The sequence below is a fragment of the Sphaerisporangium sp. TRM90804 genome (assembly GCF_029846175.1).
In the GTDB taxonomy this organism is placed as follows: Bacteria; Actinomycetota; Actinomycetes; order Streptosporangiales; family Streptosporangiaceae; genus Sphaerisporangium.
The window spans coordinates 114877-168362 of the sequence record NZ_JARWAC010000018.1 but is presented as its reverse complement, the minus strand read 5'-3'; the positions used below and the strand labels follow the sequence as shown (position 1 = coordinate 168362).

General features: G+C 71.7%; 47 protein-coding genes, 1 tRNA gene and 1 pseudogene (1 of these 49 running past the window's edge). 38 read left to right on the top strand and 11 right to left on the bottom strand.

Annotation, left to right across the window (positions count from 1 at the left end):
• The 8 genes and pseudogenes from PYR91_RS24285 to pyk all read left to right on the top strand — a co-directional run.
• Nucleotides 1-358: pseudogene (locus tag PYR91_RS24285) on the top strand (hypothetical protein); the annotation flags it as partial.
• Nucleotides 355-564, top strand: coding sequence for a hypothetical protein (locus tag PYR91_RS24280; RefSeq protein WP_279783124.1), 210 nt, complete (start codon nucleotides 355-357; stop codon nucleotides 562-564). The pseudogene PYR91_RS24285 and the gene PYR91_RS24280, both read left to right, overlap by 4 nt.
• Nucleotides 561-1403 (top strand): hypothetical protein, encoded by an 843-nt coding sequence (locus PYR91_RS24275; protein WP_279783122.1) that lies wholly within the window; start codon nucleotides 561-563, stop codon nucleotides 1401-1403. The genes PYR91_RS24280 and PYR91_RS24275 overlap by 4 nt, the downstream gene beginning before the upstream one ends.
• 11 nt (nucleotides 1404-1414) lie before the next feature.
• Nucleotides 1415-2074: a hypothetical protein gene (locus PYR91_RS24270; protein WP_279783120.1), complete on the top strand. Its 660-nt coding sequence runs from the start codon at nucleotides 1415-1417 to the stop codon at nucleotides 2072-2074.
• Nucleotides 2075-2348: 274 nt separating this feature from the next.
• Complete coding sequence (gene gltB / locus PYR91_RS24265; RefSeq protein WP_279783118.1) at nucleotides 2349-6863, top strand: glutamate synthase large subunit; 4515 nt, start codon at nucleotides 2349-2351, stop codon at nucleotides 6861-6863.
• A 14-nt stretch (nucleotides 6864-6877) separates the two neighbouring features.
• Nucleotides 6878-8362 (top strand): glutamate synthase subunit beta, encoded by a 1485-nt coding sequence (locus PYR91_RS24260; RefSeq protein ID WP_279783116.1) that lies wholly within the window; start codon nucleotides 6878-6880, stop codon nucleotides 8360-8362.
• 193 nt (nucleotides 8363-8555) lie between these two features.
• Nucleotides 8556-10289 carry a S8 family serine peptidase gene (locus PYR91_RS24255; protein WP_279783115.1) on the top strand — a complete coding sequence of 578 codons (1734 nt, stop codon included), beginning with the start codon at nucleotides 8556-8558 and terminating at the stop codon, nucleotides 10287-10289.
• 289 nt (nucleotides 10290-10578) lie between these two features.
• Nucleotides 10579-12012: a pyruvate kinase gene (gene pyk / locus PYR91_RS24250; RefSeq protein WP_279783113.1), complete on the top strand. Its 1434-nt coding sequence runs from the start codon at nucleotides 10579-10581 to the stop codon at nucleotides 12010-12012.
• A 114-nt stretch (nucleotides 12013-12126) separates the two neighbouring features.
• Here the strand turns inward: pyk and PYR91_RS24245 are convergent.
• Nucleotides 12127-12199: transfer RNA gene (locus PYR91_RS24245), tRNA-Leu, on the bottom strand.
• Nucleotides 12200-12249: 50 nt separating this feature from the next.
• On the opposite strand from PYR91_RS24245, the gene PYR91_RS24240 reads away from it, so the two are divergent.
• The 6 genes from PYR91_RS24240 to PYR91_RS24215 all read left to right on the top strand — a co-directional run bounded on the left by PYR91_RS24240 (nucleotide 12250) and on the right by PYR91_RS24215 (nucleotide 18096).
• Entirely contained in the window at nucleotides 12250-12849 is a 600-nt protein-coding gene (locus tag PYR91_RS24240; protein WP_279783111.1) for a response regulator, read from the top strand.
• A gap of 306 nt (nucleotides 12850-13155) precedes the next feature.
• The gene (locus PYR91_RS24235) at nucleotides 13156-14394 is read left to right on the top strand and encodes a branched-chain amino acid ABC transporter substrate-binding protein (protein WP_279783109.1); all 1239 of its coding nucleotides are present in this window, start codon (nucleotides 13156-13158) and stop codon (nucleotides 14392-14394) included.
• A 103-nt stretch (nucleotides 14395-14497) separates the two neighbouring features.
• Nucleotides 14498-15466 (top strand): branched-chain amino acid ABC transporter permease, encoded by a 969-nt coding sequence (locus PYR91_RS24230; RefSeq protein WP_279783107.1) that lies wholly within the window; start codon nucleotides 14498-14500, stop codon nucleotides 15464-15466.
• Entirely contained in the window at nucleotides 15463-16611 is a 1149-nt protein-coding gene (locus tag PYR91_RS24225; RefSeq protein ID WP_279783105.1) for a branched-chain amino acid ABC transporter permease, read from the top strand. The genes PYR91_RS24230 and PYR91_RS24225 overlap by 4 nt, the downstream gene beginning before the upstream one ends.
• A complete protein-coding gene (locus PYR91_RS24220) occupies nucleotides 16608-17390 on the top strand; it encodes an ABC transporter ATP-binding protein (RefSeq protein WP_279783104.1) in 783 nt (260 codons plus the stop codon). The genes PYR91_RS24225 and PYR91_RS24220 overlap by 4 nt, the downstream gene beginning before the upstream one ends.
• Nucleotides 17380-18096, top strand: a complete 717-nt coding sequence (locus PYR91_RS24215; RefSeq protein ID WP_279783102.1) for an ABC transporter ATP-binding protein — start codon at nucleotides 17380-17382, stop codon at nucleotides 18094-18096. Before PYR91_RS24220 ends, PYR91_RS24215 begins: the two co-directional genes overlap by 11 nt.
• 77 nt (nucleotides 18097-18173) lie before the next feature.
• Here PYR91_RS24215 and PYR91_RS24210 read toward each other — a convergent pair whose 3' ends face one another.
• Nucleotides 18174-18731, bottom strand: a complete 558-nt coding sequence (locus tag PYR91_RS24210; RefSeq protein ID WP_279783100.1) for a DUF4352 domain-containing protein — start codon at nucleotides 18729-18731, stop codon at nucleotides 18174-18176.
• Nucleotides 18732-18920: 189 nt separating this feature from the next.
• Here PYR91_RS24210 and PYR91_RS24205 point away from each other — a divergent pair, with 189 nt between their 5' ends.
• From PYR91_RS24205 to PYR91_RS24195, 3 genes are read left to right on the top strand one after another with little or no spacing between them, the layout of a single operon-like run.
• Nucleotides 18921-19757 carry an ABC transporter substrate-binding protein gene (locus PYR91_RS24205; protein ID WP_279783077.1) on the top strand — a complete coding sequence of 279 codons (837 nt, stop codon included), beginning with the start codon at nucleotides 18921-18923 and terminating at the stop codon, nucleotides 19755-19757.
• A 4-nt stretch (nucleotides 19758-19761) separates the two neighbouring features.
• Entirely contained in the window at nucleotides 19762-20610 is an 849-nt protein-coding gene (locus tag PYR91_RS24200; protein ID WP_279783076.1) for an amino acid ABC transporter permease, read from the top strand.
• A 5-nt stretch (nucleotides 20611-20615) separates the two neighbouring features.
• The gene (locus PYR91_RS24195; RefSeq protein WP_279783075.1) at nucleotides 20616-21395 is read left to right on the top strand and encodes an amino acid ABC transporter ATP-binding protein; all 780 of its coding nucleotides are present in this window, start codon (nucleotides 20616-20618) and stop codon (nucleotides 21393-21395) included.
• Between the two features lie 263 nt (nucleotides 21396-21658).
• Here the strand turns inward: PYR91_RS24195 and PYR91_RS24190 are convergent, their stop codons facing one another.
• Nucleotides 21659-22006, bottom strand: a complete 348-nt coding sequence (locus tag PYR91_RS24190) for a hotdog fold thioesterase (protein WP_279783134.1) — start codon at nucleotides 22004-22006, stop codon at nucleotides 21659-21661.
• A gap of 140 nt (nucleotides 22007-22146) precedes the next feature.
• On the opposite strand from PYR91_RS24190, the gene polA reads away from it, so the two are divergent.
• The 7 genes from polA to PYR91_RS24155 all read left to right on the top strand — a co-directional run bounded on the left by polA (nucleotide 22147) and on the right by PYR91_RS24155 (nucleotide 32386).
• Entirely contained in the window at nucleotides 22147-24852 is a 2706-nt protein-coding gene (gene polA, locus PYR91_RS24185; RefSeq protein WP_279783073.1) for a DNA polymerase I, read from the top strand.
• A gap of 388 nt (nucleotides 24853-25240) precedes the next feature.
• Entirely contained in the window at nucleotides 25241-26347 is a 1107-nt protein-coding gene (locus PYR91_RS24180) for a polysaccharide deacetylase family protein (RefSeq protein WP_279783071.1), read from the top strand.
• A 224-nt stretch (nucleotides 26348-26571) separates the two neighbouring features.
• Nucleotides 26572-28050, top strand: a complete 1479-nt coding sequence (gene rpsA / locus PYR91_RS24175) for a 30S ribosomal protein S1 (RefSeq protein ID WP_279783069.1) — start codon at nucleotides 26572-26574, stop codon at nucleotides 28048-28050.
• 90 nt (nucleotides 28051-28140) lie between these two features.
• Complete coding sequence (locus PYR91_RS24170; RefSeq protein ID WP_279783067.1) at nucleotides 28141-28599, top strand: GNAT family N-acetyltransferase; 459 nt, start codon at nucleotides 28141-28143, stop codon at nucleotides 28597-28599.
• Nucleotides 28600-28614: 15 nt separating this feature from the next.
• Nucleotides 28615-29217, top strand: coding sequence for a dephospho-CoA kinase (gene coaE, locus PYR91_RS24165; RefSeq protein WP_279783065.1), 603 nt, complete (start codon nucleotides 28615-28617; stop codon nucleotides 29215-29217).
• A 183-nt stretch (nucleotides 29218-29400) separates the two neighbouring features.
• On the top strand, nucleotides 29401-31509 hold the full coding sequence (gene uvrB / locus PYR91_RS24160) for an excinuclease ABC subunit UvrB (protein WP_279783064.1): 2109 nt from the start codon (nucleotides 29401-29403) through the stop codon (nucleotides 31507-31509).
• 457 nt (nucleotides 31510-31966) lie between these two features.
• The gene (locus PYR91_RS24155) at nucleotides 31967-32386 is read left to right on the top strand and encodes a cupin domain-containing protein (RefSeq protein WP_279783062.1); all 420 of its coding nucleotides are present in this window, start codon (nucleotides 31967-31969) and stop codon (nucleotides 32384-32386) included.
• Nucleotides 32387-32482: 96 nt separating this feature from the next.
• Here the strand turns inward: PYR91_RS24155 and PYR91_RS24150 are convergent, their stop codons facing one another.
• The 3 genes from PYR91_RS24150 to PYR91_RS24140 all read right to left on the bottom strand — a co-directional run bounded on the left by PYR91_RS24150 (nucleotide 32483) and on the right by PYR91_RS24140 (nucleotide 35215).
• Nucleotides 32483-33079 (bottom strand): DUF4126 domain-containing protein, encoded by a 597-nt coding sequence (locus tag PYR91_RS24150; protein ID WP_279783061.1) that lies wholly within the window; start codon nucleotides 33077-33079, stop codon nucleotides 32483-32485.
• 68 nt (nucleotides 33080-33147) lie between these two features.
• Nucleotides 33148-34278, bottom strand: coding sequence for a nitronate monooxygenase family protein (locus tag PYR91_RS24145; RefSeq protein WP_279783059.1), 1131 nt, complete (start codon nucleotides 34276-34278; stop codon nucleotides 33148-33150).
• A gap of 256 nt (nucleotides 34279-34534) precedes the next feature.
• Complete coding sequence (locus PYR91_RS24140) at nucleotides 34535-35215, bottom strand: acyltransferase (protein WP_279783058.1); 681 nt, start codon at nucleotides 35213-35215, stop codon at nucleotides 34535-34537.
• Between the two features lie 153 nt (nucleotides 35216-35368).
• Here PYR91_RS24140 and PYR91_RS24135 point away from each other — a divergent pair, with 153 nt between their 5' ends.
• The 12 genes from PYR91_RS24135 (at nucleotide 35369) to der (ending at nucleotide 48620) form a co-directional block, all read left to right on the top strand.
• Nucleotides 35369-37042 carry a CTP synthase gene (locus PYR91_RS24135; protein ID WP_279783057.1) on the top strand — a complete coding sequence of 558 codons (1674 nt, stop codon included), beginning with the start codon at nucleotides 35369-35371 and terminating at the stop codon, nucleotides 37040-37042.
• 137 nt (nucleotides 37043-37179) lie between these two features.
• Nucleotides 37180-38487, top strand: a complete 1308-nt coding sequence (locus PYR91_RS24130) for a TIR domain-containing protein (RefSeq protein ID WP_279783055.1) — start codon at nucleotides 37180-37182, stop codon at nucleotides 38485-38487.
• 79 nt (nucleotides 38488-38566) lie between these two features.
• The gene (locus PYR91_RS24125; RefSeq protein ID WP_279783054.1) at nucleotides 38567-39244 is read left to right on the top strand and encodes an NUDIX hydrolase; all 678 of its coding nucleotides are present in this window, start codon (nucleotides 38567-38569) and stop codon (nucleotides 39242-39244) included.
• Nucleotides 39245-39259: 15 nt separating this feature from the next.
• The gene (locus PYR91_RS24120; protein ID WP_279783132.1) at nucleotides 39260-40192 is read left to right on the top strand and encodes a site-specific tyrosine recombinase XerD; all 933 of its coding nucleotides are present in this window, start codon (nucleotides 39260-39262) and stop codon (nucleotides 40190-40192) included.
• A gap of 171 nt (nucleotides 40193-40363) precedes the next feature.
• Nucleotides 40364-41209 (top strand): AAA family ATPase, encoded by an 846-nt coding sequence (locus PYR91_RS24115; protein ID WP_279783130.1) that lies wholly within the window; start codon nucleotides 40364-40366, stop codon nucleotides 41207-41209.
• 82 nt (nucleotides 41210-41291) lie between these two features.
• Entirely contained in the window at nucleotides 41292-42233 is a 942-nt protein-coding gene (locus PYR91_RS24110; protein WP_279783052.1) for a segregation/condensation protein A, read from the top strand.
• A complete protein-coding gene (gene scpB / locus PYR91_RS24105; protein ID WP_279783051.1) occupies nucleotides 42223-42798 on the top strand; it encodes an SMC-Scp complex subunit ScpB in 576 nt (191 codons plus the stop codon). The genes PYR91_RS24110 and scpB overlap by 11 nt, the downstream gene beginning before the upstream one ends.
• Nucleotides 42795-44879 (top strand): pseudouridine synthase, encoded by a 2085-nt coding sequence (locus PYR91_RS24100; protein WP_279783049.1) that lies wholly within the window; start codon nucleotides 42795-42797, stop codon nucleotides 44877-44879. The genes scpB and PYR91_RS24100 overlap by 4 nt, the downstream gene beginning before the upstream one ends.
• 46 nt (nucleotides 44880-44925) lie before the next feature.
• Nucleotides 44926-45285 (top strand): chorismate mutase, encoded by a 360-nt coding sequence (gene aroH, locus PYR91_RS24095; RefSeq protein ID WP_279783048.1) that lies wholly within the window; start codon nucleotides 44926-44928, stop codon nucleotides 45283-45285.
• On the top strand, nucleotides 45282-46373 hold the full coding sequence (locus PYR91_RS24090; protein WP_279783047.1) for a prephenate dehydrogenase: 1092 nt from the start codon (nucleotides 45282-45284) through the stop codon (nucleotides 46371-46373). The genes aroH and PYR91_RS24090 overlap by 4 nt, the downstream gene beginning before the upstream one ends.
• A gap of 100 nt (nucleotides 46374-46473) precedes the next feature.
• Nucleotides 46474-47112: a (d)CMP kinase gene (gene cmk, locus PYR91_RS24085; RefSeq protein WP_279783128.1), complete on the top strand. Its 639-nt coding sequence runs from the start codon at nucleotides 46474-46476 to the stop codon at nucleotides 47110-47112.
• 83 nt (nucleotides 47113-47195) lie between these two features.
• The gene (gene der / locus PYR91_RS24080) at nucleotides 47196-48620 is read left to right on the top strand and encodes a ribosome biogenesis GTPase Der (protein ID WP_279783045.1); all 1425 of its coding nucleotides are present in this window, start codon (nucleotides 47196-47198) and stop codon (nucleotides 48618-48620) included.
• A 146-nt stretch (nucleotides 48621-48766) separates the two neighbouring features.
• Here der and PYR91_RS24075 read toward each other — a convergent pair whose 3' ends face one another.
• The 4 genes from PYR91_RS24075 to PYR91_RS24060 form a co-directional block, all read right to left on the bottom strand.
• Nucleotides 48767-49051, bottom strand: coding sequence for an antibiotic biosynthesis monooxygenase (locus PYR91_RS24075; RefSeq protein WP_279783042.1), 285 nt, complete (start codon nucleotides 49049-49051; stop codon nucleotides 48767-48769).
• A gap of 76 nt (nucleotides 49052-49127) precedes the next feature.
• Nucleotides 49128-50720, bottom strand: a complete 1593-nt coding sequence (locus tag PYR91_RS24070) for an MFS transporter (RefSeq protein ID WP_279783040.1) — start codon at nucleotides 50718-50720, stop codon at nucleotides 49128-49130.
• A 4-nt stretch (nucleotides 50721-50724) separates the two neighbouring features.
• Nucleotides 50725-51504, bottom strand: a complete 780-nt coding sequence (locus tag PYR91_RS24065) for an LppX_LprAFG lipoprotein (protein ID WP_279783039.1) — start codon at nucleotides 51502-51504, stop codon at nucleotides 50725-50727.
• Between the two features lie 87 nt (nucleotides 51505-51591).
• A complete protein-coding gene (locus PYR91_RS24060; protein WP_279783037.1) occupies nucleotides 51592-52086 on the bottom strand; it encodes a MarR family transcriptional regulator in 495 nt (164 codons plus the stop codon).
• A gap of 193 nt (nucleotides 52087-52279) precedes the next feature.
• On the opposite strand from PYR91_RS24060, the gene PYR91_RS24055 reads away from it, so the two are divergent.
• On the top strand, nucleotides 52280-52855 hold the full coding sequence (locus PYR91_RS24055; protein WP_279783035.1) for a sigma-70 family RNA polymerase sigma factor: 576 nt from the start codon (nucleotides 52280-52282) through the stop codon (nucleotides 52853-52855).
• Complete coding sequence (locus tag PYR91_RS24050; protein WP_279783033.1) at nucleotides 52852-53316, top strand: transmembrane transport protein; 465 nt, start codon at nucleotides 52852-52854, stop codon at nucleotides 53314-53316. Before PYR91_RS24055 ends, PYR91_RS24050 begins: the two co-directional genes overlap by 4 nt.
• 4 nt (nucleotides 53317-53320) lie before the next feature.
• On the opposite strand, the gene PYR91_RS24045 is transcribed toward PYR91_RS24050, so the two are convergent.
• Nucleotides 53321-53486, bottom strand: partial view of a Xaa-Pro aminopeptidase gene (locus PYR91_RS24045; RefSeq protein ID WP_279783032.1) — the final stretch only. 1235 nt of this gene lie beyond the right edge of the window; the window shows 166 of its 1401 coding nt (coding positions 1236-1401); its start codon lies off the right edge, out of view — the gene reads right to left on this strand; its stop codon occupies nucleotides 53321-53323.

The following is a 53486-nucleotide window of genomic DNA, read 5'->3' as shown; positions in this document are numbered from 1 at the left end:
GGAGCCGGTGTTGGGTTCGGGTGAGGGCGTGGATCCGGCGCATCAGGCTGGTCAGGCCGACCCTTCCGAGGGCGGGCTCGTGCAGGAGCCGGTGCTGGGTTCGGGTGAGGGCGTGGATCCGGCGCATCAGGCCGGTCAGGCCGACCCATCCGAGGGAGCGCCCGTCCAGCGCCCGGCGCCCGGCTCGGGTGAGGACGCCGGCACCCTGGGGCAGGCCGCCGCGCCCGCCCGGGTGCTCGCCGCGGCGGCCGGGGAGAACGCCGACCCGGCCCAGCCCGCGAGCCAGGGCGGCGCCGAGGAGGGCGCGGGCAAGGCCCCTGCCTCGGCGCGACCGGATGCCGAGGCGAACGGACGATGACCACGGGCGGCTCCTCGGGGGGGCTCGCCCGGCTCCACCCCCACCCTGACACGACGGGCGGGCCGTCCCGCCCGTCCGCATCCGGCGCCCTCGCGGGCGGGGCCCTCGGCCCCGCCCCGGCGGTGCCCGCCCGCCCGTTCTTCCGCCTGCACGCCGGTGCGGGCGCCCGCCAGGCGCCCCGCCTCTCCGGCGCCGCCGGCCTGTGAGCGCGCGCAACAAGAGACGCCGCTCCTCCTTCGAGGTCCCGGCGCTCGCCGAGCGCGGCCTGACCGAACGCCAGCAGCGTCTCCTGTTCGGCGTGGGCACCGTCCTGGTGGTGCTGCTCGGCGGGTTCGGGCTCACCTTCGTCGTCAGCACCCTCGGCTCCTATGAGCCCGAACCCCGCCAGGCCGGCGGGGAGGAGATCGGCCTGCCCTTCCCCAGCACGTACGAGGCGTGGGCGTCGCCCAAGCTCTTCGGCCCGATCGCCGACCGCAAGGCCGACGCCGCGGCGCTGAAGGCCGAGGAGGTCTTCGCCACCAAGACCCTCAGGAGCGGCAAGCTGACGTTGAGGCTGGTCGACCGCCGCCTCGACCCCGCGTGCGCCCCGGTCATGTGGGGCGGCGACGCCCTGGCCGAGCTGGGCACCACCGGGTGCACGCAGGCCGTCCGCGGCCTGTACCTCAGCTCCGACCGGCGTTACGTCGCCCAGTACACGCTGTTCAACATGGCCGGCGTCGAGGCGGCCGACCGCTTCGTCACGCGGATGTCCACCCTCTACCGCGGCGGCGGCTGGGTGCGGCCGCTGGAGTCAGGCGAGGCCACGTTCGCCCCCGACGGTTACACCGAGGCGAGCGGCCACGCGATGGGGCACTACGCCGGACTCGTCTGGGTGGCCCGGGCCGACGGCCGCGAGCCGACCGCCAAGGACGACTTCGTCTCCCTGGCGCTGGCCGCGCGGGGCGTCGAGAAGGCCGTCTACCGCCGCGTCGTCGCCGTGTCCCCGCCGCCGGCCGCGGGCACACCGGCCGCGCCCCGGACGCCCGCCGCGTCCCCGGCCCAGTAGGCTCAGGGGCCATGCTCAGCCGCACGACGGTCTCCTTGGCCGTGCTGGGGGTCGTCGCCGCCGCGGGGACCGCCGTGTACGTCGCCACCCGGGCGGAGACCGGGCCGCGCCCGGGAGCCTTCCGGGGCGAGCCCACCTCGGCGCTCTACGCGCCCATCGCCTCGCGCGAGGACGACCCGCGCCCGCTGAGCCAGGGCGAGGTGTTCGGCCCGGCCACGGCCCGGCTCACCGCCGAGACGGTCACGATGGAGCGCCGCGGGGTGGCGGCGTCGGCCGACTGCGCCCAGGCGCTGTGGGGGAGCGGCACGGTCGACGCGGCGGCCGGGTGCTCCCAGGTGGTGCGCGCGGGCTTCACCAGCGCCGACGGCCGCGTCTCCGGCCAGTACGCCGTCTTCGACATGCCCGACGGGCCCGCCGCCGACCGGCTCGTGGCGGCGCTCGACCCCAAGCGCGGCGACGGCTTCCTGCGGCCGGCGCCGGGCCAGCCGGAGTCCTTCGACGCCGCCCGCAGCCGGGCGGACGCCCGGGCGCTGGGCCACTTCGTCGTGGTCAACTGGGTGGGTCCGGTCGACGCCCGCCCGGCCGCCGATCTGACCCTGCCGCAGGTCGCCCTGGAGGGCGTCGCGGCGTTCGCCCAGCGGCGCGTGCTGGACGCCGCCGTGCTCCCTTGACGTAACGTGTGACGGCCCATGGACGATCTGTGGGAGAGCGCGATGGAATAACACCTTTCGCTGGGTCGTTCCAGACAGAGCGGCCCGGGACGTACGCCACGCATCAACGCGGTTCCGCCATTGGTGAATGTTCGCGATTCGCCCCTGGCGGGCACTATTCCGACAGGGTGTTGTAGTCTCTACACACCTGAAACAGCAGCAGGGCCAACGTCGTCCCTCTTGCCTGCACTCGCCAATCCAGACGGACGCAGACGAAGACGACGGGAGGGATTCAATGCCTGCTGCCCGCCTCGGTCTCCCCGAGCCCCAGGGCCTGTACCACCCCTCGCAGGAGCACGACGCCTGTGGAGTCGCGATGGTGGCCGACGTGGCCGGCCGTCGCAGCCACGACATCGTCGTGAAGGCCCTGACGGCGCTACGCAATCTTGATCACCGGGGCGCCAAGGGTAGTGAACCGGACACCGGCGACGGCGCCGGCATCCTGACGCAGATTCCCGACGCCTTCCTCCGTGAGTCCGTCGGTTTCCCGCTTCCCCCCGAAGGCTCCTACGCCGCCGGCATGGCGTTCCTGCCGATGGACGACGAGGCGCGCGCCACCGGCGTCCAGATGATCGAGGAGATCGCCGCCGAGGAGGGCCTGACGGTCCTCGGCTGGCGCGCCGTCCCGGTCGACCCCGCCCACGCCGGGCCCAGCGCCCGTGCCGTCATGCCGTCCTTCCACCAGCTCTTCGTGTCCTCGCCGGGCGGCGAGACGGGCCTGGAGCTGGACCGCCTGGTCTACTGCCTGCGCAAGCGCGCCGAGCACGAGGTGGACGTCTACTTCCCCTCGCTGTCGTCGCGGACCATGGTCTACAAGGGCATGCTGACGACCCCGCAGCTCGAGGACTTCTTCGCCGACCTGTCCGACGACCGGTTCGCCAGCGCGATCACGCTGGTGCACTCGCGCTTCTCGACCAACACCTTCCCGTCGTGGCCGCTGGCGCACCCGTACCGGTACGTCGCCCACAACGGTGAGATCAACACCGTCAAGGGCAACCGCAACTGGATGCGGGCCCGCGAGGCGATGCTGGCGAGCGACCTGATCCCCGGCGACCTGTCGCGGCTGTTCCCGATCTGCGACCCGGACGCCTCCGACACCGCGTCGTTCGACGAGTGCCTGGAGCTGCTGCACCTGGGCGGACGCAGCCTGCCGCACGCCGTGCTGATGATGATCCCCGAGGCGTGGGAGAACCACACCGAGATGGACCCCGCGCGGCGGGCGTTCTACGAGTACCACTCCACGTCCATGGAGGCGTGGGACGGCCCGGCGTCGATCACGTTCAGCGACGGCACCCTGGTCGGCGCGGTCCTCGACCGCAACGGCCTGCGTCCCGGGCGCTTCTGGGTCACCGAGGACGGCCTGGTGGTGCTGGCCTCGGAGGCCGGCGTGCTCGACATCGAGCCTTCCAGGGTCGTCCGCAAGGGCCGCCTCCAGCCGGGCAGGATGTTCCTGGTCGACACCGAGCGCGGCAAGATCATCGAGGACCACGAGATCAAGGCCGAGCTCGCCGCGGCGCTGCCGTACGGCGAGTGGCTGCACGCCGGGCTCGTACGCTTCGAGGAACTGCCCTCGCGCGAGCGCCCGATGATCACCCACGAGGCACTGGTGAAGCGCCAGCAGACCTTCGGTTACACCGAAGAGGAGCTGCGCGTCATCATCTCCCCGATGGCGAAGACCGGCGCCGAGCCGATCGGCTCCATGGGCACCGACTCGCCCGTCGCCGTGCTCAGCGACCGCCCGCGGCTGCTGTTCGACTACTTCAGCCAGCTCTTCGCCCAGGTGACCAACCCGCCGCTGGACGCGATCCGCGAAGAGCTGGTCACCTCGCTGCAGACGACGATCGGCCCGGAGGGCAACCTGCTGGCCCCGGGCCCGGCGTCCTGTCGCAGGCTCGTGCTGCCGTACCCGGTGATCGACAACGAAGAGCTCGCGAAGATCATCCACATCAACGACGAGAGCGCGCTGCCCGGCTTCCAGCCGCACGTCGTCTCCGGCGTGTACGAGGTCGCGAGCGGCGGCGAGGGGCTCCTGCACCGGCTGGAGGAGATCTGCGCCGAGGTGTCCCAGGCGATCAGGGACGGCGCCCGCATCATCGTGCTGTCGGACCGCGGGTCGGACGCGCGGCTGGCCCCGATCCCGTCGCTGATGCTCACCGGCGCGGTGCACCACCACCTGATCCACGAGAAGTCGCGCACCCGCGTCGGCCTGGTGGTCGAGACCGGCGAGGCCCGCGAGTGCCACCACATGGCGCTGCTGATCGGGTACGGCGCCTCCGCCGTCAACCCGTACCTGGCGATCGAGACCGTCGAGGACATGATCGCCACCGGGGCGCTCCCCGGCGAGCCGCGCACCGCCGTGCGCAACCTCATCAAGGCGTACGGCAAGGGCGTCCTGAAGATCATGTCCAAGATGGGCGTGTCCACGGTGGCCTCCTACACCGGCGCCCAGATCTTCGAGGCCCTCGGCCTCGGGCGCGAGGTCATCGACGCCTGCTTCTCCGGCACCACCTCCCGCCTGGGCGGCGTCGGCTTCGGCGTGCTCGCCGAGGAGGTGCGCATGCGGCACCAGGCCGCCTACCCGCGCGCCGAGAACGCCCACCGCCGCCTGGAGGTCGGCGGGGAGTACCAGTGGCGCCGCGAGGGCGAGCCGCACCTGTTCAACCCCGAGACGGTCTTCCGGCTGCAGCACGCCACCCGCACGCGGCGGTACGAGATCTTCAAGGAGTACAGCGGCCTGGTCGACGAGCAGGCCGAGAAGCTGATGACGCTGCGCGGCCTGTTCAGGCTGCGTGAGGGCGTGCGCCCGCCGGTGCCGATCGAGGAGGTCGAGCCGGTCGAGAACATCGTCAGGCGCTTCTCCACCGGCGCGATGTCCTACGGCTCGATCTCCAGCGAGGCGCACGAGACCATCGCGATCGCCATGAACCGCCTGGGCGGCAAGTCCAACACCGGCGAGGGCGGCGAGGACGCCGACCGCCTGCACGACCCGGTACGCCGCAGCGCCATCAAGCAGGTGGCCTCGGGCCGGTTCGGCGTGACCAGCGAGTACCTGGTCAACGCCACCGACCTGCAGATCAAGATGGCGCAGGGCGCCAAGCCCGGCGAGGGCGGCCAGCTTCCGGGCCACAAGGTGTACCCCTGGATCGCGCGGACGCGGCACTCCACGCCGGGCGTGGGCCTCATCTCGCCGCCGCCGCACCACGACATCTACTCGATCGAGGACCTGGCCCAGCTCATCCACGACCTGAAGAACTCCAACCCCGAGGCGCGCGTCCACGTGAAGCTCGTCGCCGAGGTCGGGGTCGGCACGGTCGCGGCCGGGGTGAGCAAGGCCCACGCCGACGTCGTGCTGATCTCCGGCCACGACGGCGGCACCGGCGCCTCGCCGCTGACGTCGATCAAGCACGCGGGCACCCCGTGGGAGCTCGGCCTGGCCGAGACCCAGCAGACCCTGCTGCTCAACGGCCTGCGCGACCGCATCGTCGTGCAGGCGGACGGCCAGCTCAAGACCGGCCGCGACGTGATCGTGGCCGCGCTGCTGGGCGCAGAGGAGTTCGGTTTCGCCACCGCCCCGCTCGTGGTGTCCGGCTGCGTCATGATGCGCGTCTGCCACCTGGACACCTGCCCGGTCGGCGTCGCGACCCAGAACCCCGAGCTGCGCAAGCGCTTCACCGGCAAGCCCGAGTTCGTGGTCAACTTCTTCGAGTTCGTCGCCGAGGAGGTCCGCGAGTACCTCGCGGCGCTCGGCTTCCGCTCGATCGACGAGGCCGTCGGCCGCGCCGAGTTCCTCGACACCGCGGCCGCCGAGGACCACTGGAAGGCGGCCGGCCTCGACCTGTCGCCGATCCTGCACGTGCCGTCGCTGCCGCAGGGCACGCCGCTGCACCAGACGGTCTCCCAGGACCACGGCCTGGACGCCGCCCTGGACAACACGCTGATCCAGCTCGCCGAGGGCGCGCTGCGCTACGGCGACCGGGTGACGCTGGAGCTGCCCATCCGCAACGTCAACCGCACGGTCGGCACCATGCTCGGCCACCACGTGACCAAGCGGTACGGCGGCGAGGGGCTGCCCGAGAACACGATCGACGTCGGCTTCACCGGGTCGGCGGGCAACTCCCTGGGCGCGTTCCTGCCCAAGGGGATCACCCTGCGGCTGACCGGCGACGCCAACGACTACATCGCCAAGGGCCTGTCGGGCGGGCGGGTGACGGTGCGGCCGCACCCCGACGCCCCGTTCAGCGCCGAGACGCAGGTCATCGCGGGCAACGTCGGCCTGTACGGCGCGACGTCCGGCGAGGTCTTCATCCGCGGCGTGGTGGGGGAGCGGTTCTGCGTCCGCAACTCCGGCGCCACCGCCGTGGTGGAGGGCGTCGGCGACCACGGGTGCGAGTACATGACCGGCGGCCGCGTGGTCGTGCTCGGCCCGACCGGCCGCAACTTCGCGGCCGGCATGTCGGGCGGCGTCGGCTACGTGCTCGACCTGGACATGGTGCGGGTCAACCGCGAGATGGTCGAGGTCGAGGAGCTCACCGCCGAGGACTCCGAGTTCCTGGGCGCCATCGTCGAGCGCCACCTGGCCGAGACGGGCTCGACCGTCGCCAAGGCCCTGCTGGACGACTGGGAGAGCACGCTCACCCGCTTCGGCAAGGTCATGCCGAAGGACTACAAGCGGGTGCTGCGCGCCGCCGAGGCCGCGCGCGCCGAAGGACGGGACATCGACGAGGCGGTCATGACCGCCGCTCACGGTTAAGGGAGGTTTCACCGATGGCCGACCCCAAGGGTTTTCTCAAGCACGGGCGTGAGCTGCCGGCGCGCCGCCCGGTCGACGTCCGCATCCGCGACTGGCGCGAGGTCTACGAGGACTTCCCCAAGCCCGAGCTGACCAAGCAGGCCGCGCGCTGCATGGACTGCGGCATCCCCTTCTGTCACAACGGCTGCCCGCTGGGCAACCTCATCCCCGAGTGGAACGACCTGGTCTTCCGGGACGACTGGCGCGAGGCGATCGAGCGCCTGCACGCGACCAACAACTTCCCGGAGTTCACCGGGCGGCTGTGCCCGGCGCCGTGCGAGTCGGCGTGCGTGCTCGGCATCAACTCAGACCCGGTGGCGATCAAGCGGGTGGAGGTCGAGATCATCGACCGGGCCTTCGCCGAGGGCTGGGTCGTGCCGCGGCCGCCGGCCGCCAGGACCGGCAAGAAGGTCGCCGTGATCGGCTCCGGGCCCGCGGGGCTGGCCGCCGCGCAGCAGCTCACCCGGGCGGGCCACGACGTGGTCGTGTTCGAGCGCGCCGACCGCGTCGGGGGGCTGCTGCGTTACGGCATCCCCGAGTTCAAGATGGAGAAGCGGCACCTGGACCGGCGCCTGGCGCAGATGCGCGCGGAGGGCACCGAGTTCCGCACCGGCGTCAACGTCGGCGTCGACGTGACGGCCGAGCGGCTGCGAGCGGAGTTCGACGCCGTCGTGCTGGCGGGCGGCGCCACGGCGTGGCGCGACCTGCCGGCCACCGGGCGCGAGCACGAGGGCGTCTACCAGGCGATGGAGTACCTCCCGCTGTCCAACAAGGTGCAGGAGGGCGACTTCGCCGAGGCGCCGGTGACGGCGAAGGGCAAGCACGTCGTCGTGATCGGCGGGGGCGACACCGGCGCCGACTGCGTCGGCACCGCGGTGCGCCAGGGCGCGCTGTCGGTCACCCAGCTGGAGATCATGCCCAAGCCGCCGGGCGCGCGGCCGGACGTCCAGCCCTGGCCGACGTACCCGTTGCTGTTCAAGACCGAGAGCGCCCACGAGGAGCTGGAGGCCGGCGGCGGCTCGCGGGTGTACGCGGTGTCCACGACCGAGTTCGTCGCGGACGAGGCCGGCCGGGTGCGGGCGCTGCGCCTGGTCGACGTGGAGGGGCCCTCGACGGGCTTCAAGCCCATCGCCGGCTCCGAGCGCGAGATCCCGGCGGGGCTGGTCACGCTGGCCATGGGCTTCGTGGGGCCGGAGAAGGGCCCGCTGCTCACCGACCTGGCCGCCGCCTCCGGCGACCCGGCCACGTTCTTCGACCCCCGCGGCAACGTGGCGAGGAACAAGTCGTACATGTCTGGTGTGGACGGAGTTTTCGTCGCCGGCGACATGGGGCGCGGCCAGTCGCTGATCGTGTGGGCGATCGCCGAGGGCCGGTCGGCCGCGGCGGCCGCGGACGCCTACCTCACCGGCCGGACGGCCCTGCCCGTGGCGATTCCGCCGACGGCGCGGCCGCTTGTCTGACACGCGTCACGAGGACGGCGCCCCCCGCGGGGCGCCGTCCTTTTTATGGGAGTTCACAGGTATCTCGGGTAGCTTGCAGGCACGTGTGTGTATAAAGGGTCGGTCGACCGAGCATTTCATCTACGACTTGCTTTAAGACTCCATCGGTTGAAGGATGCTGCCTCGTCGTTTCCGAGGCATGAGGAGAGGCTCAATGGGTCGGGGGTACGGGCGCCGCATCGGCGCCGTCGTTTCGGTCGCGGTGGCGGGTGCGCTGGCCGCCGGCTCGCTCACGGCGGGCACGGGCGCCACGAATGCCACGGCGGTGCCGGGCGAGGCCGCCCAGTACCTCGTCTTCCACGCCGAGGGCGCGCGGGCCGCGGCGCTGCGCGCCATCGAGGCCGGCGGCGGCACCGCCGAGGCCTCCGACGCCAGGCTCGGGTACGTCCTCGCGACGGGCCCGGGCGCCGCGTTCGCCGAGCGCCTCGGCGCCGACCCGGCCGTGGTCGGCGTGACCGCCAACCGCCGGATCGGCACGGCCGCGGCCCTGCCCGCCGGCCGCCTGGCCTCCGCGCCCGGCTCCCTGCCGATCGTCCTGCCCGCCGCGGCCCCGGCCGCGCCGGCGTCCGCGTCCCCGGACGCGGCGAGCGCGCCCGCCGCCACGACGAAGCGCGGCCCCGAGCCGCTGGCCGGCCGCCAGTGGGACATGAAGATGATCGGCGCCACCCCCAAGGGCTCCTACGCCAAGGCGCGGGCGAACAAGAAGGTGCTGGTCGGCATCATCGACACCGGCGTGGACGGCCGCCACCCGGACATCGCGCCCAACTTCAACCGGGCGCTGAGCCGCAACTTCGTCGTCGACCAGCCCAAGGACCCCAGCGGCAAGACGCTCGACGGCCCGTGCGAGGCCGCCAAGTGCAAGGACCCGGTGGACGCCGACGACGACGGCCACGGCACCCACGTCGCCGGCACCATCGGCTCGCCGATCAACGGCCTCGGCATCGCCGGCGTGGCGCCCGACGTCTCGCTGGTCAACATCCGCGCCGGGCAGGACTCGGGCTTCTTCTTCCTCAAGCCGGTGATGGACGCGCTCACCTACGCCGGCGACGCGGGCGTCGACGTGGTCAACATGAGCTTCTTCGTCGACCCGTGGACGTTCAACTGCGCCGCCAACCCCGCCGACTCCCGGGCCGAGCAGCTCCAGCAGGCGGGCATCATCACCGGCGTCCAGCGCGCGCTCGACTACGCCCGCCGCCACGGCGTCACGCTCATCACCGCCCTCGGCAACGGCGCCACCGACCTCGGCAACCCGACCCAGGACAAGGCGAGCCCCGGGTACCCCGTGGGCAAGGAGCGCGAGCGCACCATCGACAACACCTGCCTCAACGTGCCCGCCGAGTCCGGCGGCGTCATCTCGGTCTCGGCGGTCGGGCCCAGCGAGCGCAAGGCCTGGTACTCCGACTACGGCACCGAGCAGACCGACCTGTCGGCGCCCGGCGGCGACCCCACCGACGCCGGCACCTCGCTGAAGGGCGCGGCCAGGGAGATCCTCGCCCCCGCCCCCAAGGCGGTGCTGCGCGCGCAGAAGCTGATCGACGCCTCCGGCAAGCCCACCGCCTCCTCGGTGGTGCGCGACTGCCACGGCGGGTCGTGCTCGTACTACCAGTACCTGTCGGGCACCTCGATGGCGTCCCCGCACGCCGCCGGCGTCGCCGCCATCCTGGTCGGCCGCTTCGGCAAGCCGGGCAAGGGCGGCCTCGCCCTGAGCCCCGCCCGGACGCAGGAGCTGCTGTACGACACCGCCACCGAGAAGGCGTGCCCGTCCACCGGCTCCACGACCTACCCGGCCATCGGGGAGACCCACCGCTGCGAGGGCTCCAAGGGCGACAACGGCTTCTACGGGCACGGCATCGTCGACGCCCGCCGCGCCGCCACAGCCAAGGGCTGACCCCCGCGCCGACCCTCGCGCCCGTCCGGGACACCCCGGACGGGCGCTCGGCATTCCGCGACCCGGCCGCCCGTCCCCTCCGTGGCAACTATCCTGGTACCGCACGAACAGGAAACGGACTGGAGCGCCCGGTCGCATCTGTCGTGGCCGGAGTCCCCCAGCATCGGCTTCCACCTGCGACGACGTGCCCCTGTGTCGGCAAATCGGAGGGTCCGCGTCACCTGGAATTCGTCCAGGCGCCGCTGACTCGGCCATCGTCAAGTGGTCTGTACCAATTAGGGTAGGACTTGTGAGTCGTCGATCGAAGATCGTTTGCACCCTGGGCCCCGCGACCTCCTCCCCGGAGCGCCTGCGCGAGCTGATCGCCGCGGGCATGAACGTCGCCCGGTTCAACCTCAGCCACGGGAGCCACGAGCTCCACAAGGAGGTCCACGCGCGCGTGCGGGAGGCCGCCGCCGAACTGGGCAAGGCGGTCGGCGTCCTGGCCGACCTCCAGGGGCCCAAGATCCGCGTGGGCCGGTTCGCCGAGGGCCCGGTGCGGCTCGGGTTCGGCGACGTCTTCACCATCACCACCGAGGACGTCCCCGGTGACCGCGACATCGTCTCCACCACCTATGACGGCCTGCCGACCGACGTCGGCCCCGGCGACCGCATCCTGGTGGACGACGGGCGCCTGGTGCTGGAGACCATCGAGGTCGACGGGCCCCGGGTGGTGACCAAGGTCCTCGTCGGCGGCATGATCTCCGACAACAAGGGCCTCAATCTGCCCGGTGTCGCGGTGTCGGCGCCCCCCCTCACCGAGAAGGACGAGGAGGACCTCCGCTGGGCCCTCCGCACCGGCTTCGACATGATCGCGCTGTCCTTCGTGCGCAGCCCCGACGACGCCGCGCTCGTGCGCGCCATCATGGACGAGGAGGGCGTCCACCTGCCGCTCCTCGCGAAGATCGAGAAGCCCCAGGCCGTCGAGTGCCTGGAGGAGATCGTCGACGCCTTCGACGGCATCATGGTGGCCCGCGGCGACCTCGGCGTCGAACTCCCGCTGGAGCAGGTGCCGATCGTGCAGCGCCGCGCCATCGCCCTGTCGAGGGAGAAGGCCCACCCCGTCATCGTGGCCACCCAGATGCTCGACTCCATGATGAGCGCCCCGCGCCCCACCCGCGCCGAGGCCTCCGACGTCGCCTACGCCGTCATGGACGGCGCCGACGCCGTCATGCTCTCGGGCGAGACCTCCGTGGGCGGCTACCCCATCGAGTCCGTCGCGACGATGGCCCGCATCGCCAGCGCCGCCGAGGCCGAGACCCTGCAGTCGACGCACACCTTCGACCGCCTGCCCGAGACCACCGGCGGCGCCATCGCCCGCGCGGCGGCCGAGGTCGGCGCGATCGTCGGGGCCAAGGCCCTGTGCGCGTTCACGATGTCGGGGGAGACCGCGCGGCGGCTCGCCCGCTACCGTTCGCCGATCCCGCTGCTGGCGTTCACCTCCGCGCCCGAGGTCCGCGGCCAGCTCGCCCTCACCTGGGGCGTGGAGACCTTCGAGGTGCCGTTCGTGCACCACACCGACGACATGGTGCGCCAGGTCGAGTCGGCCCTGCTGTCGGTCGGCCGCTGCGAGAAGGGCGACAAGGTGGTCATCGTCGCCGGTTCGCCTCCCGGCAGCCACGGCTCCACCAACGCCCTGCGGGTGCACACGATCGGCTCGCTGCTGTCGTCGGGCACCGGCTGACACGGCCGTTCAGGCCCGCTTTCCCGCGCGCGCTCCCCGCAGGGGGGCGCGCGCGGGGCGTTTCCAGGGCGGGGATGCGCCGGGCGGGTGATCACGCCTCGCGCGCCGGATCAGTGCCCCGAGTGGGATTCGAACCCACACTTGATGGATTTTGAGGCCATTGACTCTGCCGTTGGTCTATCGGGGCGCCCCGGTACCGGTGCACCTAATCTAGCGGACGTCGGTACTCTCTTGGTCGTGAGTACGCAGCGGCGAGTGGTGATCGCGGAGGACGAGGCTCTGATCCGTCTCGACCTCAAGGAGATGCTGGAAGAAGAGGGGTACGCCGTCGTCGGCGAGGCGGGTGACGGCGAGACGGCGATCAAGCTCGCGCTCGAGAGCCGCCCCGATCTGGTGATCCTCGACGTCAAGATGCCCATCCTCGACGGCATCTCGGCCGCCGAGCGCATCGTGTCCGAGCGGGTCGCGCCCTGCCTCATCCTCACCGCGTTCTCCCAGCGCGATCTCGTGGAGCGCGCCAGGGACGCCGGCGCCATGGCCTACCTGGTGAAGCCGTTCACCAAGTCCGACCTGGTGCCCGCGATCGAGATGGCGGTCAGCCGGCACGAGGAGATCATCGCGCTGGAGCGCGAGATCAGCACGCTGGGGGAGCGGCTGGAGACCCGCAAGCTCGTCGAGCGGGCCAAGGGCCTGCTGATGGCCCAGCACGGGTGGACCGAGCCGCAGGCGTTCCGCTGGATCCAGAAGGCTTCGATGGACCGCCGCATGAGCATGCGCCAGGTGGCCCAGGCCGTGGTCGCCGACGCCGAGAGGTCGGCCGGTCCCGGCGAGGCCTGATCCCGCGCCGCGCCGTGCCGTCCGGCGCGATGCCGATACGGCGGTGGCGCCGCGCCTGCCGGCCGTCCGGTCGTGCGGGATCCGACCGATGGTGTCAGGGCGAGGTTCGTCGATGCTGTCAACAGTCGAGGCCGGCCGCGACGCGCGGCCTGCTCCCCCCGACGTGACCTTTACTTTTCGGCTCGATAGCCGAAGAGGACCGGTGTGATAACGAAGCGGTAACGTGGGGTCTCTTCTGTACCGACCTGTGACTTGAGCTGGGTGTAATGCCGTCAATAACTCCTGGCCGGATCGCCAGGAGGCTCTGTGAACTTGATCCCAACAGGGGGATCAGGCGAAAGGAAGGCAACCTTGCGGCCCAAGATTGCTCGCCTCGGTGGCGTGCTCGCCGTCGGTGTGGCGCTTACCGTTGGTCTCGCCGCGTGTGGCGGGGGAGGCACCGAGGCGGAGGGCGGCGGCGGTGGGTCCGCCGCGCCGTCCACGCTGAAGATTGGTTTCATGGGCGACCTGTCGGGTGAGAACTCCGGCATCGTCATCCCGCCGAGCAACGGCGCCCAGCTTGCGGTCGACGAGTACAACGCCACCAACCCGGCGGTCAAGGTTGAGATGATCAAGTATGACAGCCGGGCGGATGCCACCACGGCTGTCTCCCTGACCCAGAAGGCGGTCAAGGACGACAAGGTCGTCGCCATGGTCGGGCCCGCCTTCTCGGGCGAGTCCAAGCAGGCCGTGCCGGTCCTCGAGGAGGCGAAGATCCCCAACATCTCCGCCTCGGCGACCAACGCCGACCTCGCCAAGAACGGCTGGAAGTACTGGCACCGCGTGGTGCCGAACGACGGCGTGCAGGGCCCGGCGATCGCCGACTTCATCTCCGGCGCCGCCGCGGCGAAGAAGGTCTTCGTGGTCGACGACAAGTCCGAGTACGGCAAGGGCATCGGCGACGCCGTCCGCGCGCAGCTCAAGTCCAAGGGCGCCACGGTCACCGACGACGCGCTCGACCCCGCCGCGACCGACTACTCCTCGACCGTCAACAAGATCACGTCCGCCGCTCCGGACGCCGTCTTCTTCGGTGGTTACTACGCCGGCGCGGGCAAGCTGCTCAAGCAGCTCCGCGACAAGGGCGTGAAGGCGAAGTTCTTCTCCGGTGACGGCTCGCTCGACAAGGGCATCATCGAGGGCGCCGGCGCCGCGCAGGCCGAGGGCGCGCTCATCGGCTGCCCCTGCCGCATCCCCACCGCGGCCGAGACCGACGAGAAGGTCAAGAAGTTCGCCACGGACTACAAGGCGAAGTTCGGCGCCGACCCGCTGATCTACGCCACCGAGGGCTACGACGCCATGACGGCGTTCCTCAAGGCGATCGGCGCGGGGGCGACGACCCCCGACGCCATCAACGAGGCGATCGGCAAGTCCGACTTCCAGGGCATCTCCAAGCAGATCAAGTTCGACCCGACCGGTGAGCCCTCCGCCAAGTCGATCTACATGTACCAGGTCAAGGAGGGCGACATCGGCCTGCTCGGCGACACGACCACGGCCCAGCTCGGCTGACCGACGGCAGTCGACGGCCAGGTAGTGAGAGGGGGCGGGAACGCCGTGGCGATCCCGCCCCCGTCCGTTGCCCGACATGGCTTCCTGAAAGCGATATCTCTTCGTGTTCGATAATCTGCTCGGCTCATTCTGGCCGTACACGATCGACGGCCTCATCGTGGGCGCGATCTACGGGCTTGTGGCCCTCGGGTACACGATGGTCTACGGCGTCCTGCGCCTGATCAACTTCGCGCACTCCGAGATCTTCATGATCGGCACCATGGGTGCGGCGTTCGTCGTCATGACCCTCGGCATCACCCAGCCCCTGACCGGCCTCGCCCTCGTGGGCGGGCTGTTCCTGATGCTGCTCGTCGGCGGCCTCGCCTCGGCCGGCTCGGCCGTGCTGCTGGAACGCATCGCCTACCGCCCGCTGCGCAAACGCGGGGCCTCGCGCCTCGCGGCGCTCATCTCCGCCATCGGCGCCTCGCTGTTCCTGCAGGAACTGTTCGCGCTGGTGATCATTCCCAACCTCTTCGACCGTCCGCAGCAGGGCCGCAACCAGATGGGTGTGGCTCGCATCATGGAGAAGGACGTGCTGTTCACGGTGGGCGGCGCCCAGGTGCGCCTCGACCACATCGTGATCTTCGTCGCGGCCGTGGGCATGATGGTCCTGCTCGACCTGCTGGTCAACCGCACCAAGATCGGGCGCGGCATCCGCGCGACGTCCCAGGACCCGGAGACCGCGGTCCTCATGGGTGTGGACATCGACAAGATCGTGCGCATCACGTTCATCATCGGTGGCCTGATGGCGGGCCTGGCGGGCGCGCTGTTCATCCTGCAGTTCGAGGTCACCAAGTTCTCCATCGGCTTCCTGCTCGGCATCAAGGCCTTCACGGCCGCGGTGCTCGGCGGCATCGGCAACCTACGCGGAGCCCTGGTCGGCGGCCTGTTCCTCGGTCTCATCGAGAACTACGGCGCCGCGGTCTTCGGCTCGGGATGGAAGGATGTCATCGCTTTCTCGGTCCTCATCCTGGTCCTGATGTTCCGGCCCACCGGAATCCTCGGTGAATCCCTCCAGCAGGCACGCGCATGAGCGCCAACACCACGATCACGAACGGCAAGAACGCCTTCTCGGCGTTCAGTGACGGCGTCCGCGACCGGTGGGCCGACGCCCCCGGCTGGCAGCGCTGGACCGTCTACGGACTGCTCTTCGTGGCCGCCCTGCTGCTGCCGTCCGAGACCATCGGCGGCTTCATGTCGCCCTACAGCGACTGGGCCAGCGTCCTGTTCTTCCCGGTCGGCACCTTCGTGGTGCTGGCGATCGGCCTCAACGTGGTCGTGGGACAGGCCGGCCTGCTCGACCTCGGGTACGTCGCGTTCTTCGCCATCGGCGGCTACTCGATGGCGCTGCTCGGCACCGAGCTCGGGCTCAACTTCTGGGAGATCCTCGTCCTCGGGGTCATCCTGTCGGCGATCTCCGGCGTGGTGCTCGGCGGCCCGACGCTGCGCCTGCGCGGCGACTACCTGGCGATCGTCACCCTCGGCTTCGGTGAGATCGTCCGCCAGACGGCCGAGAACACCGACGCCATCGGCGGCCCCCGCGGCATCGCGGGCATCCCGCACCCGCCGAGCATCGAAGGCGTCGAGCTGTTCGGCGTCGAGATCTTCAAGTACGGCGTGCTCGACCCCCGGCCGTACTACTACCTGCTGGTGGTGGTCGCCACGGTGATCATCATCGTGGTGAAGCGCTGGGAGAAGAGCCGGGTCGGCCGCGCGTGGGCCGCGATCCGCGAGGACGAGGACGCCGCCGAGGTCATGGGCGTGCCGACGTTCAAGTTCAAGCTGCTGGCCTTCGCCATCGGCGCCGCGATCGGCGGGGCCATGGGAGTCGTCTGGGCGGGCAAGACCATCTCCATCAACCCCAACGACTTCCTGTTCATGCTGTCGGCGACCATCCTGGCGGCGGTCGTGCTCGGTGGGTCGGGCAACATCCCGGGCGTGGTCCTGGGCGCGTTCCTCGTCGCCTGGCTGCCGGAGCGGTTCCGCGGTCTGTCCGACTACCGCATCCTGGTGTTCGGCGCCGCCCTGGTCGCTTTGATGATCTTCCGTCCGGAGGGCCTGCTGCCATCGCGCCGCCGTAAAGCGGAGTTGGCGGAGGGCACAGGCGGCATGGGAAGCATGGGCGCGGAGGTCCCCGGACCGGACTCCCACGCCTCGGCCGAAGGGGCAGCGAAATGAGCGATCCGCGTCCGCTTCTGCGGCTGGACAAGGTCAAGATGCAGTTCGGCGGCGTCGTCGCGCTGCGCGAGGTCGAACTGACCGTCAACGAGGGCGAGATCTTCGCGCTCATCGGGCCGAACGGCGCCGGCAAGACCACGGTGTTCAACGTGGTCACCGGCGTCTACCGCCCGACGTCGGGTCAGGTGCTCTTCGACGGCGACCGCATCGACGGCATGAAGCGCTTCAAGATCACCAAGCGGGGCGTCGCGCGCACCTTCCAGAACATCCGGCTGTTCCACAACATGTCGGCGCTGGAGAACGTCATGGTGGGCGCCGACGCCCACCACCGCACCGGCATGGTGAACGCGGCGCTCGGCCTGCCCTGGCACCGCAGGGAAGAGCGCGACGGCAAGGCCATGGCGCTGGAGCTGCTGGACTTCGTCGGCATCCCCAACCGCGCGGAGGAGACGGCCAAGAACCTCCCGTACGGCGACCAGCGCCGGCTGGAGATCGCCCGCGCGCTGGCCACCAAGCCCAAGCTCCTGCTCCTGGACGAGCCGGCCGCCGGCATGAACCCGGCCGAGAAGGAGTCCCTGCAGGGCCTGATCCGCAAGATCCGTGACGCCGGCCGCACGGTGCTGCTGATCGAGCACGACATGGCCCTGGTCATGGGCATCAGCGACCGCATCGCGGTGCTGGACTTCGGGCAGAAGATCGCCGACGGTCTTCCCGCCGAGGTGCAGAACGACCCGAGGGTCATCGAGGCGTACTTGGGGGCTCCCGCCGATGCTTCTTGAGATCAAGGACATCCGTGTCCACTACGGCAAGATCGAGGCCATCAAGGGCATCTCGCTCCAGGTAGACGAGGGTGAGATCGTCACCCTCATCGGCGCCAACGGCGCGGGCAAGACCACGACGCTCAAGACGATCTCGGGCCTGCGGCCGCTGACGTCCGGCTCCGTCACCTTCGACGGCAAGGACATCAGCAAGCTCCCCGGCCACAAGCGGGTGATCGCCGGCATCGGCCAGTCGCCCGAGGGCCGGGGCGTCTTCCCGGGCATGACCGTCACCGAGAACCTGCTCATGGGCGCCTACACCCGCACCGGGGACCTCAGCAAGGACCTCGACGAGGTCTTCGAGCTGTTCCCGCGGCTGGCCGAGCGCCGCAACCAGGCCGGGGGCACGATGTCCGGCGGCGAGCAGCAGATGGTCGCCATCGGCCGCGCGCTGATGAGCAAGCCGAAGGTCCTGCTGCTCGACGAGCCGTCGATGGGCCTGGCGCCGAAGCTGGTCACCCAGATCTTCTCGATCATCAAGGAGATCAACGACCGCGGCACCACCGTGCTGCTGGTGGAGCAGAACGCCCAGCAGGCGCTCCAGCTCGCCCACCGGGCGTACGTGCTGGAGACCGGCCGGGTGGTCAAGTCGGCTCCGGCGTCCCAGCTGCTGGACGACCCGCAGGTTCGCGAGGCCTACCTGGGCGGGGAGCTCGGCGCTCACTGAGCGCTTCGCCTCGTCCGTACGGCCCGGCCGGGCACGCCCCGGCCGGGCCGTACGCCACCGGGGCGGGCGCGCCGCGGTCACGGCAGCGGGACGTCGACCCCCTTGGACGGGCCGATGGCCCCGAGCGGGGGGTCGGCGAAGAGGCGCACGGCGGTGATCTTCGCGTCCTTCGGCACGTCGAACCAGAGGTCGAACTCCATCTTCACGAAGCTGCCCACCGGGATCTCGTCCGGCTGCCGCTTGATGGCCTGGCCGAAGTCGTCCACGTGGAAGGTGCGGCCGTCGGCGGCCACGAGCAGCTGCTCCTTGGCGTCGAACTTCTGGTTGGTGCGGTCGGTGCTCTCGATCATGAGGTGCACGCGGGCGTACCGGCCCTTGGCCTCCCACTCGGCGTGGCTGCCGAACATGGCCGCCATGCCGTCCTGGAAGCCGAGGACGCGAAAGCGCATCTGGCCGTCGACCACCGGCTTCGCGGTGATCACGATCTCGCCGGGGCGCGCGGTCGCCGGGGGGATCATGTACGTCGGCGAGGGGGTGGCGGCGGGCGCCGCGGAGCCCGAGGCCCCGCCGGAGCACGCGGCCAGCGTCGCGACCAGGGCGGCCGCGCAGCCCCACCCGCCCAGAGCTCGGCTCACGTCTGGCACCCTAACCGCCCCACCGGCGCTGACCGTCCGGCGCCGTGAGGTGTTGTGCGATCGTTTCATTCCGGTAATAGCCCTGGTGAACAGGTGCGGAACCATGGCCACAGTTACGGTAACTTAACTTAACTCCGACATAGAGCTAAAGAGGAGGACGTTGTGGTCCTTTGGCCCAGGCGTCGCCGTATGACCTCCATCGGGGCGCTCGCCGTGAGCGCCGCGTGCCTTCTCTCCGCCTGCGGTGGCGGATCGGACACCAGCGCCACCGAGACCGGCGCGCCGGCGGGTGGCGCCTCGGCGTCCGCGGCGAGTGTGAAACTGATCAGCGACGGCAAGCTGACGACCTGCACCAACCTCCCGTATGAGCCCTTCCAGTTCAAGGAGGGCGACAAGGTCGTGGGCTTCGACGTCGACATCGTCGACCTCGCGGCGAAGAAGCTGGGGGTGACGCAGGAGATCGTCGACATCGACTTCGCCGTGATCAAGAGCGGCGCCGCGCTCGCCACCGGCAAGTGTGACGTCGCCGCGGCCGGCATGACGATCACCGACGAGCGCAAGAAGAACATCGACTTCTCCGATCCCTACTTCGACGCCACGCAGGCACTTCTGGCGAAGAAGGGCACCGGCGCGAAGTCCCTCGACGACGTGAAGGCCAAGGGGCTGAAGCTCGGGGCGCAGGCCTCGACCACCGGCCTCGACTTCGTCAAGAGCAAGGGCTTCGACCCCACCGAGTTCGCCGACTCGCCCAAGGAGCTGCTCGGTCTGCAGTCGGGGCAGGCCGACGTGATCGTCCAGGACCTCCCCGTGGTGCTCACCTGGCTGAAGAAGCCCGACATCGCCGACAAGTTCGAGCTGATCGCGAGCCTCGACACCGGCGAGCAGTACGGCGTGGGCCTGAAGAAGGGCAACACCGAGCTGCTCAAGGTGATCAACGAGGAGATCGCCAAGGCCAAGTCCGACGGCACGTACGAGCAGATCTACGTGAAGTGGTTCGGCAAGAAGCCGGGCGAGCTCGGAACCTGAGTCGATGACCCAGTCCACGACGGCCGGCCCCGCCGGGCCTGCCGGGCACGTGCCCGGCAGGCCCCGGTTCAGCCCCCGTAAGAAGCAGCAGATCAGCAGGGGCGTCCAGTACACCGTTCTGATCGCCGCCGTGGTGGCGCTCGCCTTCCTCGTCAACTGGCAGGGCCTGGCCCAGAACTTCGCCAAGATGGACGTGGCGGAGCAGTCGCTTCCCGACGTGTTCACGATCGCGCTCAGGAACACGATCATCTACACCGTCGGCGGGTTCGTCCTCGGGTCGCTGGGAGGGCTGGTCCTCGCCCTCATGCGGCTGTCGTCCGTGCGGCCCTACCGCTGGATCGCCACCGTCTACATCGAGATCTTCCGCGGCCTGCCCGCACTGCTGATCTTCCTGCTCATCCTGTTCCTGCCGCTCGCGCTCCCGGGCTTCCAGGTTCCCGGCGGCACCTACGGCCAGGGCATCCTGGGCCTGGCGATCGTCAGCTCGGCGTACATGGCCGAGACGCTCCGGGCCGGCCTGCAGGCCGTCCCCAAGGGGCAGGCCGAGGCGGCGAGGTCCCTCGGGATGTCCCATTCCCGCGCCATGATCTCGGTGGTCATCCCGCAGGCCGTCCGCATCGTCATCCCGCCGACGACCAACCAGTTCGTGTCGCTGCTGAAGGACTCCTCGCTGGTGCTGTTCCTCGGGGTCAGCGGCGAGTACGTCGAGCTGACCAAGTTCGGCAACGACCTGGCGTCCACGACGAGCAACGCGACGCCCATCATGGTGGTGGGCCTGACCTACCTGCTCGTCACGATCCCGCTGGGATATCTGGCCGGCCGCCTCGAAGCCCGCCAGGCGAAGGGACGGTGACCCGGATGCCACACGCTGTCCAGATCGAGAACCTGCACAAGTCGTTCGGCTCCCTCGAAGTGCTCAAGGGCGTCGACTTCACGGTGGACGAGGGTCAGGTCGTCTGCGTCATCGGCCCTTCGGGCTCGGGCAAGTCGACGCTGCTGCGCTGCGTCAACCTGTTGGAGCAGCCCACCCAGGGCAAGGTGAGCGTCGGCGGGGTCGAGCTGACCGACCCCGACGTCGACATCGACGCCGCGCGGCGCAGGCTCGGCATGGTGTTCCAGTCGTTCAACCTGTTCCCGCACCTCTCGGTGCTGCGCAACGTCATGATCGCCCAGCAGCGCGTGCTCAAGCGGGGCAGGGCCGAGGCCGAGCGCGTCGCCCGGGAGAACCTGGGCAAGGTCGGCGTCGCCGAGAAGTGCGACGCCTTCCCGCTCCAGCTGTCGGGTGGCCAGCAGCAGCGGGTCGCCATCGCCAGGGCCCTGGCGATGGACCCCGCGCTCATGCTGTTCGACGAGCCGACCTCCGCCCTGGACCCCGAGCTGGTGGGCGACGTGCTGGCGGTCATGCGCAAGCTCGCGCAGGACGGCATGACGATGCTGGTGGTCACGCACGAGATGGGCTTCGCGCGCGAGGTCGCCGACCGAGTGGTGTTCATGGACGGCGGCGTGATCGTCGAGGAGGGGCCGCCCGACCAGGTGATCGGCAACCCGCAGCACGAGCGCACCCGCACCTTCCTGAAGCGCGTGCTCGACCCCGGACACGCCGACGACGGCGCTGGGGCGGCTCCACCGGCGGCCTGACGGCCGCACGGATATCTCTTGCTCTGGAGGTCTCCCTCGGGCCTTCAGCGGGCCCTCACGGCCCGCTGGAGGCCCTTCGGCGCTTCCGGGCCGCGCGGAGCGCCATCAGGAGCCCGTGGGTGACTTTGGGGCCATGTAGGGCTTCCCCGGCCGCACACGTTGTCTACTCGACCACCCACGGGCTCTGGCGTCACCACGCTAGCGAGCTATGAGGCTCCTGTGCAAAGAGTGCCCGGAAAAGGTAGCCCGATTTACACCGGATCTCAGTGGACGTCACGCAGCATGCAGGTGAGCCGCGCGGTGCACACCCGGCGCCCCCGCTCGTCGGTGATCTCGATGTCGTAGGTGGCCAGGGTGCGCCCGCCGTGCAGCAGGGTGGCCACGCCCGTGACGTACCCCGAGGTCGCCGACCTGTGGTGGGTCGCGTTGATCTCGATGCCGGCGGCGAACCGGCCCTCGCCCGCGTGCAGCCCGGCTCCTGTGGAGCCAAGCGTCTCGGCCAGCACGCAGGAGGCGCCGCCGTGCAGGAGCCCCATCGGCTGGGTGTTGCCCTCCACCGGCATGCGCCCCACGACCCGCTCGGCCGTCGCCTCGACGAACTCGATGCGCATCGCCCGGATCAGCGTGCCCGAGAAGTCGCCGTAGAGCTTCTCAAGCCTCGCCCGGCTCGCTTGGTCCAAGATGGTCAAGGGGATGCCTCCAGTACGCACACGCGAGATGTTCTGTCGTACCAGGAGACTAGGCTGCGGGTGTGCCGAAGAAGGAAGCAACCCCCGCTCGCCCCCGTCTCCTCCTGCTGGACGGGCACTCGTTGGCGTACCGGGCGTTCTACGCGCTGAAGGACGCCAACCTCGTCACCACCGACGGCCAGCACACCGAGGCGGTGTACGGCTTCACCTCCATGCTGATCAACGTCCTCCGCGACGAGCAGCCGACCCACGTCGTCGTCTGCTTCGACCGCTCGGAGCCCACGTTCCGGCACGAGGCGTACGAGCAGTACAAGGCCAACCGGCAGGAGACGCCGGAGGACTTCCGCGGCCAGGTCAGCCTGATCTTCGAGGTGCTCGACGCGCTGCGCGTCCCCCACCTGTCCCTGGCGGGTTACGAGGCCGACGACCTCATCGCCACCCTCGCCCACCGCGCCGCCGAGAACGACATGGACGTGCTGATCGTCACCGGCGACCGCGACGCACTCCAGCTCGTGAACGAGCGCGTCACGCTGCTGATGACCCGCCGCGGCATCAGCGACATGACCCGCTTCGACCCCGCCACGGTGCTCGAGAAGTACGGCCTCACCCCCGTCCAGTACCCCGACTACGCCGCCCTGCGCGGCGACCCCAGCGACAACCTCCCCAGCATCCCGAGCGTGGGCGAGAAGACCGCCGCCAAGTGGGTCAGGGAGTTCGGCTCCCTCGCCGAGCTGGTCGACCGCGTCGACGAGGTGAAGGGCAAGGTTGGCGAGAAGCTGCGCGAGCACCTCGGCCAGGTGCTCAACAACCGCCGCCTCACCGAGCTGCGGCGCGACGTCCCGCTCGACGCCGACGTCAGCGAGCTCAAGATGGGCGCCTGGGATCGCGACGAGATCCACAAGCTGTTCGACACCCTGCAGTTCCGCGTGCTGCGCGACCGGCTCTACCAGAGCGTCGGCACCGCCGAGCCCGAGGCCGAGGCCGGTTTCGACGTCGAGGCCGTCACGCTGGGCCCCGGCGAGGTCGAGGCCTGGCTGGCCGCCGCTCCCGAGGGCCGCGCGGGGCTGGCCGTCAAGGGCACCTACGGCAGCGGCACCGGCAGGCTCGACGGCCTGGCCGTCGCCGTCCCGCCCGAGCGCGAGGGCGCCCCCCGGCGCGCCGCCTACATCGACCTCACCGGCCTCACCCCCGACGACGAGCGCGCCCTCGGCGGGTGGCTGGCCGACGAGGCCCGCCCCAAGGCCCTGCACGACGCCAAGGGCCCCCTGCTGGCCCTGTGGGCGCACGGCTTCGACCTGCGCGGCCTCACCTGCGACACCGCGCTGGCGGCCTACCTGGCGATGCCGGGGCAGCGCTCCTTCCCGCTCGACGACCTCGTGCTGCGCTACCTGCACCGCGAGCTGCGCGCCGAGACCGACGACGGCGGCCAGGCCGCCCTGTTCGACGACCCCGCCGACGACCTCGGCCGCGAGCTGGCCATCCGCGCCCAGGCGGTGCGCGAGCTGGCCGAGGCTCTGGAGGGCCACCTCGAACCCCGGGGCGGCACGCGGCTGATGCGCGAGGTCGAGCTGCCGCTGGTGCGCGTGCTGGCCGAGATCGAGCACGCCGGCATCGCCGCCGACCAGGCCTACTTCACCGCCCTTGAGGTCGAGTTCGGCGCCGCCGTGAAGCAGGCGGTCGAGGAGGCCCACCGGGTGGTGGGCGAGCAGTTCAACCTCGGCTCGCCCAAGCAGCTCCAGGAGATCCTCTTCGTCCGGCTCGGCCTGCCCAAGACCAAGCGCATCAAGACCGGCTACACCACCGACGCCGACGCCCTGGCCACGCTCGCCACGCAGACCGACAACGAGCTGCCCACCATCCTGCTGCGCCACCGCGACCAGACCCGCATGCGCACCACCGTCGAGGGCCTGATCAAGGAGATCGGCGACGACGGTCGCATCCACACCACGTACAACCAGATCATCGCGGCCACCGGGCGGCTGTCCTCCGAGAAGCCCAACCTGCAGAACATCCCCATCCGCACCGCCGAGGGCCGCCGCATCCGGCAGGGCTTCATCGTGGGGGAGGGCTTCGACAGCCTGCTCACCGCCGACTACAGCCAGATCGAGCTGCGCATCATGGCCCACCTGTCGCAGGACGCCGCGCTCATCGCCGCGTTCGAGTCCGGGCACGACTTCCACCAGGCCACCGCCGCCCGGGTGTTCGGCCTCCCGCCCGAGCAGGTCGACGGCGAGCTGCGCGCCCGCATCAAGGCCATGAACTACGGCCTGGCCTACGGCCTGTCCGACTTCGGGCTCTCGGGCCAGCTCAACATCCCCGTGGCCGAGGCCCGCGCCCTGAAGGACGAGTACTTCCAGGAGTTCGGCGGCGTCCGCGACTACCTCGGCTCGATCGTCGCCCAGGCCCGGCAGGAGGGTTACACCGAGACCATCCTCGGCCGCCGCCGCTACCTGCCCGACCTCACGAGCGACAACCGCCAGCGACGCGAGATGGCCGAGCGCATGGCGCTGAACGCCCCCATCCAGGGGTCGGCCGCCGACATCATCAAGGTCGCCATGCTCAACGTCCAGCGCGCGCTGCGAAGGGAGGGCCTGCGCTCGCGCATGCTGCTCCAGGTGCACGACGAGCTGGTGTTCGAGGTGGTCCCCGGCGAGCTGGAGACCCTGCGCGAGCTGGTCGTCGCCCAGATGTGCGCTGCCTACGAGCTGCGCGTCCCCCTGGAGGTCTCGGTGGGCGCGGGCCGCACCTGGCAGGACGCCGGCCACTGATCCACCGGGAAGGGGCACGCCCTTCCCGCGCCCCGTCCGCCCGCCGGCGAGGTGGCCGTCGTGCCGTGCCGGGCCGCCCCGCCGGGAGGGGCACGCTCTCTCCCGGCCCTGCCGCCGTGCCGGCGGGGCGGTCGCCGCCCCCGCCCGCCGAGCGTCAACGAACCGTCACCGCGAGCCCGGCTCCAGGTCTGGAGCCGGGCTCGCGCGCGTCCGGACGCGGGAGCACGCATCCGTCCGGCGGGGATGCCGACGGCATTTCGCGAACGCGCGGGCGCATCGGTTTGACGAGCAAATTTCGCCACATGACAGGCGTGTACGCTGGCGCCGGACGGGGCCGAACGGGCTGTCCTAGGGCAAGATCGACCTACAGCCGATCCAGGAGAGCTCTGTGCGGACCACACCCGGCCTGACGCATGTCATCGGCATCGTCAACATCGGCGTAATGATCGTCGCCGTCGTGGCGCTGCTCGTGCTGCCGTTCGGCCGGGAGCGCGAACAGGCCGGCCGGTCCGCCGGGCCCGCACCCGCGCCCACCCCCTCGGCGTCGGCGTCGCCGTCGGCCTCGCCCCCGGCGGGCGTCCCGCCGGTCACCACCAACCCCGAGGCGGCGCGCGCGGTCGGCGCCAACGAGGTGGGCATGGTGCCGGTGCTCATGTACCACCGGATCCTGAAGAAGCGGGTGGCGTCCATCGACCGGACCCCCCGCCAGCTCCGCGAGGAGCTGGAGCGGCTGGCCGCGGGCGGCTACGTGCCGGTCACCGCGGCCGAGTACGTCAGCGGCCGCATCGACCTGCCCGCCGGCGCCCACCCGGTGGTGCTGACCTTCGACGACGGCAACCCCACCCACTTCGCGCTGGGCGCCGACGGCCTGCCGAAGAAGGACACCGCCGTGCGCATCATCCTTGAGGTGGCCGGCGCGTACCCCGGCTTCCGCCCGGTGGCGACGTTCTGGATCAACAGGAACCCGTTCGGGCTCCGCGACCCCGGCCACCAGGCCGCGGCCGTGCGGTGGCTGGTCGAGCGGGGCTTCGAGGTCGCGAACCACACCTACGGCCACCCCAACCTCACCCGGCTGTCCAAGAAGGGGGTCAACGAGGCGATCGTGCGCCAGCAGCGGCTCCTGGACCGCCTCGGCGCGCCGCGCTCGGTCACCTTCGCCCTCCCGTACGGCAACCGGCCCAGGAAACGCTCGACGGCGCGCGAGGGACGCTGGGACGGAACCTCCTACCGGTTCGACGCGGTCTTCCTCGCCGGGGCCGAGCCCGCGATTTCGCCCTACGCGAAGGGGTTCGACCCGTACAACATCCCGCGCATCCAGTCCAATGGTAAAAAAGGCGATTGCCGGAAATGGTGCTCCGAATACTGGTTGGAGTGGCTGGACCACCACGCTGACCGGCGGTACACCTCCGACGGAGATCCTGCTCACGTTTCCATGCCCCGTCGTGATCAGGGTAAGATCCTGGCAAACTTCAGCGGGTTGACGGTCGCCTACTAGGGGCCTTGCGGGGGTTGTGCAGGTGGGCGCCGGATTGACCGCGCCCGCGTACTCTCATATGCTGATCGCTGCGCTGTGGGCTCGCGTGCGCCTCGGACGGAGCGGGCTCGCGCTCGGTCATGTCGACCACCGGTCATCCTGACCATCCTCGGCTTGAGCGATGAAGAGGGCCTGCCGCGCGTCCGCCACATCGACATCTGTCCGCGTTCGGAGCAATTCCACACATGACGAGCAGCACCGAGGCCACCTCGAGCACCCCGCAGGTAGCGGTCAACGACATCGGTTCCGAGGAGGCCTTCCTCGCCGCGATCGACGAGACCATCAAGTACTTCAACGACGGCGACATCGTCGAAGGCACCGTCGTCAAGGTCGATCGAGACGAGGTCTTGCTCGACATCGGCTACAAGACCGAGGGTGTCATCCCCTCGCGCGAACTCTCGATCAAGCACGATGTCGACCCGGCCGAGGTCGTCGAGGTCGGGGAGCACGTCGAGGCGCTTGTCCTCCAGAAGGAGGACAAGGAAGGCCGGCTCATCCTCTCCAAGAAGCGCGCGCAGTACGAGCGCGCCTGGGGCACGATCGAGAAGATCAAGGACGAGGACGGCATCGTCACCGGCACGGTCATCGAGGTCGTCAAGGGCGGTCTCATCCTCGACATCGGTCTGCGCGGCTTCCTGCCCGCGTCGCTGGTCGAGATGCGCCGCGTTCGCGACCTCCAGCCGTACGTCGGGCGCGAGCTCGAGGCGAAGATCATCGAGCTGGACAAGAACCGCAACAACGTGGTCCTGTCCCGCCGCGCCTGGCTGGAGCAGACCCAGTCGGAGGTCCGTCAGACCTTCCTCAACACCCTGCAGAAGGGCCAGGTCCGCAAGGGCGTCGTCTCCTCGATCGTCAACTTCGGCGCGTTCGTCGACCTCGGCGGCGTCGACGGTCTGGTGCACGTCTCCGAGCTGTCCTGGAAGCACATCGACCACCCCTCCGAGGTCGTCGAGGTCGGCCAGGAGGTCACGGTCGAGGTCCTCGACGTCGACATGGAGCGCGAGCGGGTCTCCCTGTCGCTCAAGGCGACGCAGGAGGACCCCTGGCAGCAGTTCGCCCGCACCCACCAGATCGGCCAGGTCGTTCCCGGCCGGGTCACCAAGCTGGTGCCGTTCGGCGCGTTCGTCCGGGTCGAGGAGGGCATCGAGGGCCTCGTGCACATCTCCGAGCTGGCCGAGCGCCACGTGGAGATCCCCGAGCAGGTCGTCCAGGTCGGCGACGAGATCTTCGTGAAGATCATCGACATCGACCTCGACCGCCGTCGCATCTCGCTGTCGCTGAAGCAGGCGAACGAGGGCGCGATGGGCGCCGACGTCGAGTTCGACCCCACGCTCTACGGCATGGCGGCGAACTACGACGAGCAGGGCAACTACATCTACCCCGACGGTTTCGACCCCGAGACCGGCGAGTGGCTGGAAGGCTTCGAGAAGCAGCGCGAGGAGTGGGAGCGGCAGTACGCCGAGGCCCAGACCCGCTTCGAGGCCCACAAGTCGCAGGTGGAGAAGGCACGCGCCGACGAGGCGCAGGCGTCCGACCCGTCCGGCTACACCGCCGAGACGCAGCCGGCCACCAGCAGCTCGTCGTCGGCACCGGCAGCCGGTGCCCTCGCTTCCGACGAGGCGCTCGCCGCCCTTCGGGAGAAGCTGGCCGGCGGCCAGAGCTGATCCCGCCGAACGTCATGTAGTGGAGGGGCCCCGCTTCGGCGGGGCCCCTTTGCGTTCCCCGCCACCGGCGCTGGCTTCTACAGTGGGCGGGTGACGCTGATCGAGCGGGCGCGGCCCGAGGACGCCGGCGAGATCCTCACCCTCCAGCGGGCCGCCTACGTCACCGAGGCGCAGCTGTACGGCGACCCGTTCATCGCGCCCCTGGTGGAGTCGCTCGGCCAGATGGCCGAGACGATCTCCTCGGCGACGGTCCTGAAGGCCGTGGCCGGCGGGCGCATCGTCGGGGCGGTGCGCGGCCGGCTCACCGAGCGCACCGGCGTCATCGGACGCCTGGTGGTCGCGCCCGACCGGCAGGGCATGGGCCTCGGCACGGCGCTGCTGGGCGCCGTGGAGGCCGAGCTGGGCCCCGCGGCCGAGTCGTTCGACCTGTTCACCGGCCACCTGTCGGAGGGCAACCTGCGTCTGTACCGCCGCCTGGGCTACCGCGAGACGCGGCGCGAGCGCGTGCACGAGCACCTGACCGTCGTGCACCTGCGCAAGGCCGCCTAGCGTACCCTTCGGTGCATGCTGAAGATCGGGCTCACCGGCGGCATCGGGTCGGGCAAGAGCGAGGTGTCCCGGCGCCTGGGCGAGCGCGGCGCGGTGGTCATCGACGCCGACCTGATCGCCCGCGAGGTGGTCGAGCCCGGCACCACCGGCCTCGCGCTCGTCGTGCAGGCCTTCGGCGACCGCGTGCTGCGCCCCGACGGCACCCTCGACCGCGAAGGGCTCGGGCGCGTCGTCTTCGCCGACCCCGCCGAGCTGGCCAGGCTCAACGCCATCGTGCACCCCAGGGTGGGGGAGCGGGTCGCCGAGTTGCAGCGTGAGGCGCCGCAGGACGCCGTCGTCGTCTACGACGTGCCGCTGCTGGCCGAGAACAACCTCGCCCCGGCGTACGACCTGGTGATCGTGGTGGACGCCTCCGACGAGGTGCGCCTGGCCCGGCTCACCGGGGTCCGCGGCATGTCGGAGCCGGACGCCCTGGCCCGGATCCGCGCCCAGGCGGCGCGGGAGGACCGCCTGAGGATCGCCGACATCGTGATCGTCAACGAGGGCGGCCTGGACGACCTGGACGCGCGCGTGGCCGAGGTCTGGGCCGAGATCCAGAAGCGGCGTCCCACCGCCTGACCCGCCCCGCCGGCCGGATACGCCTGCCGAGGCCTGTCCGAGACGCCGACGTCGCGTGGTTCCCGCCGACCCGCGTCGCCAGGGCGGTCCGAGCCGCGTCTCAGGGGCCCCGTCGGCCCCGTTCCATCCCCGTGCGGCGGCCGGTCGCGGAAATGTCGGTGGCCGCGCGTAGGTTATGGAGACGTGAGGCCGGTAACAGATCTGCAGCGCAGGGTGGCGCCTTTCGAGGTAGTCACAGAGATGACCCCTTCCGGCGACCAGCCGGCGGCGATCACCGAGCTCGAACGGCGTGTCAAAGCCGGCGAGAAGGACAACGTCCTGCTGGGCGCCACGGGCACCGGCAAGACCGCCACCGTGGCGTGGCTCATCGAGCGGCTCCAGCGCCCGACCCTGGTGATGCAGCCGAACAAGACCCTCGCCGCCCAGTTCGCCAACGAGCTGCGCGAGATGCTGCCCAACAACGCCGTCGAGTACTTCGTCTCGTACTACGACTACTACCAGCCCGAGGCGTACGTCCCGCAGACCGACACCTACATCGAGAAGGACTCCTCGATCAACGACGAGGTCGAGCGCCTGCGCCACTCGGCCACCAACTCCCTCCTGACGCGCCGTGACACGGTCGTGGTGGCCTCGGTGTCCTGCATCTATGGTCTGGGCACCCCCCAGGAGTACGTCGACCGCATGGTGCGTCTCAGGGCCGGGCAGGAGATCGAGCGCGACCAGCTCCTGCGCCGCCTCGTCGACATGCAGTACAGCCGCAACGACCTCGCCTTCACCCGGGGCACCTTCCGGGTGCGCGGCGACACCATCGAGATCATCCCGCAGTACGAAGAGCTGGCCATCCGCATCGAGATGTTCGGCGACGAGATCGAGAAGCTCGCCACCCTGCACCCGCTGACCGGCGAGGTCGTCACCGAGGACGAAGAGGTCTACATCTTCCCGGCCTCGCACTACGTCGCCGGCCCGCAGCGCATGGAGCGGGCGATCGCCGACATCGAGGCGGAGCTCGCGGCGTCGCTCGCCGCCATGGAGAAGCAGGGCAAACTGCTGGAGGCGCAGCGGCTGCGCATGCGCACCACCTACGACATCGAGATGATGCGCCAGGTCGGCACCTGCTCGGGCATCGAGAACTACTCCCGCCACATCGACGGCCGCGAGCAGGGCTCGGCGCCCAACACCCTGCTCGACTACTTCCCCGAGGACTTCCTGCTGGTCCTCGACGAGTCCCACCAGACCGTCCCGCAGATCGGCGCGATGTACGAGGGCGACGCCTCCCGCAAGCGGGTCCTGGTCGACCACGGCTTCCGCCTGCCCTCGGCGATGGACAACCGCCCGCTGAAGTGGGAGGAGTTCCTCGGCCGCATCGGGCAGACCGTCTACCTGTCGGCCACTCCCGGCTCCTACGAGCTCGGCCGCAGCGGCGGCGACGTCGTCGAGCAGGTGATCCGCCCGACCGGCCTGGTCGACCCCGAGGTCGTGGTGAAGCCCACCAAGGGGCAGATCGACGACCTGGTCCACGAGATCCGCGAGCGCACCGACAGGGACGAGCGGGTGCTGGTCACCACGCTGACCAAGAAGATGTCGGAGGATCTCACCGACTACCTGCTGGAGCTCGGCATCCGCGTCCGCTACCTGCACAGCGAGGTCGACACCCTGCGCCGCATCGAGCTGCTGCGCGAGCTGCGCAGCGGCGAGTTCGACGTGCTGGTCGGCATCAACCTGCTGCGCGAGGGTCTCGACCTCCCCGAGGTCTCCCTGGTGGCCATCCTCGACGCCGACAAGGAGGGCTTCCTGCGCAGCGAGACCTCGCTGATCCAGACCATCGGCCGCGCCGCCCGCAACGTCTCGGGGCAGGTCCACATGTACGCCGACCGCGTGACGCCGTCGATGGAGCGCGCGATCGACGAGACCAACCGGCGCCGGGCCAAGCAGACCGCCTACAACGAGGCCAGGGGCATCGACCCCCAGCCGCTCCGCAAGCGCATCGCCGACATCCTCGACACCCTGGTGCGCGAGGACGCCGACACCGAGAAGCTGCTCGGCGCCGGTCGCCAGCAGAGCCGCGGCAAGGCCCCCGTGCCCGGCCTGTCGTCCCGCCAGGCCGGCCAGCACGCCAAGACGATCGCCGGCGACATGCCCCGTGCACAGATGGAGTCCCTCGTCCAGTCCCTCACCGAGCAGATGCACCAGGCCGCCACCGACCTCCAGTTCGAGGTGGCCGCCCGCCTCCGCGACGAGATCAAGGAACTCAAACGCGAGCTCCGCGACATGCGCGAAGCCGGCGTCCACTAGCCCTCCACACCAGGCGAGCAGCCCCGGCGGCGCGCCCTCCGGCGAGCGAAGGCGCTGAAGGGCCGTCCCAGGGCCGGGGTGCGCGGCGGCGGACGTGCGGGAACGTCCGGGCGGGCCCTAAGGCTTTCTGGCGGGTGCGTGGGAAGGCCGTCCCGGAGCCGCGTGTCTGAGAACCACATGCCGGGCGCGCCGCCCCGGCGGTGTGCCCGCCGGCGGGCGGAGGCGGTGAAGGCCAGTCCCGGGCGCGTGGCTGGGCGGATGCGCGGGCACGTGCCGGGTGTGTGGCGGCGGACGCGCGGGCACGTGTGGGTGGGGCCCTGGGGCTTTCTGGCGGGTGCGCGGGAAGATGTGTAGAAACGGGTGGGCGGGAGCCTTGGGGCTTCTGGCGCGTTCTTCCTCATGGAACAGGGGTGTCCCGATGCCGATCGCCATTCCACAGGAACCGTCTCATCGCAAGGTGCACCACGTCACTCCCGGCGGGCTCGACTCACACACGGCGCAGTCGGACGGGATGCGCCGGCTCGCGGCGATCAGCGGGGCGAGCGTCGGCTCCAGCCGGCTCTGGATGGGGCAGGCGCACGTCCCGCCCGGCACGGTGTCCGCCAACCACCACCACGGCGAGTCCGAGACCGCCATCTACGTCGTCAGCGGCACCCCGTCGTTCGTCTTCGTCGACGTCGAGGGCGAGGAACCGGTCGAGGTCCGCGTCGACACCAAGCCGGGCGACTACATCTTCGTCCCGCCCTTCGTGCCGCACCGCGAGGAGAACCCCGACCCTGGCACCGAGGCCGTCGTGGTGATCGCCCGCAGCACCCAGGAGGCGATCGTCGTCAACCTCGACGAGCTGAGCTGGACCTCCCCCGAACGGATCCCCTGACCCACCACCCACCGGCCGCGGCCGCATTGGGATCTCGCTTGCCGCCACCACTCGCTGACTGTCCGTAACCTCGCGTGCCCTTCGATGCAGATCGTGTCAGGTGGGGGTCTGGGCGAGGTCGGGTGTGCGGCGTCTGCGGAGTCTGGTGGTGAGCCACCAGAGGGGCATCACCAGGGCTGAGAGGGCGACGATCACCAGGACGGGGGCGAAGACGGCCAGCAGGCTGATGCCGAGGGAGCCGGCGTCCTCCACGGTGCTGACGACGGGGGCGCCGACCCCGGCGGTGGTGGCGTTGACCACGGGGCGGGCGGAGGACTTCATCACGTGGACGGCCAGGGCCACGCCGATGCCGAGGATCCAGCTCACCCAGGGGTTGCGGGCCATCCACGTGGAGTGGTCGAGCTGGGAGGCGGCCTGCGTTGCGCTGAAGACGACGCCGCCGGCGGCCGGGCGCACGGCCGTCTGGATGATGTCGTTGACGTGGTCGACCACGGGCACCTTGTCGAGCACGACCTCGGCCGCCAGCAGCACCGCGATGATCGCCAGCACCCAGCCGTCGGTCAGCCAGGAGTAGTCCTGCGGCAGGCGGACGGCGTCGGTGAAGTTGGCGAGCACGCCCACCACGAGCAGGGGGATGTAGGCGTTGAGCCCCGCGGCCGTCGACAACCCGAGGCCGGTCAGCACGGCGAGCATCGCACCTCCATGCTTCTCGCTCCTGTGAAAGAAGACGAAAAGCGACTACCCCCCGTTCCCGGAACCGATCACGATCGTGTGATGTCGCTCACCCGTTCGACCGCGGCCGCGAACTCCTCCATCATCTCGTGCACGACCCGCCGCGCCGGCTTCACCTGGTTCATCTGCCCGACTACCTGGCCGACGAAGTAGTTCGCCAGCTCCCGGGCGCCCGGCTCGCCGCTCTCGGCCGCCTCGCCGATGCGGGCCATCGCCCCCTCGGCCAGCAGCATCTGCAGCGGCATCGGCAGCGCGCCGGGGCTCTCGGGCGCGGTGTCCCACTCGGTGGTCCAGGCCGAGGCGAGCTGCCGGGCGGGCTTGCCCGTGCGCGAGCGCGAGCGCACGGTGTCCAGCGAGGTGGCGGCGAGCAGCTTCTCCTTGACGACCGGAGCCGTCTCGGCCTCCTCGGTGGTCAGCCAGACCGAGCCGCACCACACCCCGCCGGCGCCCAGGGCCAGCGCCGCCGCCATCTGCCGTCCGTCGGCGATTCCCCCGGCGGCCAGCACGGGCACCGGGGCCACGGCGTCGACGACCTGCGGCACCAGCACCATCGTGGACACCTCACCGGTGTGCCCGCCGGCCTCGGAGCCCTGCGCGACCACGAGGTCGGCGCCGGCCGCCACCTGGCGCCGGGCGTGCTCGACGGTGCCGACGAGCGCGGCCACCGGCACGCCGGCCGTGCGGGCCCTCTCGACCATGACCGGCGGCGGCGTGCCCAGGGCGCTCGCGATCAGCCGGATCGGGTGGCCGAGCGCGACGTCGATGAGGCCGGTGGCGCCCGTGTGCGTCACCCGGCGCCCCAGCTCGTCGGCCTTCGGCCCGGGCGGCAGTGTCCTGCCGGTGCTCACGCCGTACTTCGACAGCAGGTGGGTGACGAAGTCGCGGTGCACCTCGGGGATGGCGTCGATCAGCCGCCCCCGGGGCGCGGTGGCGGCGCGGTCGATGCGGCCGGGCACCAGCACGTCCACCCCGTACGGGCGGCCGGCCACCTGCCTGTCGAGCCAGCACAGCTCGCGTTCCAGCTGCTCGGGCGAGTACGCGACCGCGCCCAGGACGCCGAACCCGCCGGCGTTGGTCACCGCGGCGACGACGTCCCGGCAGTGGCTGAAGGCGAACAGAGGGAACTCGATGCCGAAGCGCTCACAGATCTCCGTCCGCATGTCGTGACGGTAGCTCGCCCGGCTGCCCTGGTCCAGGTCAGGCAGGCTTCGGCCACGGGGGCGGGCGGGTATCAGCCGGGCCGGTTCCCCTTCCGGGCACGGCGGGCGGGCCCCCCGGGGCCCGGCCCGGAGCCGCCCCAGGGGGTCCGCACCGGACTCCGGGGCGGGACAGGGGACGGCCGTGCCGGACGGCGCAGGGGGCCCGGCTCACCCGCCGGGGCAGGTCAGGGGCTCGGGCCTCGGGGCGGGCCGGCGCTCAGGCTCCGGGGCGGAGAGCCCGCAGCGTGGCGGCCTCATGGCGGGCCTCGGACGCGTGCCAGCCCTCGTCGGGGGAGTAGCGGCGGACGACCTTCCCCGGGATGCCGGCGATGACGCAGTGGTCGGGGAACTCCCCGCGCACCACGGCGCCGCCCGCCACCACCGACTGCCTGCCGATCCGCGTCCCGGGCAGGATGATCGCGCCCGTGCCGAGCCAGGACCCCCGGCCGATCGACACGGGGTTGTTGCGCGGCCACTGCCGGCCGATCGGCACCTCGGGGTCGTCGTACACGTGGTTCTGGTCGGTGATGTAGACGTAGGGCCCCGTGAAGACGTCGTCGCCGATGTCGATGGACTGGTGGCCGACGATGTGGCTGCCGCGCCCGATCGAGCAGCCGTCTCCGATGCGGACGATCGACCCGGGCCCGAGGTCAACTCCGGGGCCCATGCCGGCCGAGAGGGAGACGCGCTCGCCGATCAGCGTGCGCGCGCCGATCTCGATCCACGCCTCGCCGAAGATCGCGCCCTGCGGGAAGGCGAGGCAGGTCCCCTCGCCGAGCCGGCGGAACCGGTAGCCCGCCGGGGTTTTGGGGGTGACCGCGCCCGCGTCGCGGGCGATGGACCAGACACGGTGGACAAATCCACCTACGGCCCGCCGTAGTATCTCACGGGGTGACATAGTTGAAAAAGTTACCGCTTGGTTAGCATGCTGGGAACGGACGCCCGGAACTGTTCGGGCACTTCGCGGGCAGGCCCTGATAACCTGAGAGCCCGTGGACAAGCGGTCGCTCGCCGGGACGGCCGCGACGAACCGGACCACGGGAGAACCTCCTTGCGCAGCGCCGCACACACCAAACATCTCTTTGTCACCGGAGGCGTCGCCTCCAGCCTCGGCAAAGGGCTCACAGCCTCCAGCCTGGGCCGCCTGCTGACGCTTCGTGGCCTCCGGGTCACCATGCAGAAGCTCGATCCCTACCTCAACGTCGACCCCGGGACGATGAACCCGTTCCAGCACGGTGAGGTGTTCGTCACAGACGACGGCGCCGAGACCGACCTCGACGTCGGCCACTACGAGCGGTTCCTGGACACCGAGCTGCACGGCTCGGCCAACGTCACCACGGGCCAGGTGTACTCCAACGTGATCGCCAAGGAGCGGCGCGGGGAGTACCTCGGGGACACCGTGCAGGTCATCCCGCACATCACCAACGAGATCAAGGACCGCATCCGGGGCATGGCCGGCCCGGACGTCGACGTCGTCATCACCGAGGTCGGCGGCACCGTCGGCGACATCGAGTCGCTGCCGTTCCTTGAGGCGGTCCGCCAGGTACGCCACGAGGTGGGCCGGGACAACGTGTTCTTCCTGCACGTCTCGCTCCTGCCGTACATCGGCCCGAGCGGCGAGCTGAAGACCAAGCCGACCCAGCACTCCGTGGCCGCCCTGCGCAGCATCGGCATCCAGCCGGACGCCATCGTCTGCCGCTCCGACCGCCCGATCACCACCTCGCTGAAGCGCAAGATCAGCCTCATGTGCGACGTCGACGAGGACGCGGTGGTCTCGGCCGTGGACGCGCCGAGCATCTACGACATCCCCAAGGTCCTGCACTCGGAGGGCCTGGACGCCTACGTCATCCGCCGCCTCGGCCTGCCGTTCCGCGACGTCGACTGGCAGGAGTGGGACCAGCTCCTGCGCCGGGTGCACCGCCCCGCCAAGGAGGTGACGGTCGCGCTGGTCGGCAAGTACATCGACCTGCCCGACGCCTACCTGTCGGTCATCGAGGCCCTGCGCGCCGGAGGCTTCGCCTGCGACGCCCGCGTGAACATCCGCTGGGTCAAGAGCGACGACTGCGAGACCGCCGAGGGGGCGGCCCGCGAGCTCGACGGCGTGGACGGCGTGCTCGTCCCCGGCGGGTTCGGGGTGCGGGGCATCGAGGGCAAGGTCGGGGCGATCCGGCACGCCCGGGAGAGGCAGATCCCGCTGCTCGGCATCTGCCTGGGCATGCAGTGCATGGTGATCGAGGCCGCGCGCAGCCTCGCCGGAGTCGAGCTGGCCAACAGCACCGAGTTCGACCCCGACACGCCCGACCCGGTCATCTCGACCATGGCCGACCAGGAGGACGTGGTGGCCGGCGAGCGCGACATGGGCGGCACGATGCGGCTCGGCCTCTACCCGGCCCGGCTCGCCGAGGGCTCCATCGTCCGCCGCCTGTACGGCGGGGCGCCCGCCGTCGACGAGCGCCACCGGCACCGGTACGAGGTCGGCAACGCCTACCGCGAGCGGCTGGAGCGCGTCGGCATGGTCTTCTCGGGCCTGTCGCCCGACGGCCGCCTGGTGGAGTACGCCGAGCTGGACGCCGACGTCCACCCGTTCTTCGTCGGCACCCAGGCGCACCCGGAGTTCCGGTCGCGGCCCACCCGCCCGCACCCGCTCTTCCACGGCCTCATCAGCGCCGCCCTCACCTACGCCGAGGTCCGCGAGAGCGTCACCAAGGCCGGCCGCAGCGGCTGACCGGAGCGTGACCGATGCCGGCGCCGGGTGGGGACACGGCGCCGGCATCGGTCACGGTCCGCAGGACATGGTCACGATCCGCCGTCTCTGGCACTATTCAGGTCTGCCGATCCGACCCACAGGCTGAGGGGCAGCGCATGGCCGGCCACGCCCGCGTGTTCATCTGCTACAAGAAGGTGCTGTCTCGGGACGACAACGGGCAGCGGCTCCTGCAGAAGAACACCGAAGCCGAGATATTCCACTACCTGCTCTCCCAGGACGACACGTTCACGCCATGGGTGGACAACGCCCGCATCGCGGCCGGGATGAAGTGGGAGATGGAGATCTACCGCCAGATCCTCGCCAGCGACGTCCTGGTCGTGCTGGTGGGGCCGGGCACCTCGGAGTCCGAGTGGGTGCGCCGCGAGATCACCCTGGCCCACGCCCTCGGCATCTCGGTGGTCCCGATCGGCTTCGACCTCTCCGACGAGCAGATGGCCGCCGAGGCCAAGGCCCTGGGCATCGACGACCTCCAGTGGGTGCTCACCCAGAACATCAGGCTCAACCGGGGCACCGCGCTGCTGGCGGAGCTCGACGAGGCGCTGCGCGCCGCGGTCGCGGCGACCCGCGACCGTCAGCGCGAGACGCTGGCGCCGCTGTGGAACCGGCGCAGGACGCCCAGGGCCAAGGCGCGCGACGACCAGCGGTGGGCCTCGTTCGAGCTGGTCTCGGGCGCGGAGTCGATCAGCCTGCACGTGGCGGCCGGCGACCTGGCGCGCATCCGCAACGTCGACGTCTTCGTCAACCCCGAGAACGACTACATGCAGATGGCGCGCTTCTTCGAGAGCCACACGGTCTCGTCCATGCTCAGAAGGCGCGGCGCGACGATCAAGTACGGGCGCTACCAGGACACCATCCAGCAGGAGCTCGACTGGCAGCTTCGCGAGCGCGGACGCCCGGTGCAGGCCGCGGAGGTCTTCACCACCAGCGCGGGCGGCCCGGGCAGCGAGCTGGCGCGGGTCAACAAGGCCAAGGCGATCATGCACGTGGCGGCCGTGCAGGCGGTGGACGCCGAGAGCCGGGTCATCCCCTACAAGCACCCGCACCAGATCGAGGCGTCGGTCCGGGGCGTGCTGTCGGCGGTGGCGACGCTCAACGAGCTCGACGGCGTGTTCTCCCCGCCGGGCACCGACCAGCGCGCCGAGCAGGAGCGGCTGGCCGATCGCGGCGAGGGCCGCCTGGAGAGCGTCATCTTCCCGCTGTTCGGCACCGGGCAGGGCGGCGCCGACCCCGCGGAGGTCATCGCGCCCATGGTCGAGGGCCTGCTGGGCTTCCTGTCCGACCCCGACAACCAGGCCTGCGCCCGCGATCTCAATGAGGTGTACATATCCGCTTATGCTCAGCAGGACGTCCACGCGGTGGTCGGCGCGCTGGACGAGCGCCTCACCCGCATGGGCGGGGCGTGAGAGGCCTGCCGTCACGGCGCGCCGGGGACGCCAGCTAGGTTGACGACATGTGCACGACGAGCGATTCCGAGGGTGCCGGGTGACCGAGGGGGAAGCGGGGGGCATGGGGCTGCGCGAGATCGACACGGCCGCGGGGCCCGAGGGCGTCGACGTCCGCGACGTCGGGCGGTCCTGGGAGGTCCTCGACAGCAGGGAGCGGTTCCGCGCCCGGGTGATCTCGGTGCGCACCGACGGCGTGCGCATGCCCGAGAACGAGGTGGTCGACCGCGACTACGTCATCCACCCCGGCTCGGTCGGCGTCCTGGTGCTCGACGACGACGGCAGGGTGCTGCTCATCCGCCAGTACCGCCACCCCGTGCGGCACCTGCTGTGGGAGATCCCGGCCGGCCTCAGGGACGTCGACGGCGAGTCGCTGCTGGCCAACGCCAAGCGGGAGCTCGCCGAGGAGGCGGGCTACCGCGCGTCGACCTGGCACACGCTGCTGGACACCTACGTCACGCCCGGCGTCTCCGACGAGCGCATCCGCGTCTTCCTGGCCCGCGGCCCCGAGCCGATCCCCGACGAGGAGAACAGCTTCCAGCGCCGGCACGAGGAGATCGACATGCCGGTGGTGTGGCTTCCCCTGCACGAGGCGGTCCGCAGGGTTCTGGGCGGACTGATCCACAACTCGACGGCGATCGCCGGTATCCTCGCGGCCTATGCCGCTTCCGCCGACGGCTTCGCGGGGCTTCGTCCCGCCGACGCGCCGGAGGCCTGACCGGAGGTCGCCGCCCTGAGCCGCTACGCCGACACCGAGGCCGTCCTCGCCGGCTACCTCGCCCACCTCGCGGTGGAGCGCGGGCTGGCGGCGAACACGCTGGCCTCCTACCGGCGCGACCTGCGGCGCTACCTCGACCACCTCCGCTCACGCGGCCGCCCGTCGCTCGAAGAGGTCGCGGAGCACGACGTCGTGGCTTTCCTGGCGGCGCTGCGCCAGGGGGACGAGCGGCATCCCGCCCTGGCCGCCGGCTCGGCCGCCCGTGCCGTCTCCGCCGTGCGCGGGCTGCACCGGTTCGCGGTGCGCGAGGGGGTGTGCGCGCACGACCCCGCGCACGAGGTGCACCCGCCCAGCCGGCTGCGCCACCTGCCCAAGGCCATCGGCGTCGACGACGTCGAGCGGCTCATCGCCGCGGCGGGCCCGAAGGACGCCCCACTGACCCACCGCAACCGCGCCCTGCTCGAGGTGCTGTACGGCACCGGGGCGCGCATCTCCGAGGCCGTGGGGATGGCCCTGGAGGACGTCGAGCCCGGCCGGGTGCGGCTGCGCGGCAAGGCCGGCCGGTCGAGGGTCGTGCCGCTGGGCCGGTTCGCCGGCCAGGCGGTGTCGGAGTACGTGCAGCGGGCCCGCCCGCTGATCTGGGCGAACGGGCGCGGGTCGGCGGCGCTGTTCCTCAACGCCAGGGGCGGGCGCCTCACCCGCCAGGGCGCCTGGGAGGTCCTCAGGTCGGCGGCCGAGCGGGCGGGTCTGGAGGGTGTCTCCCCGCACATGTTGCGCCATTCGTTCGCAACTCACCTCCTGGACGGAGGGGCTGACGTTAGGGTTGTGCAGGAGCTGCTCGGCCACGCCTCGGTGACCACGACCCAGGTCTACACACTGGCCGGAGTCGACCGGCTGCGCGAGGCCTACGCGGCGGCCCGCTCGCGGGCCGGACGTCCAACTTCATAGCACTCTGGCGCGTCGCCTTGCCGCATACGTGCCGACCCCATAGTGTCCGTCCGGACGGTCCGGTTCGGGACCGTCAGGGAGGTTCAACTGGTGACTGCCACCACAGGCGCTTCTATCCGGGAGATCGCCGGAGGGCCCGACGCCACCTGGGCCGAGCCCAGGAGCGGCGGCATTCTGGGGCCCACCGGGCGGCCGCGTCCGGTCTTCCCTGACCCGATCCCCCCGACCACACATGGTCCGGCGCGGGTCGTGGCCATGGTGAACCAGAAGGGCGGCGTCGGCAAGACCACCACGACGATCAACCTCGGCGCCTCGCTCGCCGAGTGCGGTCAGCGGGTGCTGCTCGTCGACTTCGACCCCCAGGGCGCGCTCGCCGTGGGCCTGGGCGTCGACCCCCGTCCACTGGAGTCGACGGTCTACGACCTGATCATGGAGGAGCCGGACGTCACCGCGGAGGACGTCCTGCTCAACACCAGCGTCGAGGGCATGGACCTCCTGCCGAGCAACATCTTCCTGTCCGGGGCCGAGATCCGCCTCGTCAACGAGGTGGCCAGGGAATACGCCCTCGGCCGCGCGCTTGAGCCGCTGCTCCCGCACTACGACATCTGCCTGATCGACTGCCAGCCCTCCCTGGGCCTGCTCGCGGTGAACGCTCTCACCTGCGCGCACAGCGTCATGGTGCCGCTGGAGTGCGAGTTCTTCGCGCTGCGCGGCGTCGCCCTGCTCATGGAGTCGATCACCAAGGTGCAGGAGCGGCTCAACAAGAACCTGGAGATCGACGGCATCCTCGCCACGATGTACGACCCGCGCACGCTGCACGCCCGCGAGGTCCTCCAGACGATCATGCAGGGCTTCGGCGACAAGGTCTTCCACACGGTGATCAACCGCACCGTGCGCTTCCCGGACGCCACGCTCGCCGGTGAGCCGATCACCCAGTTCGACCCCGCGTCGATGGGCGCCACCGCCTACCGCGAGCTGGCCCGCGAGATCCTCGCCCGGTGGTCGAAGAGCGGGTGAGGCGGCGGCGCCGTGCGCGCCACGGCCACCCGGCCGTGGGTGGACGCGGCGCCGGCGAGCCCCGGTGCGGGACAATGAGGCGGTGACCCAACAGCCCGCGGCCAGGCCCGACGCCTTCCAGGTCCACCTGGAGGTGTTCGAGGGGCCTTTCGACCTCCTGCTGGGGCTGATCTCCAAGCACAAGCTCGACATCACCGAGGTCTCCCTGCACCAGGTGACCGACGAGTTCATCGCCCACATCCGCGCCCGCGGCCGCGAGTGGGACCTCGACCAGGCCAGCCACTTCCTGCTCGTCGCCGCCACGCTGCTCGACCTCAAGGCCGCCCGCCTGCTGCCCACCGGCGAGGTGGAGGACGAGGAGGACCTCGCCCTGCTGGAGGCCCGCGACCTGCTGTTCGCCCGCCTGCTGCAGTACCGGGCCTACAAGGAGGTCGCCAAGGTCTTCTCCGGTCGCATGGCCGAGGAGGCGCTGCGCTTCCCGAGGATCGTCCCGATGGAGGCCAGGTTCGCCGGCCTGCTGCCCGAGCTGGTGCTCGGCGTCGGGCCCGAGCGCCTGGCGAAGATCGCCATGCGCGTCTTCACGCCCAAGTTGCCGCCGACGGTCTCCACCGAGCACATCTACCAACCGGTCGCCAACGTCAGGGAACAAGCGGCTATCCTGGTGCGACGGCTGCGGCGCGTGCGCACGGCGACGTTCCGGTCGCTGACCGCCGACTGCGCGGGCACCTTCGAGGTCATCGCACGTTTCCTCGCCGTCCTGGAGCTCTTCCGGGAGGCCGCGGTCTCCTTCGAGCAGATCGAGCCGCTCGGGGAGCTGCACGTCACCTGGACCGGCGCGGACGACGGCGACGTCTCGGTCACCGACGACTATGAGGAGGGCGCGCCCGTGGCGCGCCCGCAAGACGGCGACGGGGACGCTCCCATGGGCGACTCCCCGGCGGAGCCGTCCGCCGGCCCGCCGGCGGGCGCCCACCAGGCCCCGCCCGGGGCCCCACACACGCGAGAGGCGACCGATGAGCTCTGACGACGTGCGGGAGACCGCCGACCCTGAGCCGTCCCTGCGGACGGCGCTGGAGGCGATCCTGCTCGTGGTCGACGAGCCGGTGGCCGAGGTGACGCTCGCCCAGGTGCTCGAACGGCCCTCGCGGGAGATCGCCGAGGCCCTTCGCGAGCTGTCGCGGGAATACACGGCCGCCGGCCGGGGTTTCGATCTTCGAGAGGTGGCGGGCGGCTGGCGTTTCTACACGCGGGCCGAGTGCGCCGCCCTCGTGGAGCGTTTCGTCCGCGACGGCCAGCAGACGAGGTTGACCCAGGCCGCGCTGGAGACCCTGGCTGTGGTCGCCTACCGGCAGCCCGTCAGCCGGGCGCGGGTCGGCGCGGTCCGCGGGGTCAACAGCGACGGCGTCATGCGCACCCTGACCGCCCGCGGGCTGGTCGAGGAGGCCGGCACCGACCCCGAGAGCCAGGCGGTGCTGTACCGCACGAGCTCGTACTTCCTGGAGAGGCTGGGACTGCGGAGCCTGGAGGAGCTTCCTCCGCTCGCCCCCTTCCTCCCCGACGATCTGAACGAACTAGAGGAGCAGAAGTGAACAGCAGGCGTGGTACCCCGTCCGGTGATGGACGCGGTCGAGGACGCGGCGGTGCCTCCGGCGGCGCCGGAGGCCCCCGCGGGGGCGCCCGCGGGCGTTCCGGCGGGTCGGCCGGGGGAGGCGCCAGGGGCGGCTCCTTCGGCGGCTCCTTCGGCGGCTCGCGCGGCGGCGGCGACCGGCGCGACGCCTTCCGTCCCGAGGGCCGCTCCGGCTCGGCCGGGCGCGGCGGGGACGACCGCGGCTTGCGCCGCGACGATTCCCGCGGGCGCGACGACAACCGCCCGCGCGGCGACGCCCGCGAGGGCTACCGGGGCGGCTACCGCGACGGGGGCTCCTCGGCGTCCGGCGCCGACCGTCCCCGCTTCGGGGGCCCCCGTGACGGCGCCCCGCGTGGCGGCGGCTACCGCGACGGCGGCCGAACCCGCGACGAGCGCGGCGGCTCCTTCGGGCGGCGCGACGCGTCTTCCGGCGGCGAGCGCCGGTCCTTCCAGGGCGACCGCCCCACGTTCCGCGAAGGCGACCGGCCCGCGTTCCGCGCCGGCCGGGGCGGCTCCCGCGAGGGCTACGGCCGTCCGGGCGGCGACCGCGGCGGTTCCTACGGCGGCGACCGCCCGTCCTTCCGCGGCGGCGCAGGCGGCGACCGTCCGTCCTTCCGCGACGACCGCGCTCCGCGTGGCGACCGGCCCTCCTACCGTGACGACCGCGCCCCGCGTGGCGAGCGTCCGTCCTTCCGTGACGACCGCGCTCCGCGTGGCGAGCGTCCGTCCTTCCGCGACGACCGGGGTTCCGGCGGCGAACGTCCGTTCTTCCGCGACGACCGCGCCCCCCGTGGTGACCGCCCGTTCTACCGTGACGACCGGGGTTCCGGCGGCGAGCGGCCGTCGTTCCGTGACGACCGCGCTCCGCGTGGCGACCGGTCCTCCTACCGGGACGACCGGGGTTCCGGCGGCGAGCGCGCTTCCTTCCGTGACGATCGTGCTCCCCGTGACGACCGCGGGCCCCGTGGCGAGCGGCCGTCCTACCGGGAAGACCGGCGTGGGCAGGGCGGGGACGGCGTGCAGACCATCGGCGGCGGTTCCAGCGGTTCCAGCGGTTCCGGCGGTTCCGGCGGCTCGCGCGGCCGGTACGGCAAGCCCGGCGAGGCGCGGCCGAGTTTCAAGGCCGGACGCGGCGGCGCACCGGCTCGCGGCGGAGCCCCCGCTCGTGGCGGAGCCTCCGCCGGTCGCGGCGGCGCCCCGGCGGGGCGTGGTGAGCGTCCGGGGCGGGGCTCGGCCTTCAAGACCTCCCGCCAGCCGCTGCGCGACCCCGACTTCTTCCCCGCCGACTACGTCGACGAGCGCGACACCACCGAGGTCCCCGACGGCGTCCGCCTGCAGAAGGTCCTCGCCGCGGCCGGCGTCGCCGCCCGCCGCACCTGCGAGGAGATGATCGGCCAGGGCCGGGTCACGGTCGACGGGCAGGTCGTGCGCCGGTTCGGCGCCAAGGTCGACCCCGCCAAGCAGGTCATCCACGTCGACGGCAAGCGCATCCCGACCGCGCCCGACCTGGTGTACTTCGCGATCAACAAGCCGATCGGCGTCGTCAGCACGATGTCCGACCCCGAGGGCCGCCCGTCGCTGGAGGCGTACGTCGCCGACCGCACCGAGCGGCTGTTCCACGTGGGCCGCCTGGACACCGAGACCGAGGGCCTGATCCTGCTCACCAACGACGGTGAGCTGGCCCACCGGCTGACGCACCCCAGCTACGGGGTTCAGAAGAAGTACTGGGCCAAGGTCCCCGGCCCGATCGAGCGCGACCTCGCCCGCCGCCTGAAGAAGGGCATCGAGCTGGAGGACGGCCTGGTCAAGGCCGACGACTTCAGCGTGGTGCAGGAGCACGGGCAGCAGGCGCTGGTCGAGATCGTCCTGCACGAGGGCCGCAAGCACGTCGTCCGGCGCATGCTGGAGGAGACCGGTCACAACGTGATCGACCTCGCCCGTATCGAGTTCGGGCCGGTCAAGCTCGGGCGCCTCAAGCCGGGCACCATGCGGGCGCTGACCCTCAAGGAGGTCGGCGACCTCTACGGCGTGGTGGGAATGTAACCTTGCCGTCAGGGGCTCACGGGGCGGCAGCGGCGAAGGGAACGACATGGTAAGGGCGATCCGGGGTGCCATCCAGATCGACTCCAACGATCGGGAGGCCATCCTGGCCGGGGTGACCGAGCTGGTCACCGAGGTCATGGAGCGCAACCGCCTCACCACCGACGAGGTCATCAGCGTGATCTTCACGGCCACGCCCGACCTCACGGCGGAGTTTCCCGCCCTGGCCGCCCGCAAGCTCGGCTTCCACGACGTGCCGCTGATCTGCGCCAGCGAGATCGACGTGCCGGGCGCGCTGCCACGCGTGGTGCGCCTGATGGCCCACGTGGCCACCGACCGGCCCCGCCAGCAGATCCAGCACGTCTACCTGCGCGGGGCCGTGGCCCTGAGGGTGGACATCGCCCAGTGAGCGAGCACGACGGCGTCAAGAGCGTCCTGGTCGTCGGCACCGGCCTGATCGGCACGTCGGTGGCGCTCGCCCTGCGCGAGCACGGCGTCACCGTGCTGCTCGCCGATCAGGACGCCGGCGCCGTGCGGCTGGCCCGCGAGCTGGGGGCGGGGGAGGAATGGGCGCCCGGCGCGGCGCCCGCCGATCTCGCGGTGATCGCCGTCCCGCCCCAGTTCGTCGCGCAGTGGCTGCTCGACCTGCAGAAGAACGAGGCCGCCCGGTTCTACACCGACGTGGCCAGCGTGAAGGCGCTGCCCATCGCGCAGGCCGTGCAGCTCGGCTGCGACATGTCCACCTACGTCGCCGGGCATCCCATGGCCGGCCGCGAACGGTCCGGGCCGGCCGCGGCCAGGGCCGACGTGTTCCTCGGCCGCCCGTGGGCGTACTGCCCGGTCGCGAGCACCTCGGCGCGGGCCGTCGAGACCGTGCTCGCGCTGATCGAGCTGTGCGGCGGCGACGCCGTCCGGATCGACCCGGCGGCGCACGACGAGGCGGTCGCGCTGATCTCGCACGCCCCGCACGTGGCGGCGTCCGCGGTGGCGGCCCGTCTGGCCGACGCCGCGGAGACCGCGCTCGGCCTGGCCGGGCCGGGTGTGCGCGACGTCACCCGGGTGGCCGGCGGCGATCCCGACATGTGGTCGGTGATCCTGTCGGGCAACGCCCGCCCGGTCGCCGAGATCCTCGAAGGCATCGCCGCCGACCTCGCCACGGCGGCCGAGGCGCTGCGCGCGGTGTCGGTCGACGACGGCGCGGCGATCGGCCGCGTCACCGAGCTGCTCAGGCGGGGCAACACCGGCCAGAGCCGCATCCCGGGCAAGCACGGCGGGCCGCCCAGCGCGTACGCCGTCGTCCAGGTGCTGGTGGGCGACCGTCCCGGCGAGCTGGCACGCCTGTTCCAGGTCGCCAAGGACGCCGGGGTCAACATCGAGGACGTCCGCCTGGAGCACGCGCCGGGCCTGCAGCTGGGCGCCGCGGAGCTGTCGGTCCAGCCGGAGGCGGCCGCGGCGCTGGCCGAGGCGCTGCGCGCGCACGGATGGCACGTCCCCTAGGCACGACGATGCCCGGACGGTGGAGGATTCCCGGTACCCTCTTTGCGGACAACTCAATCGGGTCGCAGAGGGAGATGCCGTGACCGCACTGGTCGTCGCCATGGACGGCCCCTCGGGGTCGGGCAAGTCGAGCGCGTCGCGCGGGGTCGCGCGGGCGCTGGGGCTTCGCTATCTCGACACCGGGGCGATGTACCGCGCGATCACCTGGTGGCTGCTGCGCCAGGGCGTCGACCCGGCCGATCCCGCCGCGGTCGCCGGCCGCGCGGCCGAGCCCGTGCTCGACGTCGCCACCGATCCCGACGCACCGGGCATCCGGGTGGACGGCGTGGACGTCTCCGCCGAGATCCGCACCCAGGAGGTCACGGCGGCGGTGTCCGCCGTCAGCGCGGTCCCCGAGGTTCGCGCGCGGCTGGTCGCCGAGCAGCGCGACGTCATCGGCGCGGGCGACATCGTGGTCGAGGGGCGCGACATCGGCACGGTCGTGGCCCCGGCCGCCGCGGTGAAGATCTACCTGACGGCCAGCCCCGAGGCCCGCGCGTTGCGCCGCACGGCCGAGCTGTCGGGCACCACCACGGTCGAGGCGCAGCGGGCCGCGATGGCCCGGCGTGACACCCTGGACTCCACGCGCAAGGCCGACCCGCTGGTGATGGCGGCCGACGCCGTCGAGCTGGACACCACTGAACTCAACCTCGAAGAGGTCATCTCCGAGGTGCTAGCACTTGTGAAAGAGCGCACCTGACCCGGTGACGCAGTGAGGGGCCGCGCGAGCGCCGTCCCGAGCCGCCGGGAGCAGGGTGCCCATGTGAGGGAAACGGACGTGACGTGACGGGGGAGTACGACGACGAGGGCGGCTGGATCGAGGCCGAGCTCGCAGAGTTCGAGGAAGACGGCGACACCGGGCAGACCGAGGCCGACGCCGGCCCGATGCCGGTGGTCGCCGTCGTCGGGCGGCCCAACGTGGGCAAGTCCACGCTGGTCAACCGCATCATCGGCCGGCGTGAGGCCGTGGTCGAGGACGTTCCCGGCGTCACACGCGACCGGGTGACCTACGAGGGTGTCTGGCGTGGCCGCCGGTTCACGCTGGTCGACACCGGCGGGTGGGATCCCGACGCCACCGGCATGGCCATGCGCATCGCCGAGCAGGCGCAGGTCGCGGTCGAGCTGGCCGACGTCGTCCTGTTCGTCGTGGACGCCACGGTCGGGGTCACCGACGCCGACGAGACGGTGGCCGGGGTGCTGCGGCGCTCGGGCAAGCCGATCGTGCTGGCGGCCAACAAGGTCGACGACCAGCGCATGGAGCTGGAGGCCACGTCCCTGTGGTCGCTGGGCATCGGCGAGCCGCAGCCGGTGTCGGCCCTGCACGGCCGCTCCAGCGGCGACCTTCTCGACATCCTGCTGGACGTCATGCCCGAAGCGCCGCCGCAGCGCTTCGGCGTCGAGCGCGGCCCGCGCAGGGTGGCGCTGGTGGGCAAGCCCAACGTCGGCAAGTCGTCGCTGCTCAACAAGCTGGCGGGCGAGGAGCGCGTGCTCGTCGACCCCATGGCCGGCACCACCCGCGACCCGGTCGACGAGCTGGTGCAGCTCGGCGGCAAGAGCTGGCGCTTCGTGGACACCGCCGGCATCCGCCGCCGCGAGCGCGAGCTCCAGGGCGCCGACTTCTACGCCGGCATGCGCACCAAGGCGGCGCTGGAGCGCTCGGAGGTCGCGGTGGTGCTCATCGACGCCTCCGAGGTGCTCACCGAGCAGGATCTCCGCATCATCACCATGGTGTCGGAGTCCGGCCGCTGCCTGGTGGTCGCCTTCAACAAGTGGGACCTCGTCGACGAGGACCGCCGCTACTACCTGGAGAAGGAGATCGACCGGCAGCTCGTCCGCATCCCGTGGGCGTTGCGGGTCAACATCTCCGCCAAGACCGGCCGGCACGTCGAGAAGCTCGTGCCCGCGCTGGAGCGGGCGCTGGAGTCGTGGGGCACCCGGGTGTCCACGGCGCGGCTCAACGCCTTCCTGTCGGACCTCGTGGCGGCCACGCCGCCCCCGGTGCGCAGCGGCAAGCAGCCGAAGATCCTCTTCGCCACGCAGGCGTCGGTGGAGCCGCCGAAGTTCGTGCTGTTCACCTCCGGCTTCCTGGAGGAGACCTACCGCCGCTTCCTGGAGCGCCGCATCCGCGAGGAGTTCGGCTTCGCGGGTTCCCCGGTGGAGGTCACCATGAAGATCCGCGAGAAGCGCGGCGCCGCCAAGAAGAAGTGACCGGCGGGCCCGCGAGGGCCCGTGCGCTGCAAGCCGGTCCCGCCCCCATCGGCCGTCGTCCGGTGGGGGCGGAGCGCCGCGCGGGGGCGCGCGTCGACCCCGACGGGAACCGTCGGGGGTGATCGCACCGCCCGCGCTCACCGCCGCTACGGGGCCTCGGTGGAGGAGATGCGGTACTTCGCCACGTGCGCGTCGCGGATCGCGGCCACCTGGCCGGGCTCCGGGCCCGTGTCGCGGAACCGGTGCAGGTGCTCGTCGGACTCCCAGCGCTCGTAGACGTTGATCCGATCGTCTTCCAGAGGGTCGGCCGCCAGCACGAAATCGAGGCAGCCGGGGGCCTCCCGCGCCTGTTTGACGACGTCGAGACACCCGGCCAGGTACCCGTCGCGGGTTCCCGGTTCCACGTAGAGCTTTCCGGACACGATCAGCATGGCGGCCTCCATCGGTCTGCGGGCGACGACATCGAGACGCTACATTCCCGCACCGACAGAAGGCCGTAACGGCGGCCTACCGCGCCTGGGCGGGCTCGCCCGGCTCGGCGTCGGCCGGGGCTCGCCGGGGCAGCGCGAGCGCGACCAGGGCTCCGGCCGCGCAGAGCACCGCGGTGAGCAGGAAGATCTCGGTGTACTCGGTGTGCAGGGCCCGCTGCACCCTGGCGACGTACTCGGCCAGCAGGCGGCCGTACTCCTCGGCCGCGAGGCCGAAGGGCAGCGGGGTGTCGAGGTTCGCCGTCAGCGACTGGAAGCGGTGGAAGCCCCACGCCGACAGGCCGGCGACGCCCAGCAGCATGCCCATCATGCGCGCGACCACCACCGCGGCCGAGGCCACCCCGTGCCTGGCCCGCGGCGTGGCGCGCAGCGCCGCCGACGACAGCGGCGCGATCACCACGCCCAGCCCTAGGCCGGCGACGACCAGGTCGGCGTCGACCCGGGGCAGGCCGAGCGGGTACACGGCTTCGGCCGGGGCCACCGGCCACCGGGAGATCAGGACGTAGCCCAGCGCGGCGAGCAGCATGCCCGCCACCGCCACCGCGCGCTCCCCGAAGCGCCGGACGAGCAGACCGCCGGCGAACGCGGCCACGGCGAGGGCCACCAGGAAGCGGGTCAGCACCAGGGCCGCGCCGACGGTGTCGCGGCCGAGCAGCGTCTGGGCGGCGAGCTGGACGTTCACCAGCGTCACCAGCAGGGCGGCCCCGGCGAGGAAGCTGCCGCCGAGCGAGGCCAGGAACGGGCCCCGCCGCACCCCGGTCATGTCCACCAGCCGCACCGGCGAGCGCAGCTCCCAGACGACGAATCCCGCCGCCAGGGCCAGCCCCGCGCCGACGGCGGGCAGCCCCCAGGGCGGCAGCACGGCCCCGCCGGGATCGGGGTTGTACAGCCCGGCCACCAGCAGGCCCAGCGACAACGCCAGCAGCAGCCCGCCGACCACGTCGACGCGGGCGCGCGGGGCCGTGCCGCGCCCCTCGGCGGGCGGGGGCACGGCGCGGTGGACGGCGACCGCGGCGGCCAGCGCCAGCGGGAGGTTCACCCAGAAGATGCCCCGCCAGCCGACCAGCGCCGCCAGCCCCGCCCCGTACAGCGGGCCGAGGACGCTGCCCAGCTCCTGGGCCGCCCCGACCACTCCCAGGGCCACCGGCCGGCCGTGCTCGTCCCACAGGTCGCCCACGAGCGCCATGGTGATGGGCAGCAGGGCCCCGCCGGCGATGCCCTGGAGGGCGCGCCCGGCGGTCAGCAGCGGGATCGTGCCGGCGAGCGCCGTGATCGCCGACCCGGCCGCGAAGCCCGCGAGGCAGGCGTGGATCAGCGGCCGGCGGCCGTACCGGTCGGAGAGCTGCCCGAGCAGCGGCATCGCGGCGACGTACCCGAGCAGGAAGCCGGTGACCACCGGCGTGACCCGTTCGAGGCGGTTGATCGGCACCCCGGTGTCGGTGGCGATGTCGACCAGGATCGTCACCACGACGTAGGCGTCGAGGGCGGCCAGCAGCACGGCCGCCCCGCCGACGCCCAGGGCGACCTTGCGGGCGGCGGGCGAGCCGGGGACCGCCCCGGCCGGCGCCGTCTCGGCGGACGGCGGGGAGGAGCCGGGGGAGGGGGCGGTCACGGTGTCACCGCGCCGGCGGGGTGATCGTCACGGGGGCGTCGTAGTCGGCGAAGGTGACGTGGACGGTGCCCGAGGTCGCCCCGGTGCCGAGCGGCAGGCTGGCCTTCGCCAGGCGGCCGGTGGCCTTGTCGACCCAGAGCTTGGCGTTGACGTCCTGGGCCACGCCGGGCACCAGGGTGGTGACGGACTGCTTGGGCAGGGTGGCGGCGACGCGGTAGGCGTCGGCGCCGCCGACCTTCTCCTCGGCCTCGGTGACGGGGTTGGCGGCGCTCGCGAGCAGCTTGGGCACGCCCTTGTCGGCGTTCAGGATCGCCGAGGGGTCGTAGATGGTGGCGAGCTGCGCGCGGGGAATCGTCTGGAAGCCGCCGGTGGGGCCCTTGAAGTGGACGGTCTCGCCGATCACCACGAACTCCAGCTCCTGGAGCGCCCCCAGCACGGAGATCTGGATCGTGCCCTTGGCGTCGCCCCGCTTCGTCAGCGAGCCGTCGGCGCTCTTGACCGGGACGGGCGGGGCGCCCTCGGTGGCGATCGTGAACGCGACCGTCTCGACCTGCCGCATGGCCTGGGACGACTTGACCATCAGCTCCGGCCCGGCGGGCGGCTTGGCCGCCGCCTCGGGCGTGGACATGCACGCGCCCGTGAGGCACAGCAGGGCGGCCACCCCCGCGACCACCCCGGTCAGACGAGGGGACGGGACGCCGGGGCGGTGGCCCCGGAACGGCATGACGCCGGGGCCGGGCACCCGCACGCGGGGCGGCCAGGAGGTGAGCGACCTATTCGACACAGCCCGGATGCTAGCGAGCGCCGGGCGAAGGTCAGCGCATTTCCCGCGTATCGTTTCGGGGTCGCCGTGGCCGGGCAGCCGCGGGCGTCACGCGCGCTCCTCGGCGCGCAGCCGCAGCAGGTGCTGGACGACGGGCGCGTAGGCCGACTCCAGCGCCTCGATCAGCTCGGGGGCCAGGCGGTCGATGAAGTGGTAGCGGACGTTGGCCACGTGCATGGGCGCGACGCGCTGGATGGTGTCCCACCCCTGGTCGGTGAGCACCGCGTACGTGCCGCGCCGGTCGTCAGGGCAGCTCTCCCTGCGCACCAGCGAGGCGGCCTCCATGCGGGCGATCTGGTGGGACAGACGGCTGCGAGACTGGATCGTGGCCTCGGCGAGGTCGCTCATGCGCATGCGGTGGGCCGTGCTCTCGGAGAGGTTGACCAGGATCTCGTAGTCGTTCAGCGACAGCCCGAACTCCTGCAACTCGCGGTCGAGCCGATGCTCGAGGAGCTTGTGGGCCGCGAGGTGCGCCCGCCAGGCGCGCTGCTCTTCACCGCTCAGCCAGTTGGGGTCGAGGTCCTCGGATTCCACCGTGCTCATGAATGTGAATCTATCTCCCCCCGGCGGGCCACAAGGCCGACCGACCCCGTCGAATGTGCTCACCGTCCCCGTCAGGAGGCGCCGCGTCCCGCCGCTCACGCGTCGCGGCGGCCGGGCGTCCCCGCCGGCCGTGAACCTTCCGGGCCCGCGCGCGGACTGTTCCAGGTGTGAGATCCGATGGACGGGAGACGATGTGGACCGCAGCGACGCGGACGGCGGGACGGAGCGGGCGCGGCGCGACGCGCTGCTGGTGGTGCGCGCGCAGCTCGGCGACCGGCGGGCCCTGGCGGAGCTGGTGGGCCGCTGGCACGCGCCGGTCTGGCGCTATGTCCGCCGCATGCTGGGGGCGTCCGGCGACGCCGACGACGTCAGCCAGGAGGTGTGGGCGGCCGCGCTCAGGGCGCTGCCGCGCCTCGATCGGCCCGGACGGTTCGCGCCCTGGCTGTACACCATCGCCAGGCGCTCGGTGATGAACCAGCTCAGGGCCGGCTACGACGCCCGGAGAGCCGGCGCCGGCGACCCCGAGGACGCCGGCCACGTCACCGAGGAGGAGGCGGGCGCCGTCCTGGACCGGGCGCAGGTCGCCGAGGGCCTCGCCGCGCTGGTGCCGCGCGAGCGCGAGGTGCTGATCCTGTTCCACCTGGAGGACCTGTCGCTGGAGGAGTGCGCGCAGGTTCTGGCCGTCCCGGTCGGGACGGTCAAGTCCCGCCTGTTCCACGCGCGGCGCTCGCTGCGCGCCCGGCTGATCGAGAAGGGGTACACCTCATGACGGACGGCCCGGGGTACACCCCCGACGACCTGCTGCGCGGCCTGTCGCTGCCCCGCCGCGCGGGCTACGCGGCGGCCGGGCTCGCCGGCGCCTCCGCCGCCGGGGTGATCGGCGCGCTGTGGGCGACCGAGCCGGGGCCGCTGCCGGTCGGCACCAGACTGGCGTTCGCCGCGATGATCCTCGTCGGACTCGCCTGGGCGGCCTTCGCGGCCTGGACGCTCCTGCGGCGCCCGCTGTTCGCGCTCGACCGCGTGGTCGCCGCGGCGCTGGGGATGGCGTTCAGCGCGCTGACCGCGGTGGGGACCGTGGCCGGCGCGCTGTCGAACGGCTCGGCGACCGGCGCCGCGGTGGGGGCGGCGCTCGGCGGGGTGCTGACCGGCGTGTCGGGTCTGCTTCTGTTTCGGGCCGTTGCCCGGCGGAAGGTGCTGCGGGCCCGGATGCGCGACCTCGGCGGCGGATGAGGCGTCAGCCGAGGAGGGAGGCCATCCAGGTCTCGACGTCGTCCGGATGGCGCGGCAGGGCGCCGGACAGGAGGTGGGCGCCGTCCTCGGTGATCACCAGGTCGTCCTCGATGCGCACGCCGATGCCGCGCAGCTCCGGCGGCAGCGTGAGGTCGTCCGGCTGGAGGTAC

Bases quoted from the DNA above. Each gene is read 5' to 3' on its own strand.
- PYR91_RS24260 (WP_279783116.1), top strand. From the start codon at position 6,878: ATGGCCGACCCCAAGGGTTTTCTCAAGCACGGGCGTGAGCTGCCGGCG.
- rpsA (WP_279783069.1), top strand. From the start codon at position 26,572: ATGACGAGCAGCACCGAGGCCACCTCGAGCACCCCGCAGGTAGCGGTC.
- scpB (WP_279783051.1), top strand. From the start codon at position 42,223: ATGAGCTCTGACGACGTGCGGGAGACCGCCGACCCTGAGCCGTCCCTG.
- PYR91_RS24255 (WP_279783115.1), top strand. From the start codon at position 8,556: ATGGGTCGGGGGTACGGGCGCCGCATCGGCGCCGTCGTTTCGGTCGCG.
- PYR91_RS24130 (WP_279783055.1), top strand. From the start codon at position 37,180: ATGGCCGGCCACGCCCGCGTGTTCATCTGCTACAAGAAGGTGCTGTCT.
- PYR91_RS24195 (WP_279783075.1), top strand. From the start codon at position 20,616: ATGCCACACGCTGTCCAGATCGAGAACCTGCACAAGTCGTTCGGCTCC.
- PYR91_RS24145 (WP_279783059.1), bottom strand. From the start codon at position 34,278: ATGCGGACGGAGATCTGTGAGCGCTTCGGCATCGAGTTCCCTCTGTTC.
- PYR91_RS24270 (WP_279783120.1), top strand. From the start codon at position 1,415: ATGCTCAGCCGCACGACGGTCTCCTTGGCCGTGCTGGGGGTCGTCGCC.
- PYR91_RS24280 (WP_279783124.1), top strand. From the start codon at position 355: ATGACCACGGGCGGCTCCTCGGGGGGGCTCGCCCGGCTCCACCCCCAC.
- PYR91_RS24200 (WP_279783076.1), top strand. From the start codon at position 19,762: ATGACCCAGTCCACGACGGCCGGCCCCGCCGGGCCTGCCGGGCACGTG.
- PYR91_RS24220 (WP_279783104.1), top strand. From the start codon at position 16,608: ATGAGCGATCCGCGTCCGCTTCTGCGGCTGGACAAGGTCAAGATGCAG.
- PYR91_RS24205 (WP_279783077.1), top strand. From the start codon at position 18,921: ATGACCTCCATCGGGGCGCTCGCCGTGAGCGCCGCGTGCCTTCTCTCC.
- gltB (WP_279783118.1), top strand. From the start codon at position 2,349: ATGCCTGCTGCCCGCCTCGGTCTCCCCGAGCCCCAGGGCCTGTACCAC.
- coaE (WP_279783065.1), top strand. From the start codon at position 28,615: ATGCTGAAGATCGGGCTCACCGGCGGCATCGGGTCGGGCAAGAGCGAG.
- PYR91_RS24140 (WP_279783058.1), bottom strand. From the start codon at position 35,215: ATGTCACCCCGTGAGATACTACGGCGGGCCGTAGGTGGATTTGTCCAC.
- aroH (WP_279783048.1), top strand. From the start codon at position 44,926: ATGGTAAGGGCGATCCGGGGTGCCATCCAGATCGACTCCAACGATCGG.
- cmk (WP_279783128.1), top strand. From the start codon at position 46,474: ATGGACGGCCCCTCGGGGTCGGGCAAGTCGAGCGCGTCGCGCGGGGTC.
- PYR91_RS24060 (WP_279783037.1), bottom strand. From the start codon at position 52,086: ATGAGCACGGTGGAATCCGAGGACCTCGACCCCAACTGGCTGAGCGGT.
- PYR91_RS24150 (WP_279783061.1), bottom strand. From the start codon at position 33,079: ATGCTCGCCGTGCTGACCGGCCTCGGGTTGTCGACGGCCGCGGGGCTC.
- PYR91_RS24050 (WP_279783033.1), top strand. From the start codon at position 52,852: ATGACGGACGGCCCGGGGTACACCCCCGACGACCTGCTGCGCGGCCTG.
- PYR91_RS24190 (WP_279783134.1), bottom strand. From the start codon at position 22,006: ATGCGCATCGAGTTCGTCGAGGCGACGGCCGAGCGGGTCGTGGGGCGC.
- PYR91_RS24075 (WP_279783042.1), bottom strand. From the start codon at position 49,051: ATGCTGATCGTGTCCGGAAAGCTCTACGTGGAACCGGGAACCCGCGAC.
- PYR91_RS24215 (WP_279783102.1), top strand. From the start codon at position 17,380: ATGCTTCTTGAGATCAAGGACATCCGTGTCCACTACGGCAAGATCGAG.
- PYR91_RS24225 (WP_279783105.1), top strand. From the start codon at position 15,463: ATGAGCGCCAACACCACGATCACGAACGGCAAGAACGCCTTCTCGGCG.